Origin of the sequence: Zooshikella harenae (genome assembly GCF_018837975.1) — a bacterium.
Lineage (GTDB): Bacteria > Pseudomonadota > Gammaproteobacteria > Pseudomonadales > Zooshikellaceae > Zooshikella > Zooshikella harenae.
On record NZ_JAGSOY010000039.1, the window covers coordinates 1 to 44681 of the forward strand.

Genomic DNA, 44681 nt, shown 5'->3' on the forward strand with positions numbered 1-44681 from the left:
CAACACATTGTTGATACGCATTGGCTATTCCGTAGTAATTAATCCAGCTGACTGAGTTTAAATAATTGGAGTTTGTCAAACTTCAATATCCTTGAAATTATTTGGTTATAAATGACATTTAAATTAACTGTAATTAAAGTGGTGAGAAAATGCACTCCTCCTCGCCCCCTGCGTGTTTCGTGTCATAAAAAAATTGCGAAAAAAATTATTAGGTAGTTAATAGCTGCAATAGCTTATGAACTGAGGAGGATGGAGGTATGGAGCTGGACTCATAAAATGAAATTAAATCTAGCGTATTACAGTAAAATTCAATATCTGTGTAATTGATTTATCATGTGTGATAGAGAAAAAGTATTTTAAGTAAGTTATTTGTGGCTCTCAATATATGCCATTGTGCCTAACATTATATTGCCTCAAGAATTGTTAACCCTATCAGGAAGTCGAGCGTGTGGAATGAGTGAGAAAGTAAAAAAGGCCCTTATCTGGATAAGGGGCATACTTGAGAGTGAAAGCATTCAATACCAAGTAGTTGGTGGGCTTGCAGTGCGCATTCATGGTGGTACTCGCCCTGTTGCAGACATCGATATTTACATCCCAAAGAGCTCTGCTAGTAAATTGCTCCAACATGTTCAGCCTTACATATCTAAGCCGCTCACTCACTATGTTGAAGAGGCATGGGATCTTGAGTACTTCCAGCTAATTTACGAGGGGCAAAAAATTGAAATTGGGTTGTCGCCCGGTACCAAGATTTTCGATAAGCGCACCTCAAAATGGCTTGAGTTAGAAATCGATTATGGGGTTTCGGTTAATGGCATCTATGAAGGTGATGAGGTTCCAGTCATGCCGATTCCTGCTCTTGTTGCGTATAAATCAGTACTCGACAGAGACGTTGATCGAATCGACGTTGCGGAGTTAACCCAAACATTGGCAAGATAACCAGTCGCTCAAGCGGAAGCGTTAAATCACTTAAACCTATTTGAGCAGTTCTTGCATTCAGTTTAGTATACAATGTTAGTTGTATACTTTTTGGCAAAGCTACACTTTATCTTATTGATATTTATGTGTTTTATATTTGAAACTATTCTGCATAAAAAATATAAATATGTAATAAAATCAATAGATTATGTATAGATATCCATAAAATGGGGTTGTGGCGTTCAGACTTAAACGCTTTGTATTATTAACCCTGATAACAAACCTCAACAGTTGACTAAATTATACTGCTATAAAATCAACCGTTGAGTATTGTATTTATGTGCTTCTGGATGCTAACTCATACAGATAAATATGCCCTAATTATCACAGATTATGGTTGAGGGATAGTACATTTTATTTTACCACCCAGTTTGCATTAATTTACCGTCAACATAACGCCAGAGCTTTAATGGATTAGCATTTTGTAATTCAGGCGGAAGCAGTTCATCTGGCGTATTTTGATAACAGCAGGGTTGTAGAAAGCGTTGAATAGCCTGGCTGCCAACAGAGGTAAAGTGGTTATTGGTTGTGGCTGGATAAGGACCACTATGGTGCATGGCATGATTAACGTCCACACCAGTCGGGAAACCATTAAATATTATTCGACCTACATGTTGCTGTAGAATAAACAGTAATTGCTGAACTAGTGGCGTATTATTTTGCTGAAAAATAGAAGCCGTTAATTGCCCTGACAATTGATTAGCCAGTGTTATTAATTCATCTTGTGTTGAACATTTAATGAGTAATGTTGTTGGTCCAAATAACTCTTTTTCTAGTTCAGGGTGTTTTAAAAAGTGTTTTGCTGAAGTTGAGAGTAATTGTACCTGGGCTTGATTTGCCCCTTGGCTGGGTCGACCAGATGCAAGAGTAATTACACCGGGTATCGACTGTCGTTTATCACATTGCTGAATATAATGTTGATAAATAGTTGAAGACAGCATGGTTTGAGCGGGTTGTTGTATACACAGATTTTTTAGCGTTTCAATAAATACTGATAGATTTTCATCATCAATCACTAAAATTAAACCAGGCTTCGTACAAAACTGTCCAGCATTCAGGGTGAATGATTTACATAGGTTTTCTGCAATGACTTCATGTTGTTGTTTAAGTGCATCAGGCAAGATAAAAACAGGGTTGCTGGCCGCCAACTCGCCATAAAAAGGAATTGGTTCTGAGCGTTGGCAGGCAAGGTTATATAAATGCCGACCTGCTTGTAGAGAGCCGGTAAAACCAACGGCTTTAATGGTGGGGTGTTTGACCAGGGTTTCACTTAACGAATGTTGTTGTCCTTGCAGTAGGGAAAAAATTCCCGCAGGCATGGCTGTTTCTTTGATGGCTTGATCTATGGCATAAGCGACGAACTCGGACGTACCTGGATGCAAGGGATGGCCTTTAACAATCACAGGACAACCAGCTGCTAAGGCCGATGCTGTATCACCACCCGCAACAGAAAATGCCAGAGGAAAATTACTGGCGCCAAATACGACTACTGGTCCTATGGGCAGCTGTGTTTGTCGTATGTCCGGTTTGGGGAGAGGCTGACGGTCAGGATTGGCTCGATCAATAATAGGGTGTAATCCTTGATCCTGTTCAAGAAGATCTGCAAACAGCTTGAGTTGATTAATGGTTCGTTGCAGTTCACTGGTAAGGCGGGTTTCAGGAAGAGCGGTTTCATTTATGGCTTGCTCTATAATACCAGGTCCAAGTTGTTGAAGCTGTCTTGCAATAGCGCTTAACAAGTTTGAACGTTCTTTTGCTGAAAATGCACGGTAATCTGTAAAGGCAGACTGTGCTTTCTTTGCGGCTAAGTCGACCAGTTTTTGGTTAGCCTCAAAGTAATGGGTGGGTAAGCGTTCATCAGTGACTGGATTATACGCATTAAAGGTAAGCTGGTCTTTTGGTTTGATCCATTCTCCAGCAATATAAGACAAGCCTGTGAGTGATGGCAGTATGGGGAGGGTTGAGTTAGGGGATATTTGTGGCATAAGTGCATCCTTGCGTGTTATTAGGTTGAAAAGCTAAACATATAGTCAATGCGAATGGTTTTTAGGGGAGGGCATCAAGTGGTGAAGCCCCAGGAGCTTATAAATAAGTAAGTGACTGACTGAGGTGCAGAATGAAGATAACAAAGCCTTTGTGCCCTAGGAGTATAAAACCATTCGCGAAGGATATTGTTATAGTATCCTTGATTGATGACAGGTTATTTTACTTCAAAACCTTGCCAGTATGGGTCATCAGTATCAACCCAGATGCTGTTATGACCTGTGACTTTAGCCCAGCCAGTAATACTAGGGAGAATGGCAGGGTAGTGGCCCACCTCAGTCATAGCTTCTACACGTCCAGTAAATAGACTGCCAATAATACTTTCATGAACAAATTGATCTCCTGCTTCCAGCCGGCCTTTGGCTGCCCATTGTGCCATTCGGGCGCTGGTACCTGTACCACAGGGGGAACGGTCAATGGCGTTACTACCATAAAATACGGCATTACGGCTGCTGGCTTCAGGTTGGGTTGGAGCGCCTGTCCAGAGTATATGGCTTACGCCTGAAATGGTTTTATCAAGGGGGTGTTGACAGGTGACTGCTTGGTTAAGCAGCTCACGAATATGTGGACTGTAGTGTAGAATTTGCTGGGCAGAAAGTGATGCTAGTCCCTGATAATTAGGTTGGGGGTCAATAATAGCGTAAAAATTTCCACCAAATGCAATATCGATCGAGAGTTCACCCAGTTCTGGACAGTTAATGACGACATCCTGGTGAAGTAAAAATGCGGGAACATTAAATAAGGTCACTTCACTGACATATTCACCTTGTGTTTTATAATTGAGGTGTATTGTCCCGGCAGGAACATCGAGGATTAATTTTCCAGGGTGTTGTGGGTGTAATAAGCCAGATTCTAATGCTGCTGTGACAGTACCAATCGTGCCGTGTCCACACATGGGCAAGCAGCCACTGGTTTCAATAAATAAAATACTGGCATCGGCGCTTTTAGAACAAGGTGGATATAAAAAAGCGCCGGACATCATAGCATGTCCACGTGGTTCAAACATTAACGCTTGTCGAATCCAGTCATAATGCTGAAGAAAATACTGACGTTTTTCACTCATGGTTTCCCCTTTTAAGTGGGGGTGTCCGCTAGTGACCAGACGGACTGGATTACCACAAGTATGGGCATCAATACAAAAAAAAGTCCCTTTGCGCATAGCTTTTCTCTTATTATTTTGTTTTGAATTCACTGTAAAAGGGGTTGATCTAAAAGTCAAAAATATGCATTCCTTTTTTCTTGCAATAATTTACGTCATTTAAACGTCATTATTTTAAGGGAATATCAAACGAGCAAGCATGTATTATTAATGTCTACCTGTTTTTGATTTGGCTGTTAAAAAAATGATAAATATGCCAGTAGAAGGTGATATTGCCGTTGTAGGGGCGGGAATTATTGGTATTTGTTGTGCAATTTTTTTGCAGGAGCAAGGTTTTAAAGTCGTTTTAGTGGATCGTGAACCGCCTGCTATGGGGGCATCAAAAGGCAATGCTGGTCACTTTGCGACGGAGCAGGTATTGCCTTTAGCCTCGCCACAACTTGCCTGGCAGCTTCCCTCTATGTTGTTGAATCCTTTTGGACCTGTTGCCATTCAGTGGCGCTATTTTTTTAAGGTCATGCCCTGGTGGTTACGTTTTCTACGACAAATGTCGAGACAACAATATCAGCAAAATAGTAAAGGCATTGCTGCGTTAAATAATAATGCGTTGCTAGCCTATCGAGATTTACTGTCGCGCACAGGGCTGAAAACGTTAATCCGTTGCCAGGGTTCAATGTTAGTGTTTGAAACACAACGGGCCTATTTTAGTTACTTGAACCAATTGGAGGCCATGCAGGCACAAGGGGTTCAGTATGAATTAATGTCTGGCGCTCATGTTTTAAAAAGTGAACCAGCGTTAAATACTAATATAAAAGCAGGTATTTTTTTTCCGGATACGTGGCATACCGTTAATCCTTGGCAATTTGCGACACAATTATTTAATTATTTTCGCCGAGAGGGTGGGGTATTTAAACAAGCAGAAGTACTTGAGCTTACGCGAAAACATAATGGTAAACATCAGGGCATTAAGGTTAAAACAACCGCAGGAAAATCCTGGTGGGTGCCCCGAGTGGTGATTGCTACAGGTGCTTGGTCGAAACCTTGGGTCTATCAGCTAACGGGGAAAAAAGTCCCTTTAGATACAGAGCGAGGTTACCATTTAAATTTACAGGGTTATCAAAATATTATTTCGATGCCTGTTACCTCTGGCGAGCGTAAGTTTATTATGACGCCAATGAATGAAGGACTACGCCTGGCCGGTACGGTAGAGTTTGCGGGTTTGTCATTACCCCCTAATATGCGGCGCGCTAAGATGCTATTACCTCATGCTCAAGCGTTATTACCTGGGTTACCTGAACAGAAAATTGGTGCATCGCAATGCTGGATGGGATGTCGGCCATCATTACCTGACTCTTTACCTGTCATTGATGAAGATAAAGGTGTTTATTTTGCTTTTGGGCATCAACATTTAGGATTAACCCAAGCGGCAATCACTGCGTTATTAGTGAGCCATTTGGTGACGGGCAAACGGAGTGACATTGATTTAACGCCGTATCAATTATCTCGATTTTGATACACAAAAATACAAAATATACCCACAAAGATGGATTTTATAATAATTAACCAATGGAGGGGCAAGCCAAAATGGATATAAGTTGGAAAGGCGTTTTTCCTGCGATAACCACACAGTTTAATCAAGATGAATCCATTAATTATGCGGCTACCCAACAGCAAGTGGATCATCTTATTCGCGAGGGGGTCCATGGTATTATTGCTTTGGGTACTGTGGGGGAAAATTGCTCTTTACATGAAAGTGAAAAAATAAAACTGTTATCCGCCGTTAAAGAGGCGGTAGCGGGGCGAGTCCCCTTATTATCCGGTGCGGCTGAATATACAACACAAGGTGTTATCGATTATATCCAACAAACAAAACAAGTGGGTGTTGATGGCATTATGTTATTACCTGGCATGGTGTATTCTGCATCAGAAGCCGAAACAATAACCCACTATCAATCAGTCGCTAACCATTTTCCAGATATACCCTTTATGGTGTACAACAACCCGGCGGTTTATGGGGTCGATGTGTCTATTGCGGTAATGGCTCAGTTGGTACAGTGCCCAAATATCGTGGCAATTAAAGAATCATCATCTGACACACGTCGTATAACGGAGCTTTTTAATCACTTTGATGAACGCTTTATTGTTTTTGGTGGGGTTGATGATATTGCGTTGGAGTGCTTACTGCTAGGGGCAAAGGGTTGGGTATCTGGGCTCACTAATGCCTTTCCTAAAGAGTCCGTCACTCTGTATCTGTTAGCGCAAGCTGGGCGGCTTGCTGAAGCAAGAGCATTGTACCGTTGGTTTTTGCCTTTACTTCGTTTAGATACATTACCCACACTAGTGCAGTGTATTAAATTAGTGGATCAGTTGTGTGGGCAAGGCGTTGAGTGGGTTCGAGCACCTCGTCGCCCTTTACAAGGCGAAGCGCGGCAACAAGTGATCAATCTTGTTGAGAAAGCCATGGCCAACCGCCCTGACTTATCAATTATGTAATTTAGGCGACAGGTATTTCGCCATGAGTTGACGAATTTTGCCCTGATTAAGCAGATTATTCATACTCTGCACTAATGTTTTACTGATCTCAGAGGACTGCTCTGAACATAAGCAGGTTACTGGGTAGTTAGCATCCCTGAGGCTTGCCAGGCGTAAAGTAAAGTTTGGGTTATTCTTTTGGCGATAGTAATAAGACCAGGTATTGTCAATCAGGGCGTCAACCCGCTTCAGTGTTAACAAGCGATACAATGAATCGGTATCCTGACGGTTAAGTCGGACTGAATACTCTTTCTTAAAAAGGTCTTCAAGTTGTGGGCTATAGTAATAGCCTAAGCGTGCGGCAATGGTCATGCCTTGTAGCTGTTCATAGCTTTTAATATCGGGTGCCTCTTTATTCAAGATAAAGTATTCCTGATAGTGTGTTAAATCGGGTCCCCATATAAAGCGTTCAGGTTTTTCGAGCCAATGTCTGTTGTATAAACAAAGCATATGGATTTTATTCTCTGCTAACCATACTTCTGCGCGCTTGGTTGGTAGTAACTGAAAAGCGGCAATAAAGCCTGCCTTGTGAGCAATGGTTGTGCCTATATCAAAGACAATTCCGCCCACCAAGGTATCGTCTTGCATAATATCAATGGGGGGGCCATGGTGCACAAATCCTATTGTTATCAAGTCTTTTGCATGAACACTCAGTGTTATTGCTGCAAACAAAATATTTAACCATCGATACCTCATGACAATAACACCTTACCTCTTGTTTAGTGTATAAAAGCCCTACCTAATTTTTAGCATAGTTGAGCTGTTTGGGGTTGATTTAAAAGTAATCGTTTGAATAGTTTTATTGGGTTATAAATTGGTGCAAATGAGGGAGGTAAGTGGAATCAATATTGTAAATAAACAGCAAGTGTCTTGTAATTTGTGGTATAACACCAATGCTGGTTACAGGGAGGTGAGCAACAATGGAAAAGGACTAGTTATGTTAAAACGTTTTAATCAATGGTTAATTACAGGCTTACTTTGCTTGCTGTCGAGCATGAGCTGGGCGAACACTTTTGTTCAGTTAGAAAAAGCAACCATTGGTACGGGGCTAGGTTGTTATGGGGCGTGTGGCCATTTATCTGTGGCGGTGACAGTAGAAAACGTAGCAGCAGATAAGCAGGTTGTTGTGAAATATACCGTTGACGGTCAGTCATGGTATACCGGAGATGCCTATTATCAAGAGACGCTTGATAACAACCAGGAGCGTTGGTTTTTTGAAGTGAATATTCCTTCACGGCAATCTCCTGTTCAGTTAGCCGTGGGGATGCAGGCTAATGGTGAATGGCACTGGGATAATAATTATGGTCATAATTTTTTAGCCAAGGAAAACTTCCAACGTAAACCTGTTCAGTTTATTACGGCTGAAAGGGGAAGAGGTCTTGGCTGTTATGGACTGTGTGCAGACTTTACCGTTCATGTGGCGGTTGCCAACTTAGGCTACGAAAAAACGGTGCAAATGGTTTACCGTTTGGCGGATAGTGATCAATGGTATGAATCTTCTGTAGGCCGCTACGTTGGTGCATTAGACGATGGACGTGAATCCTGGGTACTTTATCTCCCTTATATTTATCCGAAAGACCGGGCTATTGAATTTGCACTTCGTTATCAAGTGGCAGGAAAGACCTATTGGGATAACAATAAAGGTGAAAACTATCTGTTCTAATTAACTACCTGTCTTAATTAATTGATTAAACTTTTTTTAATTGAATCTTTTATCTGAATCATTAAACGGAATAATGAAGCTTCATTATTCCGTTTTTAGCCTTCATGAGTTATTCATTTTTCCGGTGTTGTTGACGGTTCACAAGAACATACATTGAGCCCGCTCCACCATCAACGGGTGGTGTTGTACAAAAAGCCTGAACACAAGGGATCTGTCGTAGCCATGTATTTAAATAGTCTTTTAGAGTAGGGCGTGACGATTTGCGGCGGTGTGATTTGCCATGAATGATTTTTACACAGCGCATATTATTGGCTTGAGCAAAGCCCAGAAAAGCCATGAGTGTCGTTCGTGCTTCTTCTACACGATAACCATGTAAATCCAGGCAATACTCAACAGGTAGCTGACCTTGCTTGAGCTTGCGCATGCGATTCAGTTGTACACCTGAGCGTCGATATTCAACAGACGCTTCAGGACCCAAGGGGAGTAAGAGGCTGTCAGATAAACCATCAACATCTTGGGTTATTGCTTGCTCCGCAGCCAGACGGCGAGTAGGTAACGCCGCATGGTGGGGGTGGGGCTCTGAAGAGGTATGGATAACTTTATTGTGCTGGTAACGCTTTACCCCTTTCATCGCTTCATTAAAGGCTGCTTTATCTTCCTCATTGAGTGCCTTGCTATTATTAAGCGTATTTGAACTATCAGCCTGTACTGCATCAGGTGGGTGTTTAGCATCAGCCATGAGGAAAACCATTAAAACCTACAGCACTAAAATGAAAACTCAATGTTACTGCCCTAGTGCGTTACTTGAATAGAAAAACAGCATCATCGTTAACTTTGCGTTAACATAGCGTCTCGTTAATGATAGTCAATAGCTTTGGCCAATAGGAGACGAATGTGGTAGGTCAGCAAAAGCTTGCTTTTGACGGTTTAGAAACAGTCCGTGACTTCATCCGTTGGGCGTACAGTCGCTTTAATGAGGCTGAATTATTTTATGGGCATGGTTCGGATAATGGCTGGGATGAGGCTGTTCACCTGGTTTTGCAAAGTCTTCATTTGCCCTGGGATATTGATCAACGCGTTTTGGATAGCCGGCTGACCTTGGAAGAAAGGACTCATGTCGCTGATTTAGTGTCTCGACGCGTTATTGAACGAATTCCTAGTGCTTATCTGGTGAATCAAGCTTGGTTTTGTGGGCTACCCTTTTATGTTGATGAGCGCGTTCTTGTGCCTCGTTCACCGATTGCTGAGTTAATTGATCAGCATTTCCAACCTTGGTTGGGTGAGCAAGCGGTATCGCGCGTCCTGGATATGTGTACAGGCAGTGGCTGTATTGGTATTGCAGCGGCCTATGCGTTTCCTGAAGCAGAAGTGGTGCTTTCCGATATTGATCATGATGCACTACAAGTGGCGACCATTAATATTGATAAGCATGAACTGGATGACCGGGTTACAGCAATAGAGGCAGATTTGTTCCAGGGTATACCACTGCAGCTGTTTGATATTATTGTTAGCAATCCCCCTTATGTGGATGCTGAAGATTTGAGTGATATGCCTCCAGAGTTTCACCATGAGCCAGAACACGGGTTGGCTTCTGGAGAGGATGGTTTATTCCATACATTACAGATTTTGGCTCAGGCTGCGGATTATCTGACAGAGCAAGGTTTGTTAATTGTTGAGGTAGGTAATAGTCAATGGGCTTTGCAGGATAAGTTTCCCCAAGTGCCTTTTAATTGGCTGGCTTTTGAGCATGGTGGAGATGGTGTCTTTTTATTAGAAGCAGAACAGTGTCGTCAATTTCAAGCAGATTTTAAGCAGGCACTGAGTGATTTTTAATTATACCTTTTTACCAATTAATGCACGACGATCACTGTGCTTGGTAACATGTTAAGTGTTTTTTGAGCGCAATAAACGAAGCAAGTAATCAGTAAATGTAAATACGCAGTAGAGAGTCAATTCATGGCGGGTAATACATTTGGAACCTTATTTACAGTGACAACGTTTGGCGAGAGCCATGGGTTAGCACTGGGCTGTATTATTGATGGCTGTCCCCCGGGATTACCACTGACAGAGGCTGATATTCAGCAGGAGCTTGATCGTCGTAAACCGGGTACGTCAAAGTTTACTACTCAGCGGCGTGAACCTGATGTGGTGAAAATTTTATCCGGTGTGTTTGAAGGCGTAACAACCGGTACGCCGATTGGTTTGCTGATTGAAAATACGGATCAGCGTTCAAAGGATTATGGCAATATCAAAGATCAGTTTCGGCCTGCGCATGCTGACTATACCTATTGGCAAAAGTATGGCATCAGAGACTATCGTGGCGGAGGTCGCTCTTCTGCCAGAGAAACTGCAATGCGGGTCGCAGCAGGGGCGGTGGCGAAGAAGTATTTACAAGCCAAAGGGATTACTGTTCGTGGCTTTTTATCGCAGCTAGGCCCTATTAAGGTAATGCCTGATAGTCTTTGCGATGTGAATTGGGCGGAAGTGAATAACAACCCATTTTTTTGTCCCGACCCCAGTCGCGTCAGTGAGTTGGAAACCTACATGCAGGATCTGCGCAAGGAAGGTAACTCTATTGGGGCAAAAATAACCGTTGTTGCATCGGGTATGTTGCCTGGGTTAGGCGAGCCTATCTTTGATCGATTGGATGCAGATATTGCTCATGGCTTGATGAGTATTAATGCGGTGAAGGGGGTGGAGATCGGTGCGGGTTTTGACTCAATCACCCAAAAGGGGACTGAGCACAGAGATGCATTAACGCCTGAGGGCTTTACCTCTAATAATGCGGGTGGCGTCCTTGGAGGCATTTCCAGTGGCCAGGATATTATCGCGCATATTGCGCTTAAGCCTACCTCCAGCTTGCATTTACCAGGGGATAGTATTGATGTTCATGGACAGCCCATCACGGTTGTCACCAAAGGCCGTCATGATCCATGTGTGGGTATTCGGGCGACACCCATTGCAGAAGCGATGCTGGCTTTAGTGCTGATGGACCATTATTTGAGGCACCGTGGTCAAAATGCGGATGTTTCTGTGTCTACGCCTGTGATCCCAGCACAGGTGCCTTTAACAGACAACAATAAGTAATTATGTTGTTTTGTCTATGCCTGTAGACAGTCCATCAAACACTGTACCAGTGCGTCCTCTGGCCAGTGTTTATGGCTGGTACTTTGTCATTTTAGGGATTTTGGTGCCTTATTGGGCGCCTTACCTACAAAGCCAAGGCTTTTCTCCTAGTGAAATTGGTATTCTCCTGGCGATTCTAATGGCCACCAAAATCATTGCGCCATTGGTGTGGGGGTTGTTGGCGGACTATCTGTTTTGCTCATTAAAACTAATAAGACTAGGAACGTTGTGTAGTGTGCTGGCTTTTGCGGGCGTCTTTTGGGCTGATGACTTTTGGCTTATGGCTCTGGTTATGGCTGGCTTTAGCTTTTTTTGGAATGCGGTATTGCCGTTATTTGAAGTGATTACGCTACGTTTTCTGCAGGGGCAAACTCAGTTTTATAGTCGCATACGGCTGTGGGGGTCTATTGGCTTTATTATTGCTGTCTTGGGGGTTGGTAGTTTGCTGGACTATGTCAGCCTGGACTGGGTGCCATGGGTGTGTTGGTCCGCGTTTTGGGGATTATGGTTAGTTAGTTTAACCTTACCTAAACCTGTGAAGACGAAAGCTGAGCAGGCTTCGTCCTCTGCAAAAGCTCAACGTTTCCTCTTAAGGCCAATACTCGGTTTTTTTATCGTGGTTGCGCTTGTTCAGTTGGCACATGGACCTTATTACACATTTTTTAGTATTCACTTGCAGGATCATGGTTATAACCATACAGCCATAGGTGCACTGTGGGCGCTTGGTGTATTGGCTGAAATCATTCTTTTTTTATTTATGCACCAGTTGCTACCTAAGCTCGGTATTCGTGGCTGCTTAGTGCTGGGGCTTTTGGGGGCAGTCCTTCGCTGGCTAGTGATTGGCTGGTGGGTGGACAACTTAATGCTCATTACGATGGCACAGTTGCTTCATGCATTATCCTTTGGCGCATGTCATGCTGCATCGATTGAATTTGTCCACCGCCATTTCCCAGAGGGATTGGCGGGGCGAGGGCAGGCACTTTACAGTGGCATTAGCTTTGGCCTGGGCGCAGGGCTCGGTGCGCTGGCTGCAGGCTATGGCTGGGATAATTTAGGGGCGACGATGACATTCAGCATGGCCAGTTTGGTATGTATATTTGGGTTATGGGTGATTTATATTGCCTTGCCTCAGGAACGTTGATCTTGCTTTAACACGTCTTTAGGACGTAAACACTCTCGTATTTTTCCTACATCAGGCCCAATATTACGCCAGTGGTTGATGGGTAAATCAATACACACGGCAGCGCAGGTAGTTAGATGGCCAGGGAAAGCACTGTCCAGTTCGGTGGCAAGCATCTCTAAGCCCGGGTTATGACCAATGACCATTAAGCTGGTAATCGTATCAGGTACTTCACTGATGACAGTGTATAGTGCAGAGGTAGGTGCTTCGTAAATCATTTCTTCCCACTGAACTTTTTTGGGTTTGATTTTAAAATAAGGCAATAAATGTTTAGTGGTTGATCGGCAACGTTTCGCTGGACTGGCAATAATATATTGTGGAATCCAACCCACATCAGCTAATACTTGCCCCATCTGTGGCGCAACGGTTTTTCCCCGCTTATTTAAAGGACGATCAAAATCTTCGAGCGTACTGTCTTTCCAGCTTGATTTGGCATGTCGTAATAAAATGAGTTCCTTCATGTATTTCTTCCTTTATCAAGCATCCTCATTATTAGCACTATATTTTGTTAATTCACGGTTCTATTTGTTTTCATTAAGTTGTTTTATAAATGCACTGGCTGCATTGGATAGGGTTCGCTCACTGTGGTGAATATAGCCTAAGCTGCGATTAAGCGAGATATTTTCTGGATGCAATGCGGTTAATTGATCATCGATCATGGTGGCTGGTAATACACTCCAGGCCAGTCCAATAGACACCATCATTTTGATGGTTTCTAAATAGTTTGTGGTCATTGAAATGGTTGGGGTCAGGCCTTGCTCGCGAAATACCTGCTTGACGATACTATGGGTAAAGGTATGACTGCCTGGAAAAACGGCTTTTGTTGAGCATAAGTGCACGAGGGTCAGTGAGCGCTGTTTTGCCAAAGGATGATCTGGTGCTACCACAAAATTAAGCGTGTCCTGCCAAATAGGCTGACTGCAAATAGCATCTGTCACTAGTTTCGATCCATTGCTTGCTTGATCAGCCTGACTCGGGGCCAGGGTAATCACAGCCACTTCGACCTCCCCATGCTGAATGGCTTCGTAGGCTTGTTCTGAGTCTAAGAAGCGAATGTCCAGGGTGACTTCAGGATAAGTACGACTAAATTGACGTAATACGGGGGGTAAGCGGTGTAAGCCGATATGGTGACTGGTTGCAATGGCGAGTCGACCATTGACCTCACCACTGAGATTACGAATTTCACGGCAAGTGTCTTCGATATTAGCAAGGATGCGATAGGCTCGTGGTAATAACGCACTGCCTGCTTCAGTCAGGGTAATTTGTCGTCCAAACCGGTCAAACAGGCGGGTATCGAGTAATTGCTCTAAATTAGCAATCCGCTTACTGACGGCGGGTTGGGTCAGGCAAAGCTGGTCTGCCGCCAGTGAGAAAGACTTGGATTCAGCAACGGCGAGAAAGGCGTGTAAGATTTGTGGGTCCATGGTTTAACACTAAGCTATTCCTTTTTTTTATGCAATAATTAAAAATTATTAATTTGTTTTATTTGAAGCGAAAAATTAGCATAAAGGTATCCAATAATCACAATCCTTTATCTGCGTAGCCTGTGACTTATAGCCCAATGCACTGGTTATTTTTTTAGCGGTGCACACATGCAGGCTCTGCTGTTTAGCCTAAATAATGAGGATAGCCAAATGGCTGGCAAAACGTTATATGACAAGTTGTGGGATAGCCATGTGGTCAGTGCCCGAGATGATGGCTCTGCCTTACTTTATATTGATCGACATTTATTGCATGAGGTGACTTCACCTCAAGCTTTTGAGGGACTACGTATAGCGGGACGTCAACCGTGGCGTCTTGATGCTAACCTGGCGACACCTGACCATAATGTCCCAACCACCAGTAAAGAACGTGAGCATGGAATTGCTGGTATTGCAGACCCCATTTCTCAGATTCAGGTAAAAACCCTGGATGATAATTGCCAGCATTTTGGTATTAATGAGTTTTCCATGAAGGATCAACGCCAAGGCATTGTGCATGTTGTTGGACCAGAGCAAGGTGCAACCCTTCCCGGAATGACGGTTGTCTGTGGTGACTCTCATACGTCCACCCATGGTGCTTTTGCGGCTTTAGCCCATGGAATTGGTACCTCTGAGGTAGAGCATGTGCTTGCTACTCAGTGTCTGGTCACGAAGAAAATGAAAAACATGCAAGTTCGGGTGGAAGGCGCACTACCTAATGGGGTAACCGCAAAGGATGTGGTGCTGGCCATTATTGGCAAAATAGGTACGGCGGGTGGTACTGGGTATGCCGTTGAGTTTGCGGGTGAAAGTATTCGCAGCTTAAGCATGGAAGGGCGGATGACGGTCTGCAATATGGCCATAGAGGCGGGTGCTCGGGCGGGAATGATTGCCGTTGATGAAACCACTATTCGTTATTTACAAGGACGTCCCTTTGCGCCTCAAGGAGAGCAATGGGAACAGGCTGTGGCTTACTGGCGAACGTTGGTATCCGATAGTGATGCAGTGTTTGATGACGTAGTCACCTTACAATCTGCCGATATTCAACCACAGGTGACATGGGGTACCTCTCCAGAAATGGTGGCATCGGTGACTAGCCAAGTGCCTGACCCTGAGCAGGAAGCAGATCCAGCCCGTAGGGAAGGTATTCACCGGGCTTTACAGTATATGGGGCTGAAGCCTGGCATGGCGATCAGTGACATTAAGCTGGACCGGGTGTTTATTGGTTCTTGTACGAATGCGCGTATTGAAGATTTACGGGCCGCAGCAGAGGTTGTGAAAGGCAAGCACGTGGCAGCTACGATCAAGCAGGCACTGGTCGTACCAGGGTCAGGATTGGTTAAAACACAGGCTGAACAAGAAGGCTTGCATCAGATTTTTATGGATGCCGGCATGGAGTGGCGAGAGCCGGGTTGTTCAATGTGTTTGGCAATGAATGCTGATAAGTTAGGGGTTGGAGAACACTGTGCTTCAACCTCAAACCGTAACTTTGAAGGGCGGCAGGGCTTTGGTGGCAGAACGCATTTAGTGAGTCCGGCAATGGCTGCAGCAGCTGCAATTGCCGGTCATTTTGTTGATATAAGACAGTGGCATTAGGGGGAAATCATGCAGGCATTTACCACATTAACGGGGTTGGTCGCACCCTTAGAGCGAGACAATGTCGATACTGACATGATTATTCCCAAGCAGTTTTTAAAATCGATTAAACGCTCGGGCTTTGGTCCAAACTTGTTTGATGAGTTGCGTTACTTAGATGAAGGTCAGCCCGATCAGGATTGCAGCCAGCGTCCTGTTAACTCAGACTTTATGCTGAATCAACCTCGTTATCAAAAGGCTTCAGTTTTACTGGCAGGTCGTAACTTTGGTTGTGGCTCCAGTCGGGAGCATGCGCCTTGGGCGTTATTGGATTACGGCTTTCGTTGTATTATTGCACCAAGCTTTGCGGATATTTTCTACAACAACTGTTTTAAAAATGGCATTTTGCCGGTGGTGCTGCCTCAAGCTCAAGTAGACATAATATTCCTTGCGGAAAAGGCGGCTAAAGATGGGCTTAAACTGACAATTGATTTACAACAGCAGTTGATTACGTTGCCTGATGGTCAACAGTTTTCGTTCAATATCGACAAATTTCGTCGCAATTGTTTATTGCAAGGGCTGGATGAAATAGGTCTTACGCTTCAACAAGCGGATGCGATTAAAGGGTTTGAAGCTCGTCATCAGCAACAATTCCCATGGTTATTTGCTGAGCACTAATTCATTATAAGGCAGTATTTGCCTGTTTTTGGGAAGAGATATTTCTATGCAAGCAAAACGTGTTTTGACCTTAGCTGGTGATGGTATTGGCCCTGAAATTATGCAGCAGGGTACGCGTGTGTTGGAGGCTATTGCTAAAAAGTTTGATCTGCCCTTGCAAATAGAAACTGCTCTAATTGGTGGTGCAGCAGTTGACGTTGAAGGTCAACCTTTACCGGAGTCTACTTTAGCGGCAGCAAAGCAAAGTGATGCTATTTTGCTGGGCGCAGTGGGTGGCCCTCAGTGGGATACGCTACCTCGACCACAACGACCTGAGCAGGGATTGTTGGGGATTCGCTCACAGCTAAAGTTGTTTGCCAACTTGCGGCCAGCCTTATTGTTTGAGCCATTAGCCAGTGCATCTAGCCTTAAACCTGAGGTTGTAGCTGGGTTAGACTTACTGATTATTCGTGAGTTGACGGGAGGAATCTACTTTGGTCAACCACGCGGGGTTGAGACTTTAAATGACGGTGAACGGGAAGGTTTTAATACTTACCGTTATCGAGAGAGTGAAATAAAACGTATTGGTCATGTTGCATTCCAAGCGGCACAGCGTCGAGGTAAAAAACTGTGCTCAGTGGATAAGGCAAATGTTTTAGAAGTAACAGGGTTGTGGCGTGAGGTTATGAATGAGTTAGCTGCAGAATACCCAGATGTCGAATTGACCCATATGTATGTGGACAATGCTGCTATGCAGCTTGTTAGAGCGCCTAAGCAGTTTGATGTGATGGTGACAGGCAATATGTTTGGCGATATTTTATCGGATGAGGCGGCTATGTTAACCGGTTCAATCGGTATGTTACCGTCAGCATCTCTTGCAGAGTCTGGACTGGGCATGTATGAACCCTGCCATGGTTCAGCACCTGATATTGCAGGTCAAGATAAATCAAATCCTTTAGCTATGATTCTGTCAGTTGCTATGATGTTGCGGTACTCATTGCAGTATCCCGAAGCGGCTGCAGCCATTGAGCAAGCAGTAGCTGATGTGTTAACTCAGGGCTTGAGAACGGCCGATATTGCTCATGATGGTGATGCTATTATTGGCACGAAAGCAATGGGGGAAGCGGTTATCAAGGCACTAAATTGATAATTCGCATAGTGATTTACGACAGTTTGCATTAATCTGTAGTGTAATAGGTGTACTTAATGCGGTGCATTTATTTTTAACGTTCATAAAAAATAGGATAGATACCACAAGATGAGTAGAACATTTGATGTGGCTGTAGTTGGCGCAACAGGCGCTGTAGGGGAAACTATGCTGGCCATTTTAGCTGAGCGTAAGTTCCCTGTCGGTAAGATTTATGCGTTAGCCAGTAGTCGCTCAGCGGGTAATACCGTGATGTTTGGTAGTAAGTCAGTTGTTGTAGAAGATTTAGCTCAGTTTGATTTCAGTAAAGTTCAAATTGCGTTGTTTTCTGCGGGTGGAAGTATTTCTGCTGAATATGCACCTAAAGCGGGTGCGGCAGGTTGTGTGGTGATTGATAACACCTCGCACTTTCGTTATGACCCAGAAATACCGCTGGTGGTGCCTGAAGTTAACCCAGGAGCGATTGCTGGTTATAAAAAACACAACATTATTGCTAACCCCAACTGTTCAACTATTCAAATGCTAGTCGCATTAAAACCAATTTATGATGCAGTAGGGATTACTCGAGTTAATGTTGCAACTTATCAGGCTGTTTCGGGTACAGGTAAAGAGGCTGTTAGTGAACTTGCAGGGCAAACTGCAAAATTACTTAATGGTCAACCTGCTGAAGCTGAAGTCTATCCAACCCAAATAGCTTTTAATGTATTGCCTCATATTGATGTGTTTCAGGACAATGGATACACCAAAGAAGAAATGAAAATGGTGTGGGAAACACAGAAAATTTTTGAAGATGCTGAGATTAAAGTTAATCCTACTTGTGTGAGAGTGCCTGTATTCTATGGTCACTCAGAAGCTGTGCATATTGAAACGCGCACTAAAATTACGGCAGATGACGTCAAGTCACTTTTACAAAAGGCACCAGGTGTCGAGTTAATGGATGAGCATCAGGATGGAGGATATCCAACACCAGTGAAGCAAGCTTGTGGCAGTGATCCAGTATTTGTTGGGCGAATCCGTGAAGATATTTCTTGTGATCTGGGTCTCAATTTGTGGGTTGTAGCGGATAATGTGCGCAAGGGAGCAGCGCTAAACAGTGTACAAATTGCTGAGATATTGATAAAAGACTATTTATAATTGATACTTAGTAAGGTTATTACATCTAATTTCTAGATTTTGTTATTAACTAGTTATCAATTTTTTTGTGAAGTAATATCTTGTTCCATTGTGACGCTGGGCAGGTAAGCGGGCTACTTATCTGTCCATTCTGTTTTATACTCATCAAGAAAATGACACTTTGTGCTATCACTTGAATAGATGCATTTTATATTTTTAGGCTGCTTATGTGAGCTACGTAATGGTTACCTGGGGAACTGGCAGAAAAAAAACGGGTCGGGATGAGTATGAATTCTCTGGCTGCTCAACAGAGCAAGACTTTACCGAATAATAAAGGATTGAGAATTATGGTGCGCAAGCTAGCAGTAGCAGTCGCGGCTGCCGGATTATTGACATCTGGCGTGGCGAATGCTCTTGGACTTGGGGAAATTACCCTCAATTCCGCATTAAACCAACCCCTTGATGCTGAAATAGAGCTGATACAAGTGCGGGAATTGGGGTCCTCTGAGATATTGCCGAATCTGGCAACGAATGAGGACTTCAATCGTGCGGGTGTAGAGCGCATATTCTTTCTCAGCAATCTAAAGTTTCAAACTGTCGTGCAAAAAAACGGCCGGGCATATATAAAAGTCACCAGTCGTAAGCCTGTCAGTGAACCCTATTTAAATTTTCTTGTTGAGGTGCATTGGCCAAGTGGTCGCCTATTACGTGAATATACAGTCCTTCTCGATCCTCCTACATTTAGCCAGCAGCCAGTTACTACTGTTCAAGCACCTGCTTCCAGTGCGCCTACTCAGCAACCCCGTGCTGAGCAACCAGTAAGGTCTTCTTCTGCACCGAGCAGTCAACCTGCCACTACGGGTGGCTTAGATGGTGATAATTACTCAATCCGTGCAAATGACACATTGTGGGAGATTGCTGCACAAGTCAAACCATCTCGCGATGTAACAGTTCACCAGACCATGGTTGCCATACAGGCTCTCAATCCTGATGCGTTTATCAATGACAATATCAACCTGCTGAAACGTGGCAAGGTGCTCCGAGTGCCAAGCTCAGAGCAAATCAAGCAGGTTTCGCATAATGAAGCGGTTTCGTTGGTGGCGGAACAAACCCGGGCCTGGAAAGCCGGTGATCTACAGGCACCTCAGCTTGATGCAACACGCCGCGCCTCAGCGGCACCAGAAGCTGAAGCTGGTGATGGCGATGGCCGACTGAAAATTGTTTCAGCGCCAGCTACGCCTACTGCTTCACAAGAAGAAGGTGGGGGTGACACAGGGCAAACAGGACCCTCTGCACAACAAGTTGAAACGCTACAAAACGAGCTGTCTGTTACTCAGGAAAATTTAGACAAAGCCCGTCGTGAAAACGAAGAAATCACATCCAGGCTTACTGAGTTGGAAGATCAGATTGGCACATTACAGCGCTTGCTAAGTTTGAAAGATGAGCAGCTCGCTGCATTACAGGCGAAGTTGAGTGAGCAGGAGGTTGCGACAACCCAGCCTGCAGTATCTGAACCCGAGCCTGTCAGAGAGCCAGCTGTTACTACTGAGCCAGAGCCTGAAACTGAGCCCGTTCCTACTGAGACTGTTGAGACGCCACAGCCAAAACCAGAAGTCAGCCTGATTGATCGTATTTTGCAAGAGCCAATGTACTTGGTCGGTGCAGGCGGAACAGTGGTATTAGTGGTGCTGGGCTTGCTGTTTTTGTCCCGTCGTAATGCCCGTAAAGAAGAAGAGCTGTATCAGGAATCCTTGGAAGCCGAAGCAGATACCATGCTGATCGACGAAGAGGAGGAACTAGAGCAAAAAAAAATTTCCGAGGCCGCGCTAGAGGAAGACGAGAAGCCCTCAGCGCCAGTGAAGCCTGAAACCAGTGATCCATTAGGTGAAGCTGATATTTATATTGCATATGGCCGTTTCTCTCATGCAGAAGATCTCTTACGTAATGCTATTAATGATGAACCAAGCAGGACTGATTTGCGGGTCAAGCTGCTTGAGGTTTATGCAGAAATGCAAAATGCTGATGCATTTAAGCGAGAATTTTCTGAGCTTGAAGAGTTAGCTGATCATGGAGCCATAAATAAGGCGAATGCGCTTAAAGCGAAGTTTCCCTCTGATGCTTTTGGGGTCGCAGATACAGATACAGGCATCGACTATTTTGCAGGTGACCAGGATCTGGCCAGCCTTGAAGCAGAACTGTCTGGTGATACTTTAACCATGGATGATCTGGACGAAGAGTTGAGTCTGGATGATTTGGGTTTGGAAGAGCCTTCAAGCGTTGAAGTACCTGAGGAAGAAAGTGTTGTCGGTTCATCAGATTTGGATGAAGAACTCGACTTATCCCTTGATGACTTAGAAAAGGAAGTTGATGAGTTATCTGGTGAGTTGAGCTTGGATGCACTGGATGAAGCTGCTGAAGCCTCTCAAGAAATTCACCCTCAAGAGCGGGAAGCTGGATATGCTGAGATTGAGGGGCTTGACTTTGATCTTGATAAAGAATTAGCAGAGGTTGATGCAGAATCTCAAGGTTTGGATTTTGATCTGGAAGGTATTGAACCTGCAAGTGCTGAATCATTAGACGATGCGCTTAGCCTGGATCTGGAAACAACAGATTTGGACGCAGGTGAAGTGGAAAGTCCTCTGGATGAATTTGCTCTGGATGAAGAGCTGAAACTTGAGCCTGAGCAGCCATTAGCAGATACAGAAGAGGTTGAAATGGATTTCAGCTTGGATGACCTTGAAATCGAAGATACCGATGTTGCTGCATTTGATGAGGCCTTTGATCTTTCTGTGAGCGATGAGGCGGTGGCTGGTAATGAACCTGCACCTGCTGCAGAAGCAGCTGTTACAGAACCAGAACTGACATCCGAAGAAAAAGACTTTATGCTTGGCGCTGAATTAGATGACGATTTGGCTTCTTTGGATGCGGCTACTGAAAGTTTAGCAGCGGAGTTGTCAGGTGCTGTAGGAGAAGAAGAGTCTGTAACTCAGAAAGTGGTTGAGCCTGAACCTCAAGTGAAACCTGCTCCTGTTACAGAGGCTAAACCTGAGCCAGTACCTGAAGCACCTAAAGCAGCACCTGTTGCAGAAAGTGCAGATGACATGGCACTGTTAGCGGGTGCTGATGAAACCGCTACTAAACTTGACCTTGCTCGTGCTTACATCGATATGGGAGATCATGAAGGTGCTCGTGATATCTTAGATGAAGTTATGCACGAAGGTAATGACAGTCAAAAACAGGAAGCCCAGACATTAATTAATAGTATGGGTTAAATGGTAAAAGAAGTAACTTTAGTGTCGGATTCAACTTCCCAGCCCGTTGATTCCGACACTCAGCGCTATGCCGCCAGTGTTGAATATGACGGCTCTCCTTTTCTAGGCTGGCAAACTCAAAAGCATGGGCCTTCTGTACAAGCTGCAGTGGAAGCTGCGCTGTCCAAGGTCGCTAATCACCCAGTCAGTGTTGTCTGTGCAGGTAGAACCGACACAGGTGTCCATGCGTCCAACCAAATTATTCATTTTGATAGTCCAGCCGATCGCAGTTTACGTGGGTGGGTGTTTGGTGCTAACAGTAACTTACCACCACAGGTCGCTGTGCGCTGGGTGAAACCTGTTGCCAACGATTTTCATGCCCGGTTTCGGGCGGACTACCGACGCTACCGCTATGTTATTTATAATGCGCCAGTGCGTCCTGCAGCCTTAGCAAAAGGTGTGACTTGGAATTATCGGCCTTTGGATGCAAAAAAAATGCATGAAGCTGCTCAACATTTGGTTGGCGAGCATGATTTTACGTCATTTCGTGCCATTGGCTGTCAGGCGAAAACACCTCGCCGAAATGTCACGCATCTCACAGTAAAGCGTTATGGTGAGTTGGTGGTTATTGATGTGCAAGCTAATGCATTTTTACATCATATGGTTCGTAATATTGCTGGTGTGTTGATGGCGATTGGTTGTGGTAAGCGTGCTATAAGCTGGATTCAGGACGTTTTGGCTGTACAAGATCGTACGCAAGGTGGGGTGACAGCACCACCTTATGGTTTGTATTTTGTTGATGTGGGGTATCCTGACCAATTTGGGTTAGAGCGTGGAGCTTTAGGTCCTTATTTTTTATCAGCGCTATTACCCGAGTAGTAAATGGATGGACTGTGAACGGTAATCCAGTATCTGTTTTTGTATTTTTAACAGTGGCATAAAAAAGGGCATAAGGGTGAAGCCAAGAACAAGAATAAAAATTTGTGGAATAACTCAGCCTGGTGATGCTGCCTTTGCTGTAGCAGCAGGGGTTGATGCAATTGGTTTAGTCTTTTACCCGAAAAGTCCTAGAGCCGTTTCAATTGCCCAGGCGCAGGTTATTGTTAGCAAGGTGCCTGGTTTTGTAACCGTGACAGGTTTATTTGTTGATGCTTCTGCAGAGTGTGTTTGGCAACATTTAGAGGCGATCCCGCTTGGCTTGCTGCAGTTTCATGGCAATGAATCTGCAGAATTCTGTGAACAGTTCAAACGTCCCTATATAAAGGCAGTTCGCGTGCAGCCAGGTATGGATATTAACGCGGTGATCGGGCAGTATAAAACAGCTTGTGGTATTTTACTGGATAGTTATCAGCCTGGAGTACCTGGAGGTACAGGCACATGCTTTGATTGGCAGGCTATTCCTAATGACTTGGGGCAGCCGTTGATCATGGCCGGGGGACTGACACCAGAAAATGTCCGGCAAGCCATCCAAACGCTTCACCCATTTGCGGTGGATGTAAGTGGTGGTGTTGAGATAAGTAAGGGTGTTAAAGACCATCAAAAAATTCTGGCTTTTGTGAGAGAGGTTGCCAGTGTCTGAGCATATAACCGAGGAAGTTTTAAAAAGTTTACCAGATGCCAGTGGCCATTTTGGTAAATACGGTGGCCGCTTTGTATCTGAAACATTAATGGCGGCATTAGATGAGCTAAATGAAACCTATCAGAAGCTTTCAAAGGATAAGGACTTTTTAGCTGAGTTCGACCGTGACCTTAATTACTATGTTGGTCGCCCATCACCTCTCTACCATGCTGAACGATGGTCGCGCACAGTAGGTGGCGCGCAGATATATCTTAAGCGGGAAGACCTTAATCATACAGGTGCCCACAAGGTAAATAACACAATTGGTCAGGCCTTATTAGCGAAATTTATGGGCAAGCCCAAAGTCATTGCTGAAACGGGAGCAGGTCAACATGGTGTGGCTTCCGCCACAGTGGCTGCCAGGTTGGGACTGGAGTGTAAGGTGTTTATGGGGGCGGTGGATGTTGAGCGCCAATCACTCAATGTTTACCGTATGAAGTTGTTAGGGGCCGAAGTCGAAGCCGTTCAGTCTGGCTCAAAAACGCTTAAAGATGCACTTAATGAAGCGTTGCGCCATTGGGTCACCCATGTCGATGATACTTTCTATATTATTGGCACTGTGGCAGGTCCTCACCCTTATCCACAAATGGTACGTGATTTCCAAGCGGTTATTGGCCGAGAAGCAAAGCAGCAGTGTATAGCGCAAACCGGGCGTTTACCTGATGCTTTAGTCGCCTGTGTGGGGGGCGGCTCTAACGCGATTGGCTTATTTTATCCCTTTATTGCAAATCAGCAGGTCGCTATGTATGGCGTGGAGGCCGCTGGCTTGGGTCTGTCTACGGGTAAACATTCTGCGCCTTTGTGTGCAGGACGTTCTGGTGTTCTTCATGGCAATCGAACCTACCTAATGCAGGATGACAATGGACAGATAATTGAAACTCACTCTGTTTCTGCTGGTCTTGATTATCCTGGTGTAGGTCCTGAGCATGCCTGGTTGAAAGATATTGGGCGGGCGAATTATGTGTCAATTACTGATGAGGAGGCTCTAGCCGCATTTCATAAGCTGACACAATTAGAAGGCATTATTCCTGCGTTGGAAAGTAGTCATGCCCTTGCTTATGCTGAGAAACTGGCTGCTACTATGAGGCCTGATCAGACTATTGTGGTGAATTTGTCAGGGCGGGGTGATAAAGATATTCATACTGTCGCAGCGCTTGATGGGGTCCAGGTTTAATAGGGGGAGTTATCATGAGTCGTATTCAGGACTGTTTTGCTGCACTGTCGGCTAAGCAACATAAAGCGTTAATTCCATATATTACAGCGGGGGATAGTCATCCCTCTATGACAGTACCCTTAATGCACGGTCTTGTTAAGGCGGGTGCTGATATTATTGAACTTGGCATCCCATTTTCTGACCCAATGGCTGATGGGCCTGTTATTCAGCTTGCCTGTGAGCGGGCTTTACGACATGGCATTAATATCCAGCAAGTGTTGGCAATGGTGGCTGAGTTTCGTCAAACCGATCAGTTAACACCTGTTGTGCTTATGGGCTATTTAAATCCTATTGAGAACATGGGCTATGATACGTTTGCCCTTGCTGCTGCCGAAGCTGGTGTTGATGGGGTTTTAACGGTAGACTTGCCGCCCGAAGAAGCTGACTTATTGTCCACGGCATTAAATACACATCATATTGATAGCATTTTTTTACTGTCACCCACGACAGAAGACGCACGAATTGCACAAATTGCCAAAGCCTCAAGTGGTTATTTGTATTATGTATCATTGAAAGGGGTGACAGGTGCTGCATCACTCAATGTCAGTGATGTGGCTGAGCGTTTAAATTTAATTCGACAACATACAACCCTGCCAATTGCGGTTGGATTTGGCATTAAAGACGGCGCATCGGCTCAAGCTATTTCAGCCTTGGCAGATGGTGTTGTGGTTGGTAGCGCACTGGTGTCTCAAATCGGTGCAGAACAAGAAAACCAAGATGTGGCTCTCGCCAAGGTGACAGCTATTTTGGCTGAGATGCGCCACGCAATGGATTCATAGTAATTATCCAGAACGATTAATCGCTGTTTAGCAACAATTTTGAGAGAAAACATGGCTAACTGGCTACTCGATAAAATTCTGCCATCGCTTTCACGACCTGATGACAGCAGCAAACGTCGTAGTGTTCCTGAAGGGCTTTGGAAGAAATGTATAAAGTGTAATTCCATTCTCTACGCACCAGAGTCGAGAAGAAACCTGGATGTCTGTCCTAAGTGTGGTCACCATATGCGGATTTCTGCTCGTATACGTCTTGACTACTTTTTGGACCTAGATGGTCGAGAAGAAATTGCAGCAGATTTAGAGCCTGTTGATCGTCTTAAATTTAAAGATAGTAAGAAATATAAAGACAGACTCAGTGCAGCGCAAAAACAAACTGGTGAGCGTGATGCGCTTATCGTAATGAAGGGGGCAGTGAAAGATGTCCCCTTAGTAGCAGCAGCCTTTGAGTTTTCCTTTATGGGAGGCTCTATGGGATCTGTTGTTGGTGAGAAGTTTGTGCGTGCAGTGAATATCTGTCTTGAACATCGATTACCATTGGTTTGCTTTGCCGCAAGTGGTGGTGCTCGGATGCAGGAAGCTTTATTTTCACTGATGCAAATGGCAAAAACCAGTGCAGCGCTGGAAAAAATGAAAGAGGCTGGTTTACCTTTTATCTCAGTATTAACTGATCCTGTTTATGGTGGAGTGTCTGCAAGTCTTGCCATGCTGGGTGATATCAATATTGCTGAGCCTAATGCGCTTATCGGGTTTGCAGGTCCTCGAGTTATTGAGCAAACAGTACGTGAAAAGCTGCCCGAAGGTTTCCAACGTAGTGAGTTTTTACTTGAGCATGGTGCGATTGATATGATTGTGCCGCGTTCAGAACTACGAGACTGTATTTCAGGGCTTATAGCTAAACTGGTCTATGCAGAACGTCCTGACGTAAAAGTTGAAACAAACGATCCAGTTGCAAATACTGAATACTCTCCTGAAGAGCATGCTCCAGAAAGTGAAGAAGTTGAAGGGGTGTCGGTCTCTACAACAGAATCTTATCTAACAGATGATGCAGCTGAGTCTGCTGAGCCTAAGCCGGAGTCAGTAAAGAAAGATGAAGTTTAGCTGTCTTGAGGATTGGCTACATTGGCAGGAGTCTTTACATACCCAAGAGATTGATTTGGGGCTTGACCGGGTTCAGGCTGTTTGGCAAAGGTTAGCACTTGGTAAGCCTGCACCTTGGGTTTTTACTGTCGCTGGTACTAATGGTAAAGGCAGTACCGTTGCCTTACTTAATAGCATACTGCAACATAATGGCTATAAAGTGGGGGTTTATACATCACCACACTTACGTCGTTACAATGAGCGGGTTGTTATTAACCAACAGCCCGCCAGTGATCAAGATTTTTGCAAGGCCTTTACTGCGATTGATCAAGCACGAGGTGATATTTCTCTAACTTACTTTGAGTTTGGTACCTTAGCCGCATTATGGTTGTTTGCTCAGCAAGCACTGGATGCAGTGGTGCTTGAAGTTGGCTTAGGTGGACGGCTTGATGCTGTCAATATCATTGATGCAGATGTGGCAATAATCACATCCATTGGTGTAGACCATGAAGCTTGGTTAGGTTCTGATCCTGAAGTCATTGCTGCTGAAAAAGCGGGCATATTTCGCTCAGAGCAGTGGGCGGTTTGTGGAGAGGTGCCTGTTCCTCATAGTATTTTGGCAAAAGCGGAAAATCTGGGGACACATCTATATTGTCGAGCGCAAGACTATCATGTGACGAGGCAGGCAAACCATTGGACTTTTGCGGGGATTGGCGCTGATGGTCAGCCTATTAACTGGTCATCATTGCCACCACCACAGTTAACGATGGTCAATGCAGTTAACGTTTTACAAGCGCTGGTTCTATCGCCCTTTATTCTAGATCATGAAGCACTTTGTGTTGCTTTACGGGAGACAACAATACCTGGTCGTTTTCAACGGATACCATGGCGTAACTCGCAAGGTGAGCCGATTGAGTTGATTTTAGATGTTGCTCATAATCCTCATGCTGCTGAAAATTTGAGTTGTCAGTTACAACAGTTATCTCCTACTAAGATGCAGGCAGTATTAGCTATTATGGCTGATAAGGATAGCTTGGGTGTTGTTGAGCCATTCTCTTCTATGGTTGATAGCTGGTGGATCAGTACTATTCCTGACTTACCCCGAGCTAAACCTTGTTCAGAGTTAGCGGGTGAAATGCAGTTGCACTATCGTATACAGCAAAAACCAACTGTTGCTGATGCCTTAATGAGCGCTATTGAGCATTCATCTACGGGTGAGCGTATTTTAGTGATGGGGTCTTTTTATACTGTAGCTGCAGCGATGGATGCACTTGCACTTTAGTATGCATCTTTAGCTGAAAAAAACTGTCAAAAGAAATACATTGTAAGTCGTGTAGAAAATTAACAATCAAATAGCCAGCATGACAGAATAAAGTTTAATCATGCATAATCTTTATCTGGTTTAAGTGTACTGTTGGCGTCGTACAATAGGCTTAAGTACGAGGAATCTTCATGTTTATTGATGATGGTTTAAAACAACGTGTTGTTGGTGCCATCGTTTTAGTGGCGTTTGCCGCTATTTTTTTGCCTTGGCTTTTTGATGAAAAGACGACCTATGAGCATGTGAGTGCTGAGCTACCACCACCACCACCCGCTATTGCTGAGCCTAATTTTGTTGATGAGGCCAGGGCTCAAGCAAAGAAAGAATTAGCCGCAATTAATCCAAATCCTGAGCATGTTAATGAGGTTCAGGAAGCGCCTGTTTCAGAAGAAATGTCGAAACCATTAGCTGAATTAGATACAGATAACGTCTCGTCAGAAGACTCATCTTCAGAACAGCACCAAAGTGCTCAGCCACAAGCGGTTGAGCAAAGTGCCCTTGATCAACCTAAAACGGAAGTAGTACATCATCAGGCTGATAAGAAAGATAAACCTAGCCTGGATAAAAATGGCTTGCCTATCAGTTGGACGGTTCAAGTAGGCACATTTGCAGATGGTAATAATGCTGACTCACTGGTGAAAAAACTACAGACAGAAGGTTATAAAGCTTATAGTCAAAAATTACCCAGTAGTAAGCATGGCTTGGTAACACGCGTTTTTGTTGGGCCTCGTTTTACGAAAAAACAACTGCAACCTGTTGTGCAAGCACTACAAGAAAAGTGGCAGTTAGACGGAATCATTGTGAGGTATACCCCTTAGCCAAGCTTGGGCGCTTGGCTACCATCTGTTACAATGCCCGCCAATTTCCTGACACAATGAAGTGAATATTTTTATGGCCGTGATGTTTACTTGGGTGGATTGGTTAGTTGTTGGCATTATTGCGATTTCCAGCCTTATCAGCTTATCACGTGGCTTTTTGCAAGAAGCATTGTCACTGGTTGTTTGGGTGGCGGCAGTTATAATTGCCTGGACCTTCGGTGGCAGTCTTGCGCATATCTTCAGTGATTATGTTGCGACACCTTCAGTTCAAAAAATTCTCGCCTGTAGTGTACTGTTTTTGGTTACCTTAGTCGTGGGAGGGTTGATAACCAAGCTGTTAGCTGAGCTTGTCAAAGCAACAGGACTGACAGGTACTGATCGTGTACTAGGCATGCTTTTTGGTGCGGCTCGTGGTGTTGTTGTCGTGGTATTGCTTGTGGGTATTGTTGGTTTTGCACCTGTTGAACAAGACCCCTGGTGGCAACAATCTCAGTTAATCCCTTATTTTAAAGAAATGGCTGACTGGTCTATGGATACCTTGATGACCTGGCTTCAACCAGTGCTGGACCAGGTAAGTCTTAAGCAAAAAACCACTTAGCTTTGCAATAACAGAGCCTCTAACAGGTTCTGACCTAGAAATTATAAACTATAGTTTGATCATTCAGAACTGATGAGGTAGCTGCATGTGTGGGATAGTAGGCATGGTGGCCAAGCGTAACATCAATCAAGCGCTTTATGATGCATTGACAGTGTTACAACATCGGGGACAAGACGCGGCGGGGATCGTGACATGTTCAGATCACCGTTTTTTTTTACGTAAGGATAATGGTTTAGTTCGAGATGTTTTCCGAACCAGACATATGCAGCGGCTGGTGGGTAATATTGGTATAGGTCATGTTCGTTATCCCACTGCAGGAAGCTCAAGTTCAGCCGAAGCTCAACCATTCTATGTCAATTCACCTTATGGAATAACGCTGGCGCATAATGGCAATCTGACCAATGCAGACCAGATAAAAGAACATTTATTTAAAGCCGACCTTCGTCATATCAATACCCACTCTGATTCAGAAATTTTACTGAATGTTTTTGCTCATGAATTGCAAAAGCTGAATAAACTGACACCAGAGCCTGCTGATATTTTTGCAGCGATCAAACAAGTACATCATCGGTGTGAAGGTGGCTATGCTGTAGTAGCTATGCTGGTGGGTCATGGCATTGTTGGTTTTAGAGATCCCCATGGCATACGTCCCCTGGTGTATGGTCGTCGGCAAACACCAAGTGGCTATGAATACATGCTAGCTTCTGAAAGTGTTGCGCTGGATGTTTTAGGTTTTGATCTGGTAGCGGATGTTGCGCCAGGGGAGGCGATCTATATTACTGCAGAAGGTGAGCTGCATCAGATGCAATGTGCTGAATCGCCTCAATTGACGCCTTGCATTTTTGAGTATGTTTATTTTGCACGTCCCGACTCAATCATTGATGGTAGCTCAGTTTATAAAGCGCGCTTAAAAATGGGAGAAAAACTGGCAGAAAAAATTCTTAAAACCTATCCAGATCATGACATCGATGTTGTTATCCCTATACCCGATACCAGCCGTACATCTGCCTTACAGATGGCCAACCGTCTTGGTGTTAAATATCGAGAAGGTTTCATAAAAAATCGCTATATTGGCCGTACATTTATTATGCCGGGACAACAAGAGCGTAAAAAGTCAGTACGACAAAAACTCAATGCGATTGATTTGGAGTTTAAGGGTAAGAATGTGTTGCTAGTGGATGATTCTATTGTCCGTGGTACGACCTGTAAGCAAATTATTGAAATGGCTCGTGATGCCGGTGCCGCTAAAGTGTATTTCTGCTCTGCAGCACCTGCTATACGCTTCCCCAATGTGTATGGTATTGATATGCCTTCTGCTCATGAGTTAATCGCTTTTAATCGGACTGAACAAGAGGTGGCTGAAATTATTGGGGCAGACTGGTTGGTTTATCAGGATTTGACAGATTTACAACATGCTGTGGCAGAAGGGTCAGGTGCTACCTTTGATGGATTTGAATGTTCAGTTTTTGATGGTCAATATATAGCGGGTAATATTACGGCAGATTATTTAGAACAGTTACGTCAACAACGAAGTGATGCCGCTAAAGAGAAAAAAGTAGCGGAAAATACTGTTATTGATTTACATAATGATGCTTAAATATTAAGTCGTTTGTTGTGTGTAGTGGATAAGTGGAAATAGCCATGAGTAAATATGATTATTTAGGTGAGCGTTACCAATTCGATTATTCTGCAACTGAACTTGCTACACAAGCCATTCGCATGGGCCATCAACGCAGTCCAGAAATGGAGCACGCGGAGCCTATTTATACAACATCAAGTTATGTTTTCAACTCAGCTGCAGAGGCTGCAGCATGTTTTGCAGGTGATATTCCAGGCAATGTCTATTCTCGCTATACCAACCCAACAGTGCATATGTTTGAGACACGCATGGCGGCACTGGAGGAGGGGGAAAGGGCAGTGGCAACAGCTTCGGGTATGGCTGCCATATTAAGTGTGTGTATGTCACTGTTAAAAGCAGGTGATCATGTCGTTTGCTCACGGAGTGTCTTTGGTACGACCACCACTATTTTCAGTAAATATTTAGCACGGTTTGGTGTAACCACAGATTTTGTTGCTTTAACGGATTTACCCCGTTGGCAAGAAGCAATCAAGCCAGAAACCAAAATGTTGTTTTTGGAAACCCCCTCAAACCCTTTAAGTGAAGTGGCTGATCTTGCAGCATTAAGTCAGCTTGCTAAAGCCAATGATTGTCTGTTGGTCGTGGATAACTGTTTTTGTACACCGATTATTCAGCAACCACTCAAATTAGGCGCGGATATCGTTGTGCATTCTGCCACCAAATTTTTGGACGGTCAGGGACGTTGTATGGGGGGGGTTGTTGTTGGCCCTGCTAAATTATTAGAAGAGGTCCATATTTATATGCGGGCTGCTGGTCCCTCAATGAGTCCCTTTAATGCCTGGGTTTTCCTTAAAGGGTTGGAAACGCTTTCACTACGTATGAATGCCCACTGTGATAATGCTTTAGCCCTTGCTCAATGGCTGGATGCTCAACCTGAAATAGAACAGGTTTTTTATGCTGGCTTGGAATCCCATCCACAGCATACGTTGGCTAAGAAACAGCAGAAGAAGTTTGGTGGTGTATTAGCATTTAGAGTAAAAGGTGGGCAGGAACAAGCCTGGAACTTTATTGATGCTACGCGTGTGGTATCGCTTACGGCAAATTTAGGTGATGCCAAAACAACTATCACCCATCCTGCAACCACCACACACTGTCGCTTATCTGCTGAAGAGAAAGTTCAAGCAGGTATTAGTGATAATTTAATACGGGTTGCTGTGGGATTGGAAGATATCAATGATTTAATAACTGATATGCAGCGCGGCATTGATGCCATTAAATAAACGTTACCTTTAAAAAAAGTAGAGCATCATATTTACGCTCTACTTTTTTATCAGTTGATCTGCAAGTGATAAAGGTCTTCCCTTCCACCTCTTTATAGTTTCAGCTCTATTAACCACATATAGCACTAAACTAGCACTAAACAAGATTCAAATTATTTCGACATTGTAATGAAAATTTAACATATCATAGGCACAGAGCCATCCTCAAAACGCCCCTAGCTTGAGCTAAAATTTTTTTGCGACAAAACCTGAAACTTTACGACGCGACCACTTTCCAATCAGTCATAGTTATTGACTTGCTATAGGGGGTATGTCAAAGTGAGAAATTCATATTATTGTATGATCATCGACTAGGGCTAGGAGTCTATATGGCAATTTCATTAACTAAAGGTCAGCGAATTAGCCTTGAAAAAGAGGCGGGTAAAAGCCTGCAACAAATTTGTGTAGGCGTTAACTGGGGGGCTATAGAAAAGAAAGGTTTTTTTGGTACTAAAAAAGTGCCTGTTGATCTGGATGCCAGTGTAGGATTGTACAATGACAAGAAGGAACCTGTTGATGTTGTGTATTTTGGGCAGCTCAGAAGCAAGTGTGGCTCAATTCATCATAGTGGCGATGACTTAACCGGAGACATGGATGGCGATGATGGATTAGATAATGAAGTCGTTACCATTAGCCTGCAACAAGTACCACATGAGGTTTCTGCTGTAGCAGTTGTACTTAATTCATTCCGCAAGCAAGACTTTGCAGCCATTCCATTTGCCTCTATTCGCTTATATGAAGGTACTCCTTCAAGGGTAAATAATATTTTGGCTACGTATGACATTGCAAATGACCCTTCTTTTTCAGGCTCAGTTACAATGGTATTAGGCATTTTGTATAAAAAAGATGGAGATTGGAAGTTCAAGGCTGTAGGTGAGCCAACTAAGGACCAAGGATTAGAGCAAACAATTATAACAGTTGCTCGCTCTTATATTTAACCTTTAACAATTAAGGTTGGTTGGCATGCAGTATTTGATACCTGGGCAAAATACCAAACTAGAAAACCCTATTATAACCCTTCGTGTTGAGGGTTGTTTAGGTGTTAAATGGTTATGCTTAGTATTTGATGAACAACAGCAGATCATTCATGGCCAATGTTCAGGTATCAATCAGAGCAATGAAGTGACGTGGTTAGTTCAGCCTTTTGAATTAGCTGACCATGTCAACAAGGTAAAGTTTATTGCTTATAGCGACCAAAGCTTAGCATCAACAGTTGGTCAATTAACGGTCTTATATACAGATACTCTTGCAGATCAACCGTTATTTGAGGTGAAAGCTGAATTAGTCAACCGTAGTGAATCCCTGTTAATTGTGTCAGAACTTTATCGTCACCAGGATAAATGGAAGGTAAGGTCGGTTTGTCAGGGGTTTAATGAAGGTATAGCCCAGCTAGAAAAACAGTATAATATCGCCTTGGGACAAACCGCGGAAAATGCTCATCAACGTACTCAAAAAGCCGCCCAGCCTGTGGTTTCTAAACAGCCATTTACAGCAGCAGAGCAGCATACTAACCCTATTTTAAATACAATTACTGAGGATGACTTACTGATTACCTTGAGTTGGGAAAATCAGCTAAACCCACATGACCCAATCAATAATGTGCTTGACTTTGGACCTGTTAACGACATGCGAATAGGTGCGTTTTATGAGTTAAGAAACGGTCAGCGAGGGCTAGTACAATCCTATGGTGAAGCGCGTGGTTCTTATTATGGTGTGCCTTATATTCAAGCAATTAGTAATGAGGATCAACGGATACAGCAATTGCAGTTAAATACACAATACTGGCATAAATCTTATCGTGTATTAGTTTACTGCTTTATTCTGGAAGGCTTAAGCCAATGGAATAAATTGGGTGCCAGTATAGATTTTAACAACTTAGATAAAATAAACATTAATTCCTATCGTTGTGACCAGCCGTTATGTGCTGTTGCAATGATAGAGCGAGTGGAACAGCAATATAAACTAACACCCTTGGTAGAGTTTTTTGATTCGCTAGTGGCAATGGATCAAGCTTATGGGTGGCAACTTCCTTGGTATTCACAGCAAGAAAACCCAGAATAGAGGATGGTATTATGGCAGGTGGATTTAGTAACTTTTTAAACTCATTAAAAGAAAAAGCTAACGAATTAAAAGATGATGTAATGAAGTTTAAAAGTAAAAACTTCTTAAATGCTGCAACAGGTGGTGCTGCATTAATTGCTTTAGCTGATGGAACAATTCAAGCTGAAGAAAAACAAAAAATGATCAAATTTATTGAGAGTAATGAAGCACTCAAAGTGTTTAAAACTACTGAGGTTGTGTCATCATTTACTGATCATATTAATAACCTTGAATTTGATAAAGATATCGGTGAGTCGAAAGCTTTTGAAGCATTAAATAAGTTGAGAAGCAATGAAGTAGCTTGTCGTACAGTTATGCGACTCATTATTGCTATTGCATCTTCCGATGGTGACTTTGATGATAATGAAAAATCTGTAGCTAAGAAAATAGCAGTAGAGTTAGGGCTAAATCCCGCCGAGTTTGAGTTGTAATTTTTCCAAGGCTAGGAAGTAAACTATGGAATCATTTGGTTTTCCATTGGAAGCTGTGATTGTGCTGTTTGTTGTCGTCATTGCTTCCGTTTGGTGTGACTTATTTAGTCACCGAAATTCTACTGAAATTAAATTTAAAGATGCGCTAGTGTGGTCCGTGTTTTGGGTGTCACTTGCCATAGCATTTTATGCTTATTTGTATCTACGCTATGATGCTAAATGGGCAGATTTATTCTTAACCGGTTATGTGCTGGAAAAAACCTTATCTATTGACAATATGATGGTTTTTATTGCCATTTTTGCTTCATTTGGGATTAAAGGTGCCTTACAGCATCGTGTCTTATATTATGGCATCATTGGTGCTTTGTTATTTAGAGCAATTTTTATTTCCGTGGGAACCTCTTTATTTGGCTTAAGTGTTTGGGTTGAGTTTATCTTTGGATTAATAGTCGCCTGGACTGCTGTCTTGATGTTGAAAGGAGGCGGTGATGATGAAGTAGAGGACTATTCTAATCACTGGTCAGTGCGTTGGACTAAAAAGGTAGTCCCTGTATTGCCACGCTTAAATGGAAACCAATTCTTTGTTAAACATGCCAACGTTGAAAAGCTGAAAGCAGCAGATTCAGGTTTGCAAGTAGTGGGCAAAGCTGCTTTTTATGCTACGCCTTTATTTCTTTGTTTAATGTGTATAGAAATTAGTGATATTGTTTTTTCATTTGACTCAGTGCCAGCAATTATTGCAGTGACTGAAGAGCCTTTCTTAGTTTATGCGGCCGTTATTTTTGCTATTCTTGGCTTACGTAACTTGTACTTTATGTTAGCCGTAGCTGCTAAGTACTTATGTCACTTAGAAAAAGCGGTTGCAATTGTTTTATTCTTTATCGCATTTAAATTGTGTGCGCAGGCTGCTGAACATGTTTGGGGAGTCGGCTTAAACATTTCTCATAGTATGAGCTTGTTCGTAGTGTTGGGCACTATTGCTTTAGGGGTACTTGCTTCCATTGTGTTTCCTAAAAAAGAAGCACAAGACTCAAATGAAGCTGACGTAGTTTAATATCCTCATTTTATTATTACTTGTAAGGAAAACAGAACATGGCAATTAGCTTAGAAAAAGGTGGACGTGTTAATCTGGCAAAAGAAGCGCCAGGCTTGAGCAAAATGCATGTAGGGGTTGGTTGGGATATCCGTGCAACAGATGGTTCTGCCTTTGACCTTGATGCATCATTGCTGATGGTGAATAGCCAAGGTAAAGGGATTGGTGAGGGTGGTTTTGTTTTTTACAATAACACCAAATCTGCCTGTGGTTCTATTCAGCATATGGGTGACAACCTCACTGGTGCAGGGGAAGGTGATGATGAGGTCATTAAGGTCAATTTAACCTCTATCCCTGCTGAGGTTGAGAAGCTAGTGATTGTTGTTACTATTCATGATGCAGAATCTAGAAATCAAAACTTTGGTCTCATTGAAAATGCATTTATTCGTATTTTAAATGATGATAACCAGCAAGAAGTTGTACGCTATGATTTGACTGAAGATTATTCGACAGAAACATCACTGATCTTTGGTGAAATATACAAAAAAGACGGTGATTGGCGTTTTGTTGCGAAAGGCGACGGTTTTGCTGGTGGTTTAGGTGCATTTTTACAAACTTATGGATTAGCGTAATAAAACAGCGTATCCAATGCTTAGTACCAATAAAAAGATAGGAGAGAAATAATGGGTGTTTCATTACAGAAAGGTGGTAATGTTAGCTTAGAAAAAACCGCACCTGGTATGACTAATGCGGTCATTGGTTTAGGTTGGGATGCACGTGCAACGGATGGCTCTGACTTTGACTTAGATGCTTCAATTTTTATGATTAATGAAGCAGGCAAAGTGCGTAGTGATGCAGATTTTATTTTCTATAATCAACTAAAAAGCCAGTGTGGTTCGGTTGAGCACATGGGTGACAACCGAACAGGTGAAGGTGAAGGTGACGATGAGTCGGTGAAAGTTGATTTAGCTAAAATTCCTGCCGATATTCAAAAAATTGTTATTGGTGTCACTATTCACGATGCAGAGTCAAGAAATCAAAATTTTGGCCAGGTATCGAATGCATTTATTCGTATAGTTAATGAAGCGAACAACGAAGAAGTGGTTCGTTATGATCTAAGTGAAGATTACTCAATCGAAACAGCTATGCTATTTGGTGAATTATATCGCCATGGTGGAGAGTGGAAATTTCGTGCAGTAGGTCAAGGCTTTAGTGGTGGTTTGAAGTCAATGGCAACCCAATACGGCGTTAGTGTCGGCTAATTGCACAGGAACATTTGAATTTTTTAGTATCAGGTAGGCGGTTGTGGCTGCCTGCCTCCTCTCCTTAGAAGTTGTTTCCCTCCTATGGAAAAAATCGTTGAAATTCAGTCAGGCTCGTTAGCATTCACGGTTAATCATCAGCTCAGTAGTCAACAATATGCACTGTTTGATCTATTGACATTTGGGTCTCGACAAAATCCCAAGCGTGGTTATCTTTTCATTTCAAAAGTATTAGGTAAACATATACCTTGTCAGCCTTCAGTAATGTCATGCGTTTACACTGCGTTAGCTGAACAGGTTCAGCTTGAAGCAGGGCCATGTGTAGTAGTAGGGTTGGCAGAAACGGCTACAGGACTTGGCGCTGGTGTTGCTGAGACATTATTTCAGTGTGGTCATGATGTGTTGTATACCCATACTACGCGTTATCATTTAGCTAATACACCTATTATTTTTAGTATTGATGAAAGTCATAGTCACGCCCCTGCACACATTATTTATCAGCCAACCAATCAGTTTCAACTAAAACAGGCTCAAACAGCCGTATTGGTTGATGATGAAATAACAACAGGTAACACCTTATTGCAATTGGCTGAACATTTAATTGGTTACACGGAAGGATTAAAAAAAATTGTTTGGGTAAGTTTAGTGAGTTGGCTTTCTGAGCAACGTAAGTTAGAAATACAACAGCAACTGCTTGGCGTGACAGTAGAGTTTGTCTGTCTCGTTGCTGGTCATTTCCAATTTACGCCTCGTTCGATGTACAGCAGTCAGTTACCCTCTAAAACACAGTTGTCCATATCCTCTCAAGCGGTGCTAGCAGATATACGAACAGGTATAGACTTTAACCACAGTAATAATCACTTTTATACCATTACGGGAGAAGTGTTTACTATTGAGAGTTTAACTAAGGCTGATCAATATACCGTGCTAGGGTATGGTGAGTTTTTGTATCAGCCATATAAACTGGCAGAAAAAATGGAAAAGGCTGGTTTTGATGTGTTATTTCAATCAACAACTCGCTCGCCAATTTTAGAAGGAGATGGGATTCTCCATAAAGAAGTATTTAGCGTTGAAAATAATTATGAAAATTATATTTATAACCGTCCTAAGGAGCGTATTACGATAATTGCTTATGAAACATATGCGCAGTATCAGCATTGTGGTTTAGCACGAAAAATTAACTGTATTCCTATCATTAAAGATGCAACTGAGGTGAGATAATGTCATATGTTGTTTTTACAGACATTGACGATACAGTTATACAAACAGAGCGTAAATGTTCAGCAAGCGATAATCTGTATCCAGGTGCTGTTAATAGAGAAGGGAAAGTAATCTCTTTTTATACAGAACAACAGCATAAATTATTAAATTTGTTCAATGGTGGGGTGTTAATTCCTGTCACTGGACGCAACTATGCAGCGTTGTGTCGAACTAAATTAGACTTTAAGCATGAGATTATTATCAATCATGGTGCGTTGGTATTAAATAGTAACCATATGTTAGATGAAGCCTGGTATCAACAAATCAGCCCCGAATTGTCAACGTGGCGGGTGCAGTTAGCTGAATGGGCAAAGGATGTACAGTTAATAATATCTGAACATAAGTTACCACTAAGAGTAAAAGTGATTGAAGACTTTAATGTAAGCTGTTACGTCAGTATAAAGGTAGATAATAAACAAAATAAGATTGAGGACTTTCTCTCACAGTTAGCACCTGTTGTGAATGCTGTGAACAGTCATCAAGAAACCTTGGTACATATAAATGGAAGTAACATGGCCTTGCTACCTCCTTATGCCTCAAAAGCCAATGCAGTAACTTTTCTTAAACAAAAATATCAAGCCATAGACAGCCACACGCTATTTGTAGGCGCTGGAGATAGTCTAAGCGACTTGGGTTTTATGAAGGCATGTGATTATTTATTAGTACCAAAGTGTAGTCAGATCAGTGATAGCGCGTTTGATGAGTAAACAAAGAGGTTAAGATGAAGCATCAACCATTATTGACAGGTAGCTATCACCCCGAAGATTGTCTATTTCTATTGCAAGAGGCCGTTGATGTAGAGCTTTTAACGGTAGACGAGAAAGAGCAACGGTTACAAGCAGGTGTTCATTACTCTCAAATGGTGTCAATTGAGCAAGCACCAAGTAAAGCTTACCTTGATGTATTTTATAAGTTAACTGCCAAATATAAAAAACGGCTCGCAACAGAGTTACTTCAGTTGGCACAGATACTCAGGCAGCAAAAAGGCATGACAATCACCTTGGTTTCATTAGCGCGTGCAGGCACACCCATTGGTATTTTACTAAAACGTGCCTTACACATATTAGGTGATGTGGCTGCCTCACATTATTCTATTTCAATTATTCGTGGAAAGGGTATTGACGAAGTCGCTTTACGCTATTTAAAAGCGATTAATGTGAGTGCTGAATCTGTTGTTTTTGTTGATGGTTGGACTGCTAAAGGGGCAATTACCCGTGAATTAAAAGAGTCCATTCATCACTGGAATGAGCAAAACCCTAGCTTTCAATTAAGTGATAAACTATGTGTCGTATCAGATATTGGATATACAGCACACTATGTCGCAACTCATGAAGATTATGTGATTCCTTCAGGTATTTTAAATAGTACAGTTTCTGGTTTGGTGTCAAGAACAATTCGTAACCCAGAAATATCAGGTTTTCATCAATGTGTCACTTATAGAGACCTACAACAGGATGATTTAAGTAACTGGTTTATTGACGAAATTACCAGTGAAATGGCACAGGTGAACCTCTCATCACTGGCTATACCTAACCTACTGAACCAGCAAGCTCGAGAACAAAAGCGTCAAGTGGTGCTCAGCTATTTGGCCAAAGTAATGAAAGCCCAGAGGATTGAAGATATTAATAAGGTTAAACCCGGTATTGCTGAAGCAACTCGGGTAATGTTGCGTCGAATTCCAGACCTATTAATGTTAAAGAGTAGCCAGTTAGAAGATGTTGAACACTTACTTATTTTAGCCAAAGAAAAGCAAATAAGAGTTGAGATTGATGCCACAATGCCATTCAATGCATTAGCGCTAATAAAAGATTTAACAAGGAATCACTCATGAAACATGCTGAGCAACTGTATTACAGGTTAGGGGCAACCCTATATATGCCAGCCATCATGCCTGATCTGGCACAGCGCTTAACGACAACTCAAGCAGGATCTGTCGTGCTTTGTACTGAGGATGCGATTTCGGAGCATCAAATAGAGAGTGCTTTGAAAAACATTGACAAATTGCTGATGAGTTTTCCGCAGATCAGAACCAATTTGTTTATTCGTGCTCGATCCCCGCAGGTATTATCCAACTTATTATCCTTAGAAACCATCGGGCAAATTAAGGGATTTGTGATACCTAAAATAGACCACAGTAATGTATATGAATACAAGGAAGCGATTGAGGACTCGGGTAAAGACAAGTTTTATTTAATGCCAACGATTGAAACTGAAGTAGCATTTGATAACCAAGAACTCATTCGGTTACGAAAAATAATTGATACTTTCTCTGTAGGAATTCCCTGTTTTCGTATAGGAGGTAATGATTTACTCAACCTGTTAAATATTAAGCGACCTGATTATGTCACTATTTATGAAACACCAGTAAGGATTGCTATCGATAACTGCATTACAGCATTTAGGCCTTTTGGTTATCAACTATCTGCACCTGTATTTGAATATATTGATGATGAAAACTTACCTCTTCTCAAAAAAGAACTGATGCTTGATCGAGCTTATGGTTTTCACAATAAAACAGCTATTCATCCCATTCAAGTCCCGCTGATTCAAGAAATTTTATCATTTAAAAATGACGAAATTGATTTAGCGAAAAAAATTATATTGCACCAAGATAAAGCTGTTTTTAAAGAAGCTGGACAAATGTGTGAACCATCAACCCATATCAATTGGGCAAAAAAAGTACTGTCTATTGATGGGAGAAAATGATTGATGAAAAAGTCACTGGGAAATAAGTCTGTATGGAATAAAGTATGTGCTGCCTTGGTGCAACAAGCAAGACAAAAAAACAAGCTTACTTTTCGTGAATTGGCGGAACTTATCAAACAGAAAACTAATATTGATATTGAACCTAATAATCTAGCTAATAGAGTTAATCGAGGTAACTTTTCGGCATCATTACTCATTGCTATTTTTTTTGCTATGGAAGAGCCTTTACCTAGTCAAGTTGATTTGGAAAGAGTCGTAATTGAAGTCACAGAGTAAAGTTTTCAAACTAAACAACCATCTACTTTCAGTAGCTGGTTTGTGATAAGGATTTGAACTCAGGGTACGGGGCTAAGTCCCGTTGATAGCAAGCCTTTCACCCTAAAAATTTCTCTTGCCCAAAATGAAGGTCCCAGTACCTTTTACATAATGTGTTGGGCTAGTAATGCTTATTAATGGGTATTGTGTCGGTAGTTATTTAACTCCTGTTGTAACCAGAAAGCACTGTTTTTAACGATCTCTCCTTGACAATGGACATGATAGAACTTACCTGAAAGTGTACTCTTGGTTGCACTATAACGTATAAAGTCTTCAGTGATCCTTATTTTGCTTTTGAAGTGATTATATTTATTTTGAATATGCTCGGCAGCCTGAGTACCAGTAAATATTTTACCATTTCTTTCATATTTACATGAGGTTTTTTTAACATAATTTAATAAATGTGCTATTTCTTGCTTGGTTTTTGGCATTATGTTGGCTATAGCCAAACTTCCATAAAATAACGTAATTAGAGTTACTATAATTGAGCGTTTCATGCAAATGTCATCGATGACTTGAATATGGTTTTAATTTGGGTTTGAATTAAAGTTATTTACTCAATAGTTAGTATATCTTCTTATTTATTAAGTGATATTGTATTGGTTGGGTTTTTAGAGGTTAACACTTATTAAAGAATAAATGTTTTTTGTTAAAAAGTATTTTTAAAGTTGTCATGTATATTGTTTACTCGATGAATTGTTAATGGCTATTTGATAGGTTTTAAAAATTGTTGGTATCGGTATTTTTGTCTTTATGAAAGGCGGAATGCTATTTAATTTTTAGGCTTTATTAAATAGGTATGTTCCGTACTTGGTAGTACTAATAAAAGAGGCAGGACGGTCAGTAGTAGTTGACAGCCCAGCCGGCGCTTTTAAAACAACGATTGTTGTTATTGCTAGTTTTGATCTGACTAGCTCCACTAAAAATCCTTTGTTGTGGGTATGTTGCTGATAGCTTAGCAAACCTTAACAGGCTTTTCCTGATTTAAGCATTACAAGTCGTTTGTTTGCCGTATTCTGACGTCATTGATCAGTGAAACTAATACGAAACTTATTAACATGAGTAAGTACCATGAACTCAGTTTTGAAATCGAAACCATTTGCCATTCAGCTGATTGATTAGGATATAGCCATATATTTGTAAAAGTAGCAATGTTTTCAGCAAACCATATAAATAAAGCAACTAAAAACCAACCAAATACAAGAGGCATTTGACGGTGCGTTTTGATAATTTTGAAATAAATCTTTATACGATAAAATAAAAATATCGTTAACCCAAGTAAAAGCCACCTAACATCCCATATATAATGGTGAGAAAAAAAGTTTATGTAAATTAGTGTTACCAATATTCCAGTGGCTTTTTTTGAGGGATAATGTGAATATTCAAACTCAAAGATACGCCAAACACGGGCGAGGTAGCTGCCGACAGCACTATACATAAATCCTGTGAATAATGGTACGTTGCCAATACCAAAGAGATATTCTTCAGGGTATGACCATGACTGAATCGCATCTGATGTTTTAAATAGTTCCATAACAGTTGCTACAATATGGAAAACGATAATGACAAATGATTCTCGAAGTGTCTCCAGTTTGGTTATTAACAGTAGAAGTTGAAATATGATGGCTGAAATAAAAATAAAGTCATAGCGGTGTAGATTTTCCAACGGGTACCAGTAACTTGTTACAATCATTGTAAATAACAGGAACCCACCAAATATACTGGCATAGGCTTGCTTTAAGCCAAAAAGCCAGAGTTCGTTAATGATTTTTTTAAACGGCATAACTTCATCAGGTGTTAACGACTAAAGAATATTGCTTCTTTGATTCAATGTGACCTATAAAGGGTGAGCATGGGCTGAATCTTAAGCTTGCCGATTATAGTGGATTTCTTGGATGGCTATTCGTTAACTGAAGCCAGTTCAGCCGCTTTGGTATATTTTACACATCGTTTTTATGCACAATTTCGCAGTTATACGCTTTGTGAATGATGTTTATACCTATAAGACACAAGGACTTTGTTGTTCATCTTAGCGGAAGAAAAAGAAATTTTAACAGGGACGTCGTTATGGGTAATAGGGTGATTTTTAACACTGAAAACGTATAATGAAATCTCCGGCATAGCCGGAGGTGGTTTTAATCTTCATATACGTTATCAATGGTTACGATTTCATCTTTATTTATTGTACGAAGACGACCATCAACATCTTCATATTCGTAAAAACCAGTTTCCTCATTAAACATAACCTCATCAGGTGTTGTGACAGATGAGCCATCCTTCATTTTTATCACTTGTGGCGATGCGCAACCCGCTAATAATCCAATAAGACAGGATGCAAGTAGAATTTGTCTCATTCCGTTTTCCTCATTGCTTTATGGTTAAAGTAAACGCTGTGTTGAAAATGGGAAAGTTTCAAAAATCTAATCTTTGAGCATAAAATATTATCGCAACATTATTGTTATTACAACGCAATGAAAAATATTAAACTAAATGGAACATTGGTTTGGGTTTTTACTTTCAGCTTTCATTGAAATTAAGCGAAGCTAAAGCACTTCTATACCAAAGGTTTCTGTTTGTTTACATATACCCTTCACGAATCATTTTTAGGGTTTGTTGTCAGCGTTCTTCACCCCAGTCACTTATTAATATAAGCTCCTGGGGCTTCATCACTTGACGGCCGCCCCTAAAAACCCTTCGTCATGGTTATATTTATGTCAAAACAGAGATTTTTAATCCATATAACTTTCACTATGGGTTTATAGACTATGGTAAAAACCACAATAACTAAGTTAATGGTGAGTTCTAAATGACAAGGAAGAATTTCTGGAAATATTTTTTTTCTGCCATGATTGTGTTATTACCTATTGCATCATTTTCAACAGATATACTCAAACAAGAGTACAGTGCAACCCAGACCATTAAATCAGATTCTGGGCCATTTGCAGGGGAAATAGTGAGTAAAGTGTATGTGTCTGGTAATAAGGAGCGTACAGAAACCAAAATGGGTACACTGAACATGATCACCATTGTTCGCCCTGATAAGCATGTTGCCTGGTTATTAAATCCAAAGAATAAAACATTCCAGGAAATCGATATCAACAATGCTACAAGCTTTGCCTACAAGCGGTATTTTGACAAGTCAACGTTAAAGCATGTAGGGAATGAAACGATTAATGGCATTAAGACGGTAAAATATAAAGCACTTTCAACTGAAGAACATTTACTGGGTTACCTATGGGTTTCTGCAAATGGGATTCCTTTGAAAATTGAAAAAAAGGAAAATGCTATTCATGGACAATCTAGAGCTTTGATTACATTACATGATCTTAAGATCGAAAGACAACCTTCAAGTTTGTTTGAGATACCACAAGGTTTCAAGCAGGGCAATCGCATATAAACTCTACCTTTATAAAAGCCATTTTCTAAAGCAC

Annotated in this window: 43 protein-coding genes; 34 read left to right on the plus strand and 9 right to left on the minus strand. The window is 42.3% G+C overall.

Going from position 1 to position 44681, the window contains the following annotated elements; all coding sequences use genetic code 11:
- The first annotated feature begins 453 nt into the window (after positions 1 to 453).
- On the plus strand, positions 454 to 936 hold the full coding sequence (locus KCG35_RS15475; protein WP_215820696.1) for a nucleotidyltransferase domain-containing protein: 483 nt from the start codon (positions 454 to 456) through the stop codon (positions 934 to 936).
- Positions 937 to 1334: 398 nt separating this feature from the next.
- Here the strand turns inward: KCG35_RS15475 and KCG35_RS15480 are convergent, their stop codons facing one another.
- Together KCG35_RS15480 and KCG35_RS15485 are read right to left on the minus strand one after the other, a co-directional pair.
- Positions 1335 to 2960, minus strand: coding sequence for an aldehyde dehydrogenase (NADP(+)) (locus KCG35_RS15480; RefSeq protein ID WP_215820697.1), 1626 nt, complete (start codon positions 2958 to 2960; stop codon positions 1335 to 1337).
- 215 nt (positions 2961 to 3175) lie between these two features.
- The gene (locus KCG35_RS15485; protein WP_215820698.1) at positions 3176 to 4177 is read right to left on the minus strand and encodes a 4-hydroxyproline epimerase; all 1002 of its coding nucleotides are present in this window, start codon (positions 4175 to 4177) and stop codon (positions 3176 to 3178) included.
- A gap of 193 nt (positions 4178 to 4370) precedes the next feature.
- On the opposite strand from KCG35_RS15485, the gene KCG35_RS15490 reads away from it, so the two are divergent.
- Together KCG35_RS15490 and KCG35_RS15495 are read left to right on the plus strand one after the other, a co-directional pair.
- Positions 4371 to 5630: an NAD(P)/FAD-dependent oxidoreductase gene (locus KCG35_RS15490; protein ID WP_230409205.1), complete on the plus strand. Its 1260-nt coding sequence runs from the start codon at positions 4371 to 4373 to the stop codon at positions 5628 to 5630.
- A gap of 71 nt (positions 5631 to 5701) precedes the next feature.
- Positions 5702 to 6610, plus strand: a complete 909-nt coding sequence (locus tag KCG35_RS15495) for a dihydrodipicolinate synthase family protein (RefSeq protein WP_215820700.1) — start codon at positions 5702 to 5704, stop codon at positions 6608 to 6610.
- Here the strand turns inward: KCG35_RS15495 and KCG35_RS15500 are convergent.
- The gene (locus KCG35_RS15500; RefSeq protein ID WP_215820701.1) at positions 6599 to 7345 is read right to left on the minus strand and encodes a substrate-binding periplasmic protein; all 747 of its coding nucleotides are present in this window, start codon (positions 7343 to 7345) and stop codon (positions 6599 to 6601) included. The genes KCG35_RS15495 and KCG35_RS15500 overlap by 12 nt on opposite strands.
- 241 nt (positions 7346 to 7586) lie before the next feature.
- Between KCG35_RS15500 and KCG35_RS15505 the strand changes: the two genes are divergently transcribed.
- Positions 7587 to 8312, plus strand: coding sequence for a carbohydrate-binding protein (locus KCG35_RS15505; protein WP_215820702.1), 726 nt, complete (start codon positions 7587 to 7589; stop codon positions 8310 to 8312).
- Positions 8313 to 8421: 109 nt separating this feature from the next.
- On the opposite strand, the gene KCG35_RS15510 is transcribed toward KCG35_RS15505, so the two are convergent.
- A complete protein-coding gene (locus KCG35_RS15510) occupies positions 8422 to 9051 on the minus strand; it encodes a Smr/MutS family protein (RefSeq protein ID WP_215820703.1) in 630 nt (209 codons plus the stop codon).
- Positions 9052 to 9206: 155 nt separating this feature from the next.
- On the opposite strand from KCG35_RS15510, the gene prmB reads away from it, so the two are divergent.
- From prmB to KCG35_RS15525, 3 genes are all read left to right on the plus strand, one after another.
- Complete coding sequence (prmB, locus tag KCG35_RS15515) at positions 9207 to 10145, plus strand: 50S ribosomal protein L3 N(5)-glutamine methyltransferase (protein ID WP_215820704.1); 939 nt, start codon at positions 9207 to 9209, stop codon at positions 10143 to 10145.
- Between the two features lie 123 nt (positions 10146 to 10268).
- Positions 10269 to 11399: a chorismate synthase gene (gene aroC, locus KCG35_RS15520; RefSeq protein ID WP_215820705.1), complete on the plus strand. Its 1131-nt coding sequence runs from the start codon at positions 10269 to 10271 to the stop codon at positions 11397 to 11399.
- Between the two features lie 16 nt (positions 11400 to 11415).
- Positions 11416 to 12579, plus strand: a complete 1164-nt coding sequence (locus KCG35_RS15525; RefSeq protein ID WP_215820706.1) for an MFS transporter — start codon at positions 11416 to 11418, stop codon at positions 12577 to 12579.
- Here the strand turns inward: KCG35_RS15525 and KCG35_RS15530 are convergent.
- Both KCG35_RS15530 and KCG35_RS15535 read right to left on the minus strand, forming a co-directional pair.
- Entirely contained in the window at positions 12567 to 13079 is a 513-nt protein-coding gene (locus KCG35_RS15530; protein WP_215820707.1) for a SixA phosphatase family protein, read from the minus strand. The two genes, KCG35_RS15525 and KCG35_RS15530, sit on opposite strands and share 13 nt — an antisense overlap.
- Before the next feature lie 60 nt (positions 13080 to 13139).
- Positions 13140 to 14042 (minus strand): LysR family transcriptional regulator, encoded by a 903-nt coding sequence (locus tag KCG35_RS15535; protein ID WP_215820708.1) that lies wholly within the window; start codon positions 14040 to 14042, stop codon positions 13140 to 13142.
- A gap of 210 nt (positions 14043 to 14252) precedes the next feature.
- On the opposite strand from KCG35_RS15535, the gene leuC reads away from it, so the two are divergent.
- The 26 genes from leuC to KCG35_RS15665 all read left to right on the plus strand — a co-directional run bounded on the left by leuC (position 14253) and on the right by KCG35_RS15665 (position 41211).
- On the plus strand, positions 14253 to 15674 hold the full coding sequence (gene leuC, locus KCG35_RS15540; protein WP_215820709.1) for a 3-isopropylmalate dehydratase large subunit: 1422 nt from the start codon (positions 14253 to 14255) through the stop codon (positions 15672 to 15674).
- Positions 15675 to 15683: 9 nt separating this feature from the next.
- Positions 15684 to 16331 (plus strand): 3-isopropylmalate dehydratase small subunit, encoded by a 648-nt coding sequence (gene leuD, locus KCG35_RS15545; RefSeq protein WP_215820710.1) that lies wholly within the window; start codon positions 15684 to 15686, stop codon positions 16329 to 16331.
- 46 nt (positions 16332 to 16377) lie between these two features.
- Positions 16378 to 17457: a 3-isopropylmalate dehydrogenase gene (gene leuB / locus KCG35_RS15550; protein ID WP_215820711.1), complete on the plus strand. Its 1080-nt coding sequence runs from the start codon at positions 16378 to 16380 to the stop codon at positions 17455 to 17457.
- Between the two features lie 111 nt (positions 17458 to 17568).
- Entirely contained in the window at positions 17569 to 18591 is a 1023-nt protein-coding gene (locus KCG35_RS15555) for an aspartate-semialdehyde dehydrogenase (protein ID WP_215820712.1), read from the plus strand.
- Positions 18592 to 18917: 326 nt separating this feature from the next.
- Positions 18918 to 21842, plus strand: a complete 2925-nt coding sequence (locus tag KCG35_RS15560) for a motility hub landmark protein FimV (protein ID WP_215820713.1) — start codon at positions 18918 to 18920, stop codon at positions 21840 to 21842.
- Positions 21843 to 22700 carry a tRNA pseudouridine(38-40) synthase TruA gene (gene truA, locus KCG35_RS15565; RefSeq protein ID WP_215820714.1) on the plus strand — a complete coding sequence of 286 codons (858 nt, stop codon included), beginning with the start codon at positions 21843 to 21845 and terminating at the stop codon, positions 22698 to 22700. It abuts the gene before it with no gap.
- Positions 22701 to 22776: 76 nt separating this feature from the next.
- Positions 22777 to 23400 (plus strand): phosphoribosylanthranilate isomerase, encoded by a 624-nt coding sequence (locus KCG35_RS15570; protein WP_215820715.1) that lies wholly within the window; start codon positions 22777 to 22779, stop codon positions 23398 to 23400.
- Positions 23393 to 24613 carry a tryptophan synthase subunit beta gene (gene trpB / locus KCG35_RS15575; RefSeq protein ID WP_215820716.1) on the plus strand — a complete coding sequence of 407 codons (1221 nt, stop codon included), beginning with the start codon at positions 23393 to 23395 and terminating at the stop codon, positions 24611 to 24613. Before KCG35_RS15570 ends, trpB begins: the two co-directional genes overlap by 8 nt.
- Before the next feature lie 14 nt (positions 24614 to 24627).
- Entirely contained in the window at positions 24628 to 25431 is an 804-nt protein-coding gene (gene trpA, locus KCG35_RS15580; RefSeq protein ID WP_215820717.1) for a tryptophan synthase subunit alpha, read from the plus strand.
- Positions 25432 to 25482: 51 nt separating this feature from the next.
- The gene (gene accD, locus KCG35_RS15585) at positions 25483 to 26529 is read left to right on the plus strand and encodes an acetyl-CoA carboxylase, carboxyltransferase subunit beta (RefSeq protein ID WP_215820718.1); all 1047 of its coding nucleotides are present in this window, start codon (positions 25483 to 25485) and stop codon (positions 26527 to 26529) included.
- A complete protein-coding gene (folC, locus tag KCG35_RS15590) occupies positions 26519 to 27790 on the plus strand; it encodes a bifunctional tetrahydrofolate synthase/dihydrofolate synthase (RefSeq protein WP_215820719.1) in 1272 nt (423 codons plus the stop codon). The genes accD and folC overlap by 11 nt, the downstream gene beginning before the upstream one ends.
- 170 nt (positions 27791 to 27960) lie before the next feature.
- A complete protein-coding gene (locus tag KCG35_RS15595; protein ID WP_215820720.1) occupies positions 27961 to 28647 on the plus strand; it encodes an SPOR domain-containing protein in 687 nt (228 codons plus the stop codon).
- Between the two features lie 73 nt (positions 28648 to 28720).
- A complete protein-coding gene (locus KCG35_RS15600) occupies positions 28721 to 29245 on the plus strand; it encodes a CvpA family protein (RefSeq protein WP_230409206.1) in 525 nt (174 codons plus the stop codon).
- Between the two features lie 85 nt (positions 29246 to 29330).
- On the plus strand, positions 29331 to 30842 hold the full coding sequence (gene purF, locus KCG35_RS15605; protein ID WP_215820721.1) for an amidophosphoribosyltransferase: 1512 nt from the start codon (positions 29331 to 29333) through the stop codon (positions 30840 to 30842).
- A gap of 44 nt (positions 30843 to 30886) precedes the next feature.
- The gene (locus tag KCG35_RS15610) at positions 30887 to 32104 is read left to right on the plus strand and encodes an O-succinylhomoserine sulfhydrylase (RefSeq protein WP_215820722.1); all 1218 of its coding nucleotides are present in this window, start codon (positions 30887 to 30889) and stop codon (positions 32102 to 32104) included.
- Positions 32105 to 32472: 368 nt separating this feature from the next.
- Positions 32473 to 33081, plus strand: coding sequence for a TerD family protein (locus tag KCG35_RS15615; RefSeq protein WP_215820723.1), 609 nt, complete (start codon positions 32473 to 32475; stop codon positions 33079 to 33081).
- A 25-nt stretch (positions 33082 to 33106) separates the two neighbouring features.
- Positions 33107 to 34204, plus strand: a complete 1098-nt coding sequence (locus KCG35_RS15620) for a TerD family protein (protein ID WP_215820724.1) — start codon at positions 33107 to 33109, stop codon at positions 34202 to 34204.
- An 11-nt stretch (positions 34205 to 34215) separates the two neighbouring features.
- Positions 34216 to 34674 carry a tellurite resistance TerB family protein gene (locus tag KCG35_RS15625; RefSeq protein WP_215820725.1) on the plus strand — a complete coding sequence of 153 codons (459 nt, stop codon included), beginning with the start codon at positions 34216 to 34218 and terminating at the stop codon, positions 34672 to 34674.
- 25 nt (positions 34675 to 34699) lie between these two features.
- Entirely contained in the window at positions 34700 to 35728 is a 1029-nt protein-coding gene (locus KCG35_RS15630; protein ID WP_215820726.1) for a TerC/Alx family metal homeostasis membrane protein, read from the plus strand.
- A 38-nt stretch (positions 35729 to 35766) separates the two neighbouring features.
- Complete coding sequence (locus tag KCG35_RS15635; protein WP_215820727.1) at positions 35767 to 36339, plus strand: TerD family protein; 573 nt, start codon at positions 35767 to 35769, stop codon at positions 36337 to 36339.
- A 51-nt stretch (positions 36340 to 36390) separates the two neighbouring features.
- Positions 36391 to 36969: a TerD family protein gene (locus KCG35_RS15640; protein ID WP_215820728.1), complete on the plus strand. Its 579-nt coding sequence runs from the start codon at positions 36391 to 36393 to the stop codon at positions 36967 to 36969.
- A gap of 84 nt (positions 36970 to 37053) precedes the next feature.
- Positions 37054 to 38190, plus strand: a complete 1137-nt coding sequence (locus tag KCG35_RS15645; RefSeq protein ID WP_215820729.1) for a phosphoribosyltransferase domain-containing protein — start codon at positions 37054 to 37056, stop codon at positions 38188 to 38190.
- A complete protein-coding gene (locus KCG35_RS15650; RefSeq protein ID WP_215820730.1) occupies positions 38190 to 38936 on the plus strand; it encodes an HAD family hydrolase in 747 nt (248 codons plus the stop codon). The genes KCG35_RS15645 and KCG35_RS15650 overlap by 1 nt, the downstream gene beginning before the upstream one ends.
- 14 nt (positions 38937 to 38950) lie before the next feature.
- Positions 38951 to 40060: a cysteine protease StiP family protein gene (locus KCG35_RS15655; RefSeq protein WP_215820731.1), complete on the plus strand. Its 1110-nt coding sequence runs from the start codon at positions 38951 to 38953 to the stop codon at positions 40058 to 40060.
- Positions 40057 to 40935, plus strand: a complete 879-nt coding sequence (locus KCG35_RS15660) for an aldolase/citrate lyase family protein (protein ID WP_215820732.1) — start codon at positions 40057 to 40059, stop codon at positions 40933 to 40935. Before KCG35_RS15655 ends, KCG35_RS15660 begins: the two co-directional genes overlap by 4 nt.
- A gap of 3 nt (positions 40936 to 40938) precedes the next feature.
- On the plus strand, positions 40939 to 41211 hold the full coding sequence (locus tag KCG35_RS15665; protein ID WP_215820733.1) for a DUF6471 domain-containing protein: 273 nt from the start codon (positions 40939 to 40941) through the stop codon (positions 41209 to 41211).
- 173 nt (positions 41212 to 41384) lie between these two features.
- Here the strand turns inward: KCG35_RS15665 and KCG35_RS15670 are convergent, their stop codons facing one another.
- From KCG35_RS15670 to KCG35_RS15680, 3 genes are all read right to left on the minus strand, one after another.
- Entirely contained in the window at positions 41385 to 41747 is a 363-nt protein-coding gene (locus KCG35_RS15670; RefSeq protein ID WP_215820734.1) for a DUF5329 family protein, read from the minus strand.
- A 494-nt stretch (positions 41748 to 42241) separates the two neighbouring features.
- Entirely contained in the window at positions 42242 to 43033 is a 792-nt protein-coding gene (locus tag KCG35_RS15675; protein ID WP_215820735.1) for a DUF817 domain-containing protein, read from the minus strand.
- Between the two features lie 352 nt (positions 43034 to 43385).
- A complete protein-coding gene (locus KCG35_RS15680; protein WP_215820736.1) occupies positions 43386 to 43604 on the minus strand; it encodes a YgdI/YgdR family lipoprotein in 219 nt (72 codons plus the stop codon).
- 452 nt (positions 43605 to 44056) lie between these two features.
- On the opposite strand from KCG35_RS15680, the gene KCG35_RS15685 reads away from it, so the two are divergent.
- Positions 44057 to 44647, plus strand: coding sequence for a DUF4412 domain-containing protein (locus KCG35_RS15685; protein WP_215820737.1), 591 nt, complete (start codon positions 44057 to 44059; stop codon positions 44645 to 44647).
- Positions 44648 to 44681 lie beyond the last annotated feature (34 nt).

Excerpts from the sequence above, each read along its gene's own strand:
- KCG35_RS15475 (WP_215820696.1), top strand. The coding sequence starts at position 454 with ATGAGTGAGAAAGTAAAAAAGGCCCTTATCTGGATAAGGGGCATACTT.
- KCG35_RS15480 (WP_215820697.1), bottom strand. The coding sequence starts at position 2,960 with ATGCCACAAATATCCCCTAACTCAACCCTCCCCATACTGCCATCACTC.
- KCG35_RS15485 (WP_215820698.1), bottom strand. The coding sequence starts at position 4,177 with ATGCGCAAAGGGACTTTTTTTTGTATTGATGCCCATACTTGTGGTAAT.
- KCG35_RS15490 (WP_230409205.1), top strand. The coding sequence starts at position 4,371 with ATGCCAGTAGAAGGTGATATTGCCGTTGTAGGGGCGGGAATTATTGGT.
- KCG35_RS15495 (WP_215820700.1), top strand. The coding sequence starts at position 5,702 with ATGGATATAAGTTGGAAAGGCGTTTTTCCTGCGATAACCACACAGTTT.
- KCG35_RS15500 (WP_215820701.1), bottom strand. The coding sequence starts at position 7,345 with ATGAGGTATCGATGGTTAAATATTTTGTTTGCAGCAATAACACTGAGT.
- KCG35_RS15505 (WP_215820702.1), top strand. The coding sequence starts at position 7,587 with ATGTTAAAACGTTTTAATCAATGGTTAATTACAGGCTTACTTTGCTTG.
- KCG35_RS15510 (WP_215820703.1), bottom strand. The coding sequence starts at position 9,051 with ATGGCTGATGCTAAACACCCACCTGATGCAGTACAGGCTGATAGTTCA.
- aroC (WP_215820705.1), top strand. The coding sequence starts at position 10,269 with ATGGCGGGTAATACATTTGGAACCTTATTTACAGTGACAACGTTTGGC.
- KCG35_RS15525 (WP_215820706.1), top strand. The coding sequence starts at position 11,416 with ATGCCTGTAGACAGTCCATCAAACACTGTACCAGTGCGTCCTCTGGCC.
- KCG35_RS15530 (WP_215820707.1), bottom strand. The coding sequence starts at position 13,079 with ATGAAGGAACTCATTTTATTACGACATGCCAAATCAAGCTGGAAAGAC.
- KCG35_RS15535 (WP_215820708.1), bottom strand. The coding sequence starts at position 14,042 with ATGGACCCACAAATCTTACACGCCTTTCTCGCCGTTGCTGAATCCAAG.
- leuC (WP_215820709.1), top strand. The coding sequence starts at position 14,253 with ATGGCTGGCAAAACGTTATATGACAAGTTGTGGGATAGCCATGTGGTC.
- leuD (WP_215820710.1), top strand. The coding sequence starts at position 15,684 with ATGCAGGCATTTACCACATTAACGGGGTTGGTCGCACCCTTAGAGCGA.
- leuB (WP_215820711.1), top strand. The coding sequence starts at position 16,378 with ATGCAAGCAAAACGTGTTTTGACCTTAGCTGGTGATGGTATTGGCCCT.
- KCG35_RS15555 (WP_215820712.1), top strand. The coding sequence starts at position 17,569 with ATGAGTAGAACATTTGATGTGGCTGTAGTTGGCGCAACAGGCGCTGTA.
- KCG35_RS15560 (WP_215820713.1), top strand. The coding sequence starts at position 18,918 with ATGGTGCGCAAGCTAGCAGTAGCAGTCGCGGCTGCCGGATTATTGACA.
- truA (WP_215820714.1), top strand. The coding sequence starts at position 21,843 with ATGGTAAAAGAAGTAACTTTAGTGTCGGATTCAACTTCCCAGCCCGTT.
- trpA (WP_215820717.1), top strand. The coding sequence starts at position 24,628 with ATGAGTCGTATTCAGGACTGTTTTGCTGCACTGTCGGCTAAGCAACAT.
- accD (WP_215820718.1), top strand. The coding sequence starts at position 25,483 with ATGGCTAACTGGCTACTCGATAAAATTCTGCCATCGCTTTCACGACCT.
- folC (WP_215820719.1), top strand. The coding sequence starts at position 26,519 with ATGAAGTTTAGCTGTCTTGAGGATTGGCTACATTGGCAGGAGTCTTTA.
- KCG35_RS15595 (WP_215820720.1), top strand. The coding sequence starts at position 27,961 with ATGTTTATTGATGATGGTTTAAAACAACGTGTTGTTGGTGCCATCGTT.
- KCG35_RS15600 (WP_230409206.1), top strand. The coding sequence starts at position 28,721 with ATGGCCGTGATGTTTACTTGGGTGGATTGGTTAGTTGTTGGCATTATT.
- purF (WP_215820721.1), top strand. The coding sequence starts at position 29,331 with ATGTGTGGGATAGTAGGCATGGTGGCCAAGCGTAACATCAATCAAGCG.
- KCG35_RS15610 (WP_215820722.1), top strand. The coding sequence starts at position 30,887 with ATGAGTAAATATGATTATTTAGGTGAGCGTTACCAATTCGATTATTCT.
- KCG35_RS15615 (WP_215820723.1), top strand. The coding sequence starts at position 32,473 with ATGGCAATTTCATTAACTAAAGGTCAGCGAATTAGCCTTGAAAAAGAG.
- KCG35_RS15620 (WP_215820724.1), top strand. The coding sequence starts at position 33,107 with ATGCAGTATTTGATACCTGGGCAAAATACCAAACTAGAAAACCCTATT.
- KCG35_RS15625 (WP_215820725.1), top strand. The coding sequence starts at position 34,216 with ATGGCAGGTGGATTTAGTAACTTTTTAAACTCATTAAAAGAAAAAGCT.
- KCG35_RS15630 (WP_215820726.1), top strand. The coding sequence starts at position 34,700 with ATGGAATCATTTGGTTTTCCATTGGAAGCTGTGATTGTGCTGTTTGTT.
- KCG35_RS15635 (WP_215820727.1), top strand. The coding sequence starts at position 35,767 with ATGGCAATTAGCTTAGAAAAAGGTGGACGTGTTAATCTGGCAAAAGAA.
- KCG35_RS15640 (WP_215820728.1), top strand. The coding sequence starts at position 36,391 with ATGGGTGTTTCATTACAGAAAGGTGGTAATGTTAGCTTAGAAAAAACC.
- KCG35_RS15645 (WP_215820729.1), top strand. The coding sequence starts at position 37,054 with ATGGAAAAAATCGTTGAAATTCAGTCAGGCTCGTTAGCATTCACGGTT.
- KCG35_RS15650 (WP_215820730.1), top strand. The coding sequence starts at position 38,190 with ATGTCATATGTTGTTTTTACAGACATTGACGATACAGTTATACAAACA.
- KCG35_RS15655 (WP_215820731.1), top strand. The coding sequence starts at position 38,951 with ATGAAGCATCAACCATTATTGACAGGTAGCTATCACCCCGAAGATTGT.
- KCG35_RS15660 (WP_215820732.1), top strand. The coding sequence starts at position 40,057 with ATGAAACATGCTGAGCAACTGTATTACAGGTTAGGGGCAACCCTATAT.
- KCG35_RS15665 (WP_215820733.1), top strand. The coding sequence starts at position 40,939 with ATGAAAAAGTCACTGGGAAATAAGTCTGTATGGAATAAAGTATGTGCT.
- KCG35_RS15670 (WP_215820734.1), bottom strand. The coding sequence starts at position 41,747 with ATGAAACGCTCAATTATAGTAACTCTAATTACGTTATTTTATGGAAGT.
- KCG35_RS15675 (WP_215820735.1), bottom strand. The coding sequence starts at position 43,033 with ATGCCGTTTAAAAAAATCATTAACGAACTCTGGCTTTTTGGCTTAAAG.
- KCG35_RS15680 (WP_215820736.1), bottom strand. The coding sequence starts at position 43,604 with ATGAGACAAATTCTACTTGCATCCTGTCTTATTGGATTATTAGCGGGT.
- KCG35_RS15685 (WP_215820737.1), top strand. The coding sequence starts at position 44,057 with ATGACAAGGAAGAATTTCTGGAAATATTTTTTTTCTGCCATGATTGTG.